The following is a 57,671-nucleotide window of genomic DNA, read 5'->3' as shown; positions in this document are numbered from 1 at the left end:
GGGCGCCCACCTGGAGGGGGCCCGCGAGCTGGTGACCCAGCTGGAGCGGCACGGCGGCTTCCTCCAGCTCGACGAAACCGCCGAGGGCGGACGCCTCGCCCTCGCGCGGCGGGCCGTCGAACTGCTCCTGGAGCTGACGCGCTCGGCCGGACAGGGCGCAGCCGGAGCACGGAAGACCGTCGAGGCCCTGGCCTCCTTCGACTTCGGCCAGGTCGGCGCGGACCGGTTCGGGACCTCCATCACGCAGGCCCGTGGGGTGGCGCAGGCGCTGGACTCGGCGTCCTGGACCACCCTCGACCTCGCCACCTCGGAGGGCCCCGAGGGAGAGGCGCTGCTTGAGTCCCTGCGCAATGCCGCGCAGAGCGATCAGCGGACCAACAACCTGAAGGAAGCTCTGGCCGGGACGCAGCGCGAGGTTCTCGCGCTGGTGAAGCGCAACCGCGCGACGGTTAATCCGCCGCCCACTCCCCCGGACCCGAGCCCCAGTGACGTACGCCTCGACACGCGAACGAGTCATCCGCCGATCCCCACGCAGAGAACGGGCACAGGCACGTCCGCTCCGGGACGGGTGAAGCGCTCAGGGGGCGGACGGACGACCGCCTCCAGGGCGGTGGCCGAACTCCAGGCCGAGATCGCCGAGCTGGCGGAGCGCGAACCCGGCGTCGAGGTCGAAATCACCTGGAAGACCGTCGAAGGATGAGCACGGCGACACCCAGCACGGTGGCCGTCCGCCTGAACCTCGCGACGATCACCCAGTACCTGACGACCCAGAGCTCGCTCGCCGACACCCTGGCGGGCCAGGACCAGCGGCGTGCGGTGCTGCTGCGTTCCGCACCGCACTGGGAGGGGCCCGCCGAACATTCCTGGGGGGACGGCCTCTCGGTTCGGATCGTGGCGGCGCCCTCCCCGCTCGCCGTGCACGAACTGCTGCTCAGCCATCTGTCGGACACCGCGACCGGCCCTGCCCTGCTCGTGATCCTGACCGATCGTGAACAGAACGAACTCGACCCCGCCATCCTGGCCCGCGCCCACAAGAAGCGCATCGACACGGTGGACAGCTGGGACGTGGTGCGGGACGCGTTCGGAGCGCATCAGGTCGACCAGCGTCTCAGGGACGACAAGTGGGCTGCGGAAGCATTGCTCGACGCGGCGCCGCCGAGGGGCGGCTGGCCCCGCCTTGGAGGCGGCATCCTGTCGCGTGGCACAGCCCTGTCCGCGCTCGCACTGCGTCGTCTGAGGCTGGGCAGCTACGAGGACGAGACGGCCCGTCAGGACCACACCACATCCGCCGACCGCCTGGACACCCACGCGCTCCTTGGCTGGTCCCTGCTTCCGGGACGTCCGGAGCACTTCCTCGCGCTCCGCGGCCCCGAACGCGGCGGCCTGGCACAGTTCCTGCGTGAGGACGACCGCGCCGGACTCGCGGGTCGGGCACTTCTGGACCTCGTCGACGCCGAACACGGACCGGACGCCGTGGCCTTCGGACTCGTATGCGCTGCGCTGTGGTGCCATGCCGAACCGGACGCCGCCGTCTACACGGCGCGCGGTCGCGCGGAGCGCTGGTTCGGAGAGCGCCCTTCGGCGCAAGGGGAGCAGCTCGACGCCATGGCGACCGCCTTCGGGCGGGCCTCGGAGGACTACGTGGGCACACTGCTCGCCACAGCCGCCAGGGACCGTGCGGCAAGCTCGGAAACGGCCCGCGAGGCCCGCCGGACCAGCGACACGGTGCTGGAACGTGCCTCGGTGCTGGTCCGCCAGTTCGGCGCGGAAGCCGCCGCAAGGACCAGCCCGCTTCTGCCCGCCGGTCTGGACGCCAGGTTCACGGCCGTCGGAGAGGCTCTGACCGCCGATGAGCCGGGAGCGCTCGACGCCGCCGTACGTTCCTTGAGCGGGCACCGGCGTGCACAAGGGCCGGAGGTTCAGTCACGGATCGAGCGGACCCGCATGGCCCAGCGGCTCGCCCGGTGGCTGGCCACCGAACCGCCGGTCGAGGCCGAGCACGTGGGCGGCGCCATAGAGCGGCACCTCAAAGAGACCGCCTGGGTGGATCGCGCCCTTGAGCACATTGAGGCCGGCGGCGACTCCGACGACCGGCTGAGAGCTGCGTACGACTCACTGGCCGTTCGCGTGCGCGAGCGACGCCACGAGATCGACCGGGCCTTCGCGCGCGCACTGGCGACCTGGACCGCGGCCGGTACCGATCCCGGTGGAATGCTGACGGTGGAGACATTCCTTGAGCGGGTGGTGAAGCCTGTGGTCCGCGGCGCCCCCGACCGCCGCGTGCTGCTGATCGTCCTGGACGGGATGAGTGCGGCCATAGCCACCGAGCTGGGCGAGGAACTGCGCGCCACCTGGTCCGAGTTCGACCCGGTGGCCACCGACGGCGCGCCGCTGCGCCGCGCCATGGCAGCGGCTCTTCCCACCCTCACCTCTGTTTCCCGTACTTCGCTGTTCGCGGGCAGGCTGATGCAGGGATCGCAGAAGGACGAAGCCCAGCTCTTCCCTGCCCTTCCGCTCTGGAACGGCGGGCAGGCGGCAGTGTTCCACAAGGACGACCTGCGGGCCGACAGCGCGGGAGACACCTTCGGGGCCGCGCTCACCGAAGCGCTCATGGACGGCCGCACGCATGTGGCCGTGGTCCTCAACGCGATCGACGACCGGCTCGCCAAGGAGCAGAAGCTGGGCGACGGAGCCTGGCAGGCCGGGCACATCCCAGGTCTCGTGGATCTGCTGCGGATCGCCGCTTCACAGGGGATGGCGGTGGTCGTCACCAGCGACCACGGACATGTCGTGGACCGGCACGGGGAAAAGGTGGACACCGGTTCGCCGCAGTCCGCCCGGCACCGAGAGCCGGGCGGCGAGGTGGGCCCGCGGGAGATCGCGCTGCACGGCCCCCGGGTCGTCGCGCCGAAGTCCGGTGGATCGATCGTCGCGCTGTGGGACGCCGACTCGCGGTACACAGCGCGCAAGGCCGGATACCACGGCGGTGCGTCCCTCGCCGAGTTCACGATTCCGGTGCTGGCCTTCCTGCCGTTCGGAGCGACGCCTCCTCCGGCCTGGCGGGAGCTGGCGGATCAGCGGCCGGCCTGGTGGCTGCTGGAGGATTTCACGCCTCCCCCTGTCACCGTCCCGCCCGCGCCGCCGACAGCCACGGCAACCCCGGCGAAGCGACAGACACGGCAGAAGCCGACGAAGGCCCAGGTCCAGGCTCAGGCTCAAGTGGCTCGTACACACGACTCGTTGTTCGAGGTAGCTGTGGTCCCGTCGCCCGATGCCGCGGAGACGCTGGTGACCACCACCTTCGTCGGTCCCGACGACACCCTCATCTCGGCCCTCTTCGCTTCAGAGGCGTTCCAGGGACAGACCGGCCTGCTCGCCCGCAAGCCGCCCATGGACAAGGTCGAAGGTGCGGTTCGGGCGCTGCTCGACGCCGGGGGCACGCTGCCGGTGTCCGCGCTGGCGCAGCGCGTTTCCTACCCGGTGACGCGTGCGGACGGGTTCGCCGCAATCCTGCGCCAACTGCTCAACTACGACGGCGTGCAAGTCCTGGAAACGCTGCCGGACGGGCGGACCGTGCGTCTCGACCTCGCCCTGCTCCGCATGCAGTTCGACCTGGGCTGACGCCCCACCAGCCGCTACCTCCACTGATGAGCCAGGAGCCATGAGCGCCAACGACCGTGTATTAATCAACCAGATGATCGAGGAGCGCCGTACCTCTCGCTCCGTCCCCCTCTCGTTCGACGCGGCCTTCGAGAGGTTCGCGAGCGAACACGCTCTGCACGGATTCGGCCTCTCGGAGGAGGAGATCGAGGCCGGCGTGATCGGAGGTGCCAACGACGGAGGCATCGACGGGGCCTATGTCTTCCTCGGCGGCCGGCTACTGCATGAGGACAGCGAGATCTTCCAGCCGCACTCCTCTGTCTCCAACGTGGAGCAGGGAAGCCAGCTGACGCTCTGGCTCATCCAGGCCAAGACCAGCGCGGGCTTCTCCGAAACGGCTCTGGACAAGGCGGCCTCCACCTGCTCGAACCTGCTGAACATGGAGGTCGACGAGGACACCGTCGGCGTGCTGTACACCGCCGATCTCCTCGCTCGCTTCAGACTCTTCAGAACGGCGTTGACGCGGCTCCTCACCCGCCACCCGACCGTACTCATCAAGTTCTCGTACGTGACGCGCGGCGAGGCGAGTGAGGTGCACCCCAAGGTTCAGGCGAAGGCCAAGATCCTGGAGACGCAGTTCACCAAAGCCTTCGCCATCTCCACCGGCGAGGTCGAGTTCCTGGGCCCCTCGGAACTCTGGCAGCGCGCCAGCACCCTGCCGTCGTACACCCTGGAACTGCCCTACAGGGAGAGCATCACCCACGGCACCAGCCACGTCGCGCTCGTCGGCCTGGGCGAGTACCTCGATTTCCTCAGCGACGAGACCGGGTTGATCAAGTCGCACATCTTCGACTGGAACGTCCGTGACTATCAGGGCAACGTCGAGGTGAACCGGGAGATCACAGCTTCTCTTCAGAACCCCGAGGCGCCGGAGTTCTGGTGGCTCAACAACGGCATCACCATCGTGTGCTCGCAGGCGACCTCCGTCGGAAAGCGGCTCAGCCTCTCCGACGTACAGATAGTCAACGGCCTCCAGACCTCGTACACACTCCACGAGACGCTGCACGCTCTCTACCTGACCGACCCCACCGACCCGGTCTTCGACAGGCTCGTGCAGGTACGCATCCTCGTCACCGTGGACCAGGCCGCCCGGGACTCCGTCATCCGCGCCACCAACCGGCAGACGAGTGTGCCGGTCGCCTCTCTCCGGGCCACGGACGACATCCAGCGGCAGATCGAGTCGTACTTCCTGGAACACGACTGGTTCTACGACCGGCGCAAGAACTTCTATCGGAACCAGGGCAAGCCGGCCGACCGGATCGTCAGCATTCCCCTCCTTGCCCAGTCCATGATGGCCATGGCCCTCGGGCAGCCCGACTACGCCCGAGCCCGCCCCTCGAGCCTGCTGAAGTCCGATACCGACTACCGACGCGTCTTCTCGTCGAAGACGGAACTCCCCGTCTACCTGTGGCTGGCCAAGGCTCAACGCCAGGTGGACGAGTTCTTGCAGTCGACGTCGGATCCCATCTCCCGTTCACTGCACACGAACCTCCACTTCCACCTCGCCATGCTCGGTGCCGTCGACCTCATGGGCCGCGTGTTCAGCAAGCCGGAGGTCTTGAACAACGCTGCTAGGGAGAAGGTCTTCCCTAGCGCCGCACGGCTTGAGTCACTGTGGGGGTCGCTTCAGGAGCAGTTCGAGAAGTTCCAGCGGGACAACCGATGGGGAGCTGACAAGACCGCGAAGAGCAGCGACTTCGTCTCCTACCTGACGACCAACCTCGGTTACGGCAGTCTTCGCCGCAGGTGACCTCGAAATCGGTTCTTCGCCATGCCCGGATGGGACAATGAGCGAGTGATCGATCCCCCCCCTTCTCCCGTCTCAGCCGCTCGACGGCGCACCGCCCTCGACGCGCTGCGGCGCGGTGCGGTGCCCGAGAGCGGCCTGGATCTGCTTGCCACCGGCCTCGATCGTTTCGAGTCCGCGCTCGACGCGGAACTCGACGCGGTCGCCTCGGGCGCCTCGGTCTTCAAGGCTGTACGGGGTGAGTACGGCTCCGGCAAGACGTTCTTCACCCGCTGGCTCGGAGAGCGCGCCAAGCAGCGCAACTTCGCCGTCTCCGAGATCCAGATCTCGGAGACGGAAACTCCCCTGCACAAGCTGGAGACCGTCTACCGGCGTCTCACCGAGCGGCTGTCCACTCCGAGCTTCCCGCCAAGTGCCCTGCGGCCCGTGGTGGACGCCTGGTTCTACGCCCTGGAGGAGGACGCTCTCGCCGCCGGTGCCGACGAGGACGATCTGAGCGGCGCGGTGGAGGAGTTGCTGACCGCGCGGCTGACCGAAGTATCCCGGCACGCACCGTCCTTCGCGACAGCTCTGCGCGGCTATCGGACCGCGCTCGCCGAGGGCGACGAAGCGACGGCAGCGGCCATCCTCGCCTGGCTCGGCGGCCAGCCCCATGTGGCGGCTGCGGCGCGGCGTTTCGCGGGGGTGCGCGGCGACCTGGACCACTTCGGGGCTCTCGGCTTCCTGCAGGGGTTGCTCACCGTCCTGCGGGATTCCGGCCACCGGGGTCTTTTCGTGGTCCTTGACGAGGTGGAAACCCTTCAGAGGGTGCGGTCCGACGCCCGGGACAAGGCGCTCAACGCCCTGCGCCAGCTGATCGACGAAGTCCACTCGGGCCGGTTTCCCGGCCTGTATCTCGTCATCACCGGCACGCCCGCCTTTTACGACGGCCAGCAGGGGGTCCAACGGCTCCCGCCGCTCGCACAGCGACTCGCCACCGACTTCACGACCGACGCCCGCTTCGACAACCCGCGGGCGGTCCAGCTACGCCTGCCCGGCTTCACCTTGGAGTCACTGACCGGCCTCGGAACAACCATCCGGGATCTCTACGCGTCCGGAGCGGACTCTCCCGACCGGATCAAGGCTCTGGCGGACGACGCCTACGTCGCCGATCTCGCCCGTGCGGTGGGCGGGGCCCTCGGCGGCAAGGTGGGGGTCGCGCCCCGGCTCTTCCTCAAGAAGCTGGTCGACGACGTCCTCGACCGCATCGACCAGTTCCCGGACTTCGACCCGCGGCAGCACTACCGACTCACGGTCGGTGGCAGTGAACTCACCGACGTGGAACGGAACCTGGCCGGGCCGTCGTCGGCCGACGCCATCGACCTGGAGCTGTGATGACGTCGGCCGCGGATCCTGTCGACCGGCTCGATCCCGTCATCCTGCACCACGTGGTCAACACGCTCGGCTGGCCGGACCTGCGGCCCTTGCAGCGGGCCGCGATCAATCCGGTGATGGACGGCGAGGACACCGTGCTCCTGGCGCCCACCGCCGGCGGCAAGACCGAGGCGGCCTGTCTGCCGATCCTGTCGGCCATGTCGGCACAGGGCTGGACCGGCACTTCGGTTCTGTACCTCTGCCCGCTCAAGGCGCTCCTCAACAATCTCGTGACACGCGTCGACAGTTACGCGCAATGGCTCGGACGGCGCGCGGCGCTGTGGCACGGGGACACGAGTGAGTCGCGGCGCCAGCGCATCCGTACCGACAGGCCCGACATCCTGCTGACGACACCCGAGTCACTGGAAGCCATGCTGATCGGGGTGAAGACGGATCACGCACACCTGCTTGGCGGCGTCCGGGCCGTCGTCGTCGACGAGGTGCACGCGTTCGCGGGAGACGACCGGGGCTGGCATCTTCTGGCGGTCCTCGAACGCCTCCAACGGGTCACCGGGCATCCGATCCAGCGGATCGGGTTGTCGGCGACCATCGGAAATCCTCGCCACCTACTCACCTGGCTACAAGGATCCGGCGCCGGTCGGCGCGTGGGACAGGTCATCGGCCCAGAGCTCACGGCCCCCTCGGTCGCATCGTCGGCCCAGATGCCCGCGGACGACGCGACCGGCCCCCCACCCGGTGAGATCGAACTCGACTACGTGGGCTCTCTGTCCAATGCCGCCAAGGTCATCGCGGCCCTGCACAAGGGCGAGAAGCGACTGGTCTTCTGTGAGTCGCGACGGCAGGTCGAAGAGCTGGGCGCGGCGCTCCGGGCACGTGACGTCACCGTCTTCCTGTCTCATGCCTCTCTTTCGGCCGACGAGCGGGCCCGGTCCGAGCAGGCGTTCGCCGAAGCCCGTGACTGTGTCATCGTGGCCACCTCCACCCTGGAACTCGGCATCGACGTCGGCGACCTCGACCGAGTCGTCCAGATCGATTCACCCAGCACAGTCGCCTCGTTCCTCCAACGCGTCGGCCGTACGGGGCGACGCGCGGGAAACACGCGCAACTGCCTGTTCCTAGCCACGCACAAGGAGACTCTGCTGCAGGCCGCCGCGTTGCTGGTCCTCTGGGGCCGCGGCTGGGTCGAACCGGTTGTTGCACCACCCGCGCCGCGCCATCTCGTCGCACAGCAGTTGCTCGCCGCCACCCTCCAGGAGCACAAGCTGGGCGATCAGATGTGGCCCGCGCAGTGGAACGGCCTGGCCCCCTTCGACCGTTCCGCCGCTCCCATCCTGCGCCACCTGACGGAGGAAGGCTTCCTGGACAACGATGAAGGCATGCTGTTCATCGGCCCGGAAGCCGAACGGCTTTTCGGGCGACGCCATTTCATCGAGCTGACCGCCTCTTTCACCGCGCCACCGCAGTTCACGGTCCTGTCCGGGCGTGCCGAGATCGGCCGGATGGATCCGTCCGTACTCACGGAGGAACGTCCGGGCCCGCGAAGGCTGCTGCTGGCGGGCCGCAGCTGGCAGGTGACGTTCATCGACTGGGGGCGCAAGCGGGTCTTCGTCGAGCCTGTCGAGGGCGGTGGAATCGCCAAATGGTCCGGAGGCACGCTCGTCGGACTCTCGTACGAGTTGACGCGCGCCATGCGGGACGTCCTCCTGGGCGCCGACCCGAAGGTCTCACTCACCCGACGAGCCGAGGTCTGTCTCCAGGAATGGCGTGACGAGGACGCCCAGCACCTCGTCCACCCCGGCGGCACACTGATCGCGCGGCGCGGAAACGATGTCCGCTGGTGGACGTGGGCGGGCTACCGGGCCAATGCGACGCTGGGCGCGACACTGTCGTCCATCGCCGATCCCGTTCAGCGGCCGACGGACTGCTACCTGCGGCTACGGGAGGACCTGACCCTCGGCATGTGGCGCGCTGCAATGGACGCCGCCCAAGCCGAGCCGACGCTGGTTCTACCCGTCGTCGACCAGCGGGCAGTGCGCGGCCTGAAGTTCTCGGCAGCGCTCCCCCAACGACTAGCCGTGGCCACCCTGTCGGCGAGGCTGGCCGACTTCGACGGCGCACGCGCCGCTCTGGCGGAACCGAAGCGCTTCTCTACCGCCCAGTGACACGAGTGCCGCCGCCTCAGAAGGCGTACCTGACCCGGAGCCACGGTGCGTGGGTCGTGAGGAGTTGCTGGATGCGGGCCAGGGACTGCTGCTTGATCTCGCGGGAGTAGCGCACGTTGAGGGCGCCGTTCTGGGAGCGCTTGGTCTCCTGGGCCTCCGGCTGCCACAGCACGTCCTCGGCGCGGGGGTGCCAGCCCAGGTTGACCTCGTGGAGGGCCTGGTTGTGGGTCAGCATGATGACCTCGGCCGCCGCCTGCTCCTTGACCCGGGCGGGCAGGACGTCGTCGAGGTGGGTGAGCAGGTCGGCCCAGTCCCGCTGCCAGCCGGGGCGGAGGACGACGGGCGAGAGGTTGAAGTGGACCTCGTATCCGGCGTCGAGGAAGTCGGCGGCCGCGGCGATCCGCTCGTCGACCGGGCTGGTGCGGATGTCGAGGAGGCGCGCGTCGTCGGGCGGCATGACGGAGAAGCGCACGCGGGTACGCCCCTGCGGGTCGAGCGCGAGCAGGTCGGGGTTGACGAACTTGGTCGCGAAGGAGGCCTTCGCCGTGGGGAGGCCGCGGAACGCGGCGATGAGGTCGGCCGTGTTGTCGCAGACCAGGGCGTCGACGGAGCAGTCGCCGTTCTCGCCGATGTCGTAGACCCAGGCCTCGGGGTCGCACTGGTTGGGTTCCGTCTTGGGGCCCTGGTTGCGTACGTGGCGCCGGACGTGGGCCACGATCGCCTCGATGTTGGTGAACAGCGTGATGGGGTTGGCGAAGCCCTTGCGGCGGGGGACGTAGCAGTAGGCGCAGGCCATGGCGCAGCCGTTGGAGGGGCCGGGCGCGATCCAGTCGGCGGACCTTCCGTTGGGGCGCGTCGCGAGCGTGTGCTTGACCCCGAGGACGAGCGTCTCGGTCTTGATGCGGACCCATCGGCCGATGTTGCCGTCGTTGCCGTGCAGGGCGGGGATGTTCCAGTGGCTGGGGACCTCGGTCACGCGCGCGTCCGGCAGCCGGGCCATGATCTGCTGGCCGCGCGGCGAGTCGAGGGCGGCGGGCTCGGCGTAGACCTCGCGTACGTCGAGCATTCTGCGCGCCTGCGGGCTGTCGCGGAACGCCTGCTGCGGGGTGTGCCCCGGCTCGGTGTCCGCCCACCCGAAGAGCGCTTGCTGCTCGGGCTCCTCCGCCGCCTTGCCCACGTGCTGTCCCTCTCCCGGGTCTTCTCGTCGTGCCTCGTGCTGTCTCGCCCTGTCGTCAATCCCGGCGGTCGCGCTCCTGCTCGAGGAGCTCGTCGAGATCGCGGAGGCGGTCGAGCCCCCGCACCGCCTGCGACATCCGTGCATTGTGCTCGAACCGGTCGCGGTGGCGGTGCAGGAGGTTCCAGTACCCGGCGGTGAAGGGGCAGGCGTCCTCGCCGACCCGTACGGACGGCTTGTACCGGCAGGGCCCGCAGAGGTCGCTCATGCGGTCGATGTAGGCGCCTCCGGACGTGTACGGCTTGGTGGTCATGCGGCCGCCGTCCGCGTACTGCGACATGCCCACCACGTTCGGCACCATGACCCAGTCGTAGCCGTCGACGAAGCTGCGGTGGAACCAGTCGGTGACGGCCCGGGGCTCCCACCCCCGCTGGAGGGCGAAGCTGCCCAGGATCATCAGGCGCGGGATGTGGTGCGTCCAGCCGCTCTCGCGGACCTGCTCAAGGACGTGGGTCAGGCAGTTCGCGTCGGTGCCGTCCGGGGACAACTCCGTGAACCAGTCGGGCAGTTGCGCGCGATGGCGCAGGGTGTTGCTGGCGCGGTACTCGGTGCCGAAGTACCAGTAGACATGCCAGACGAACTCGCGCCAGCCGGCGATCTGTCGTACGAAGCCTTCGGTGCTGTTGAGCGGCGCGTCGCCCGACCGCCACCGTGCCTCGGCCCGTTCGACGCATTCGGCGGGGTCGAGCAGGCCGAGGTTGAGCGACGAGGAGAGCAGGCTGTGGCTCATCGTCCTGTCCCCGGCCAGGATGGCGTCCTCGTACGCCCCGAACGTGGCGAGCCGGTGTTCGACGAAGCGGCGGAGCGCGGCGAGTGCCTCGCGGCGTGTGGCGGGGAACCGGCGGGGGCCGTCCTCGCCGACGAATTCGACGTCCCCGTCGCGCGCCCAGCGGTCGAGGTCGGCCCGTACTTCGGCGTCGACGTCGCTTTCGCGGGGGTGATAGGGCGCCGGAACGCCCAGGTCGGCGGCGTCCTTGGGCGGGGGCTCCCGGTTGTCGTGGTCCAGGTTCCACTTGCCGCCGACGGGACGGTCGCCCTCCATCAGGAGGTCGTGCGTCTGGCGGACCCAGCGGTAGAAGTCCTCCTGCCGCAGGCGCTTGGTGGCGCGGCCGTCCGCCCAGGTCTTGAACTCGTCGTGTGTCACGAGGAAGCCGCGTGCGGGCAGTACGCGTACGGAGGGCAGCGCGTCCACGAAGGCGCGGGCCGCGTGGGACGTCGGATGGTGCACGGTCACCGGGGTGTCCCCCACCGCCTCGCGCAGACCTTCGCGGTAGGTGTCCGCCTTGACGTACCGCACGCGGTCACCGAGCTCGGCGGCCCGGTGGCGCATCGCCGAGAGGATCAGATGGGCCTTGGCGCGGTGGAAGCGCCGCCGCCGGAAGACGCTGCGGGCCTCGATCATCAGGAGCGGCGCGTCCCGGTGGGGTCCGCCCCGCGCCGGATCGACGAAATGGGGGCCGAGCTGATCGCCGAACAGCCAATGGGGGGTGGGCGCGCCGGAGTCTTCCGCCTTCTCGGCCTTCTGTTCCTTCTGATCCTTCTGTTCCTTGTCCGCAGTCACCCCACCGATGAAAGCGCACGGCGGCGCGGGCGGCGCGCGGCACACGCCGGGGCTACTCGGCCGGGTCGTGGCCCCGGTTCATGAGCCGCTCTTCCTCTCGCGCAGGGACTCCGGCTTGTGGACGGCGTCGCGGCCGGACTTGTCGCTCGTGACCTCGTACTGCGGTTCGTCCTTCGAGGCGTCGACCTTGCGTCCCGCAACCCGGGTGCGTTCCGTGATCTTCTTTTTCACTTTTCCCGGAACGCTCTGTCCGTGGCTGCTCCAGGAGACCTGGTCACCCTTGCTGAGCTTCTTTTCCTTGGCCACGATGCGCACGCTCCTCGGTTCCGGCCCCCCGGTGGACGACGTTGGTGTCCACCACTCTCCCGGTCCCCGGGGGGCGGCGCACTCAGTCGCCCGCCAGATGGAGTTCCGCGCCGCAGTCCCGTACACCCTCGGCGGCGGCCTCGGTCAGGGCGCGGTCGGTGATGATGGTGTCGAAGTCGGCCAGGGCGGCGACGCGGTACTTGCCGAAGGTGCCGAACTTGGACGACGCGGCCACCAGGGTGGCGCTGCGGGCGCTCTCCAGGGCGGCCCGCTTCACCTCCACCTTGGCGTCCGAGGGAGTGGTGACCCCGCGCAGCAGGTCCCAGGAGCTCGTGCTGATGAAGGCCATGTCCAGGGCCAGTTGGCGCAGGGTCGCCGCAGCGAGGCGGCCGACGGTGGAGCGGTTGGCGGGCTCGGCCCGGCCGCCGACATGGATGATCTCCAGGTGGGGGCCTTCGGTCATCAGCCGGTCGACGGTGCTGAAGTCGTTGCTGACGACCGTGAGCCGCTGGTGGTGGATCAGGTGCGGGACCATGGCGAGCAGGGTGGTGCCCGCGTCGAGGTAGAGCGTCATGCCGTCCTCGACGAGTGCCGCGGCCCGCCTCGCCATGGCGTCCTTCTGCGGCTGCTCAAGGCGGGACTTCGCCTGGTGGCTCGGCTCGGTGCGCACCTGGCTCGCGATCCGTACGCCGCCGGGCACGGTGAACACAAGGCCCTGGCGCTCCAGTTCGGCGATGTCCCGGCGGACGGTCATGTGCGAGACGCCGAGAAGCTGCGTGATCTGCTGCACGCTCAGGACGCCGTCGTGGCGCAGGTGCTTGAGCAGCTTCTCCCGCCGCTGGTCGGGGATGAGCGGCGGGGACGCGTCTTCGGCCATGGTCGTATCTTCCCTTCTGGTCTTCGGGCGGGCCCGCCCGGCCCGATGATTGTGCCGGGCGGGCCCGTGAGCGGATTCCGGCCCCCGCCGGGGGCGCGGCTCAGCTTCCGACGAACAGGCTCAGGAGCAGGATGCCGCCGAGGCTGAGCATCGACTGGAGCGAGAGCATCAGCGTCCAGGTGCGGAAGGTCTGCGGCACCGAGAGCTGGAAGTACTCCTTGAAGAGCCAGAAGCCCGAGTCGTTCACGTGCGACAGCATGACCGCGCCGGATGCCGTGGCCAGGACGAGCAGTTCGGGCGAGAGCCCGGGGTAGGCGCCGACCAGCGGGGCGACGATGCCGGTGGCCGCGGCGGTGGCGACCGTGGCCGAGCCGAGGCAGATCCGCAGCAGTGCGGCGACCAGCCAGGCGAGGATCAGCGGCGGGATCGACCAGTCGACCGCGTAATCGGAGATGATCTTGTCGATGCCGGTGGCGGTCAGCATCGCCTTGAGACCGCCGCCCGCGCCCAGGATGAGGACGATGCCGCCGACCGGGCCGAGCCCCTTGGCGGCCATCTTCTGTATCTGGCCGAGCCCGAAGCCGGAGCGGACGCCGAGGGCGAAGAACGCGAAGAGGACGGCCGCGAGCAGGGAGAGGACCGGGGAGTCGCACGCCTCGAAGATCGTGTAGGGCGCCGTGCCCTCGCGGGTCGCCGAGGTGCCGATGGTGCCGATCAGCATGAGGACCGGCGGCAGCAGGACCGTGATCAGGGCGAGGGTGAAGGACGCGGGGCGCCGCTGGTTCTCCGGGGTCATTCCCGCGTCGGGGACCGGGCCCTTGTCGAGGTCGGGCGCGGGCCCGAACCAGCGAGCTCCGTACCGGGTGAGCACCGGGCCGGTGAGGACGGCGATCGGGATGCCGATGATCAGCCCGTAGAGGATGGTGAGGCCGGTGCTGGCGTCGTACGCGGAGACGGCGAGCGTCGGCGAGGGGTGCGGCGGCAGCAGGCCGTGCGAGATGTAGAGGCCGGCGGCCATGGGCAGGCCGACGTAGAGCAGGTGGGAGCCGGTGCGCTTGGCCACCGCGTAGACCAGCGGGACGAGCATCACGAAGCTCACGTCGAACAGGTGCGGCATCCCGATGAGCAGGGCCGCCGCCGTGATCGCGGTGGGGATCCACTTCACCGGGCGGGCGCCGATGAAGACGGTGGCGATCCGGTCGGCTCCGCCGGAGCCGAGCAGGATGCCGCCGAGCAGGGTGCCGAGGCCGATGGTGGGGCCGACGCTCTTGAGGGAGTCGCCGAAGCCGTCCTGGAAGTGCTCGACCGTGTCACCCGGGCCGATGCCGGACGCGAGGCCGAGGCCGATGGCGGAGAGCGCGAGGGCCAGGAACGGGTGGAGCTTGGCCTTGGTGATCAGCAGGATGAGGGCGACGACGGCCGCGAGGCCGAGGAGCAGGTGCTGGATGTCGGTGCTCATGATCCGTTCTCCGGTGATGCGTTCTCCGACGCGGTGACGGGACGGGCCGCGGCGGACTGCGCCGCGTGGCCGGAGGGCCGGGCCGCGCGGCCCGAGGTCCAGGCGTCGAGCAGGGCGGCGTCCGGGTTCGCGAGGTGCCCGAGGGTGAGCAGCGCGCCCGCCGGTACGTCCACGGCGAGGGTGGCGTGCGCGGCGAGGTAGAGCGGCGCGGCGTCGGCGGGGGTGTCCTCGTCGCGGAGCAGGACCGCCTTGACGCCGGTGACGTCGTGGTGGTGGCCGCCCATGTCGAGGACGGTCCCGGCGGGCAGGTCCACCTCGGCCCGGCCCGCGAGGACGGCGTGGCAGCGGGGGTCGGTGCCGCCGGAGGGGCGGTCGTGCAGGACGGCGGAGAGCAGGGAGGCGGGGGTCTCGACGCCCATCAGGTGGTACGGCAGATAGACGGCGGCGTACTTGCCGTCGCGGCTGACGACGTGCCCCTTGCCGCGCAGGGTCTCCCAGGTGACGGGGTCGCCGGTGCGTACGACGACGAAGACGCCGCCCGCGAAGGACGCCTCGCCGGGCAGCCGCAGGGCGCTGAAGACGTCGACGGCGCCGGGGCGGTGCAGGACGCCGCCGTCCTCGCGCAGGGCGTAGATGTCCGCCAGTTCGGCGATCCGGGCGACGGGGTAGTGCAGCCGCTCGGTGTCCGGGCGGAAGCCGGTGCTGGTGGCGACCACGGCCATCTCGCAGTAGTCGGCGGTGGCGCCGGTGGGCAGGGCGGCGACGGCGGCGGCGCGGGCGTCGAGGGTGGCGCGCGGGTCGTCGCCGAGTTCGAGGAGTTCCGCCAGTTCCGGGGCGGGGACGGTCGTGTCGAGTTGCGTGACCGTACCGGTGGAGGGGTCGAGGACGAGGTCGTACTCAGAGGACTTGCCGATGGCCACGATGTCGAGGCCGAGGGTCTCGGCCCAGGTGACCAGGCCGATCAGGTTGGCGGGCTGGTCGCCGTCGGCGGTGGTGTAGACGCAGCCGTGGGTGTCCGCCAGCTCGGCGAGGTGCAGTCCGGCGACCGAGTCGACCTCCTTGCTGACCATGGCGACGTGCCGGCCGCCGGTCAGGGCCTGGCGGGCCATCGCGTATCCGGCGGCGGGGCTGCCGGTGGCCTCCACGAGGATGTCCCACTCGCCCTCGACGAGCAGGGCCCCGTCGCGGACCAGGGCGATCCGGCCGTCCTCGCGGGCCTGCCGTACGGAGGCGGCGTCGTCGCAGATCCGCAGCTCGTCCGCGTCATGGCCGAGCTCGACGAGCATGGCGCTCAGCCGCTCCACGTCCTGGTCGCAGAGGACCGCGGGGCTGAGTCGCGGGATGCGCCGGGTCTGCGCGAGGAGCGTCCGGGCGAATCCGCCACCGGCGCCGGAGAGCGCGTAACGCACGATCCGGTCGCCGCCCGGGGCGAACAGGTGATGGAAGTTCATGGGCACTCCTCAGTGGGTGCGCGATGCGATGGGGTGGCTCCGATCGGCCGTGAGGAGGGCCATCCAAGAGCTGGTTAACAATCTGTATCAAGATATCTCACCCACGTAAAGTCTGTTAACATTTTTTCACATACCGGCACACGACACCATGGAGGTTCCATGCCGACCCTCGGGGCCATCGCGGATGACTTCACCGGAGCGACGGACCTGGCGACGATGCTGGTGTCCCGCGGCTTCCGGACCCTGGTCGCCATCGGCGCCGACGCCGTCGAGACGGAAGCGGTCGCCGGCGCGGACGCGGTCGTCGTCGCCCTCAAGTCCCGCACCGCACCGGTGGGCGAGGCCGTCGCGGACTCGCTGGCCGCCCTGCGCGCGCTGAGGGCCGCCGGATGCAGCCGGTACTACTTCAAGTACTGCTCGACCTTCGACTCCACTCCCCGCGGCAACATCGGCCCGGTCATCGACGCGCTCCTCGACGCCGTCCCCGCGGACCGCACCGTGGTGGCGCCCTCCTTCCCGGCCACCGGCCGCACCGTGCGCGACGGACTCCTGTACGTCCACGGGGAGCCGCTCGACCAGAGCCCGATGCGCCACCACCCGCTGACCCCGATGACGGACGCCTCCGTCGAGCGTCTGCTGCGTCCGCAGACCGGACATCCCGTACGCCACGTTCCGCTGGACACCGTCCGGGCGGGCGCCGATGAGCTGCGGGCGGCCGTGGACTGCGCGGACGCGGCCGGGGCGCTCGTCGTGGTGGACGCCGTCACCGACGAGGATCTGCGCACCGTCTCCGCCGCCACCGCACACCTCGCCCTGGTCACCGGAGCCGCCGGGCTCGCCCTCGGCCTGACCGGGCCGCGCCCCGGCGCCGCCCGGGCCACCCCCGCATCGCGGCCCGGCGATCCGGCGGTCGTCCTCTCCGGCAGCGCGTCGGCCGCCACCAGGGCGCAGGTCGCCCACGGCCGGACCCGGCTGCCGCACCGCAAGCTGGACATCGCCGCGCTGCGCGCCGACCTGCCCGGCGCGGTGGCCGAACTCGCCGCCTTCGCGCGGGAGCAGTGGCGGCGCGACCCCGGCCTGCCGCCGCTGATCTACGCCGTGGAGGACCTTGCGGACCTGGAGCAGAGCACCCCGGAGGGCGAGGCGCCCGCCTCCGACCTGATCGAACGGGCGCTGGCTGCCCTCGCCGTCGACCTGGTGGAGCACGGCGCGCGGCGTCTGCTGGTCGCCGGGGGCGAGACCTCCGGCGCGGTCGTCACGGCACTGGACGTCCGCGGCCTCGCCATCGGCGCCCCCATCTGCCCCGGCGTCACCTGGGCCCGCGCCGACGGCGAGCGGCCCAGCGTGGACCTGGCCCTGAAGTCAGGGAACTTCGGCGACACCGACATCTTCACGGAAGCATGGAGCACCCTCGTATGAGCGACGTGCGAGCCGACCTCACGGCCGCCGGAGCACACCTCGCCGCCCTGGGGCTGAGCCCCGGATCCTCCGGGAACCTCAGTGTCCGGGCCGGCGACCAGCTGTTCATCACCCCCACCGGGGCGGACCTCGCCTGCCTGGCCCCGGACGAGCTGAGCGTCCTGGACCTCGACGGCAGGCACATGGACGGCCCCAAGCCCTCCAAGGAACACCCGCTGCACACGGCCCTCTACCGGCGCGACGCCGCCACACGGGCCGTCGTCCATCTGCACTCCCGGAGCGCGGCGGCGGTCTCCTGCCTGCCGCCGTGGTCCGAGTACAGCGCCATACCGCCGCTCACCCCGTACTTCGTGATGCGGGTCGGCCAGACACCCCTGCTGCCGTACGCGGCGCCGGGCGACGCGGATCAGGCGAAGAAGCTGGAGCTGCTGCCGTTTCCGCTGCGTGCCGCCCTGCTCCAGAACCACGGCCCGGTCGTCTCGGGCAGGTCCCTGCGGGCGGCGCTGGACGCGGCGGTCGAGATAGAGGAGGTGTCCGCGCTCCTGCTGGCCCTCGGCGACCGCCCCGCCCGTCTGCTGACGACCGGGGAGGCCGAGGAACTGGCCGAACGTCACCACTCGTACTGGGGCCCCTGACTCCCCTGCTCCTTCTGTCCCCCCGGGCGAGGCGCCCGAAGATTACGCGAGCCGCCCGAAGATATGGATGGCCGGCGAGTCGGGGTCGTCTCCGTAGAAGAACTCGGACGCCGCCTTGTGGTACTCGGCCCGCGTCAGGGCTCCGGAGGCGTCGAGGTCCAGCGCGTTGAAGACCTCGGCGCACTCTTCGTCGGGGGCCCGCCCCGTGCTGCCGAAGATGTGCGTGAACTCGGCCAGGCTGATCGCGCCGTCACCGTCGGCGTCGGCCAGGTCGAAGAAGCGGTCGGCGACCGGCGCGAGCTCCTCCATGTACCGGGCACGATCGGCAAAGGTGACGTCGAACGCCTGAATGGCCTCCGCCAGGGTCACCCGGTCGTCCTTGTCGGCGTCGGCGGGCGCGATCACGGACTCCCAGAACTGGTGCATGGTGTCGTGCATCAGCCCCACCTCGGGAGCGCCCTGCGAAATACTCCTGGCCCGGAGGTAGCGGTCGCTCATCATGACGACGTCCTGCCGCGTGATCGCACCGTCGCCGTCGACGTCCGCGGCGCGGAACCATCGCTCGTACTTGCGCTTGCGCAGCTCATTCATAGGCGCAAGGTAAATCCGAAGCACCGGTTCGCCCAGGTCGATTCCCGGCCGCCGTCGCCGTTCCGTGCCGACGCCTCGGCCGTCGGTTCAGCGACTCTTGTCCGCCGGCTCCAGAATCGCCACGCACTCCACGTGATGCGTCATCGGGAACAGGTCGAACGCCCGCAGCGTCCGCACGCGGTAGCCGCCGTCGCGGAAGTAGCCCAGGTCGCGGGCGAGCGCGGCCGGGTCGCAGGCCACGTATGCGATGCGGCGGGCGCCCAGCTTCGTCAGGTGCTTGACCGTCTGCTTGCCGGCGCCCGCGCGGGGCGGGTCGAGGACGATGAGGTCGACCTCGGTGATGCCGGTGCGCGGCAGGGCGGATTCGACCTTGCCCTGTTCGATGCGGACGCGGTCGAACGCGGCGAGGTTGTGGCGGGCGTCCTCGACCGCTCGCTTGCCGGACTCGATGCCGAGGACCGCGCCCTTGTCGCCGACCCGGTCGGCGATCGCGCCCGCGAACAGGCCCACGCCGCAGTAGAGGTCCAGGGCCGTGTCGCCCTTGCGGGGCGTCAGACCCTGCATGACCGCGAGCATCAGCGTCTCGGCGGCCTTCGGGTGGACCTGCCAGAAGCCGCCGTTGCCGACGCGGTAGGTGCGGTTGTCGGCGCGTTCGCGGACGAAGGGGCGGCCGTGGACCCGGTGGACGCCGCCGTCCTGTTCGGCGATGCGCAGGACCGAGACCGGCTTGTCCAGCTCGACGAGCGGCAGGCGCGCGCCCGGCTTCGGTTCCAGGATGACCTGGCGGTCCTGGGAGCCCGTGGCCGCGATCGCCTCGACCGACGCCATGCCCGACCAGTCGTGCTTCTCGATGCCGAGCTCCGAGACCCCCGGCGCCGCGATCATGCAGTGCTCGATGGGCTCGACCTCGTGCGAGCGGTGGCGGCGCAGGCCCGCGTTGCCGTCGGGGTCGATCGCGTACTGGACGCGGGTGCGCCAGGCGGGGACCTCGCCGGCGGGCAGCTTGTCGCCCTCGGCCGGGACGACCGTGCCGTCCCAGCCCGCCTCCTCCGGGGTCAGACCGGCCAGGCGCTGCAGCTGCTCGGCGATGACCTCGCCCTTGAGGCGGCGCTGGGCGCCCGGCTTGGCGTGCTGCCAGTCGCAGCCGCCGCAGCGGCCGGGGCCGGCGTACGGGCAGGGGGCCTCGACGCGGTCCTTGGAGGCGTCGAGGACCGTCACGGCGTCCGCGCGCAGGAAGCGGGACTCCTCGTCGCCGTCCGTCACGCGCGCGATGACCTTCTCGCCGGGCAGCGTGTGCCGGACGAAGAGGACGCGGCCCTCCGCCGTGCGGGCGACGCAGTGGCCGCCGTGCGCGACGGGGCCCACCTCGACCTCGTACTCCTGCCCGATGAGGGAGGCAGCCTGCGAGGCCTCCGCCGAGTTCCCCGCCTGCGATTTCTTCGGTTCTGCCTGCATGGCGGGGTGACTCCACAACGTAAGGGGGCATCGGCCGAAGGAAACGGCCGGACAACAGCCCACCAGTCTACGTGGGTGTTGTCCGGCCGCTCACCAGCCGTCCGGGGTCAGCAGGGGTCAGCCCTTGTTGCCGTTCCCGCCGCCGTTGCTGTGCTCCTTGGCGCGCTTCTCCACCGGCCCACGCCGCACCGCACCCGGCGCGTTCCACTCGGACCGCTTCCTGGCCCGCTTCTTCGCGGCCTCGGAGGAGTCGAGCTGGTAGGGGACGGAGGTGACCATCACGCCGGGGGTGAAGAGCAGGCGGCCCTTGAGCCGCAGCGCGCTCTGGTTGTGCAGCAGGTGCTCGTACCAGTGGCCCACCACGTACTCCGGGATGATCACGCTGACCACGTCGCGGGGGCTCTCCTTGCGCAGGCCCTTGACGTACTCGATGATCGGCCGGGTGATCTCGCGGTAGGGCGAGTCGAGGATCTTCAGCGGGACGTGGATGCCGCGCCGGTCCCACTCGGCCCGCAGGGCCTTGGTCTCCGCCGGGTCGACGTTGATGCTCAGCGCTTCGAGCGTGTCCGAGCGCATCAGCTTGGCGTAGGCCAGGGCGCGCAGCGTCGGGCGGTGGATCTTGGAGACCAGGACGATGGAGTGCACGCGCGAGGGGCGCACGCTGTCCTCGGACGGGGTGTCCGGTGCGGCGATCTCCTCGGCCACGCGGTCGTAGTGGCGGCGGATCGCGGACATCGTCGCGTAGAAGATGCACATGCCGAGCAGCGCGACCCACGCGCCGTGCGTGAACTTCGTGACGAGTACGACGATCAGGACGAGGCCCGTGAAGAAGGCGCCGAAGGTGTTGATCGCCCGCGAGCGGAGCATGTGGCGCCGCTTGGCCTGGTCCCGCTCCTTGCGCAGATGGCGGTTCCAGTGCCGGACCATGCCGATCTGGCTGAGCGTGAAGGAGACGAAGACGCCGACGATGTAGAGCTGGATCAGGCGGGTCGAGTCCGCGCCGTAGATGACGACGAGGAGCGCGGCGGCGCCCGCGAGCAGCACGATGCCGTTGGAGAACGCGAGCCGGTCGCCGCGGGTGTGCAGCTGGCGCGGGAGGTAGCGGTCCTGCGCGAGGATCGAGCCGAGCAGCGGGAAGCCGTTGTACGCCGTGTTGGCCGCGAGGAAGAGGACGAGCGCGGTGGCGGCGGCCAGGACGATGAACAGGAAGCTGCCGTTGCCGAAGACGGCCTCGGCGACCTGCGAGATCACCGGGTTCTGCACGTAGTCCGAGCCGACCGGGACGCCGTTGTGGAAGAGGTCCTTGCCCGGATACTCGGCCATGCGGACCTTGGTCGTCATGGCGAGCGCGATGATGCCGCAGAACATCGTGACGGCCAGGGCGCCCATCAGGGCCAGGGTGCTCGCCGCGTTCTTGCTCTTGGGCTTGCGGAAGGCCGGGACGCCGTTGCTGATCGCCTCGACGCCGGTGAGCGCCGCGCAGCCGGAGGAGAAGGCCCGCAGGAGCAGGAAGACGAGGGCGAAGCCCGCGAGGCCCTGGTGCTCGGGCTTGATCTCGTAGTCCGCGGTGGGCGCCTTCATGGTCTCGTCCAGGACGATGCCCCGGAAGGCACCCCAGGCGATCATGATGAAGACGCCGGCGACGAAGACGTACGTCGGGATGGCGAAGAGCTTCCCCGACTCCTTCACGCCGCGCAGGTTCATCACCGTCAGGAGCACGATGACGGCGACGGCGCAGAGCACCTTGTGCTCGACGACGAACGGGATCGCCGAGCCGAGGTTCTCGATGCCCGAGGAGATCGACACCGCCACGGTCAGGACGTAGTCGACGAGCAGCGCGCTCGCGACGGTCAGTCCGGCCTTGGGGCCGAGGTTGGTGTTGGCGACTTCGTAGTCACCGCCGCCGCTCGGATAGGCGTGCACGTTCTGCCGGTACGAGGCGACGACGGTGAACATCAGCACGACGACCCCGACGGCGATCCAGGGGCTGAAGTGGTACGCCGACACACCCGCGATCGAGAGGACGAGGAGCACTTCCCCCGGCGCGTAGGCCACGGAGGAGAGCGGGTCGGACGCGAACACGGGTAGAGCGATGCGCTTCGGCAGGAGGGTTTCTCCGAGCCGGTCGCTGCGCAGTGCGCGCCCGATGAGGATCCGTTTGGGCACGTCGGTCAGTTTGGACACGCAGAGGATCGTAAGCGTTCGAATGGGTGCCCGCCCACCCACCACCCCCTAACGGCTCGGGTTAGCCACGACGCGCCGTCCGGGGCTCCGCCCAATGCCCGGAAAGCGGACGCCGGTCGGCGGCTTCCGGTGCTTTCCGCGCTTCGGCCGCCTCCCGCGCCCCGTGGGCCCCGTGGCGCTCGGCGGCCGACTTCTCCGCCCGGCGGATCGCGCGCGACGGCCACCACGTGGCGCGCCCGAGCAGCAGCAGCGCCGCGGGCAGAATCATGACGCGGATCACGAACGCGTCGAGCAGGACGGCCGCCGCGAGGACGAAGCCCATCTGCTTCATCTCCAGGATGTGCAGCATCACGAAGCTCGCGAAGACGGTGACCATGACGATCGCGGCGCTGGTGACGACCTTGGCCGACGAGCCGATGCCCTCGATGACGGCCTGCCGGGTGGGTACGCCGTTCAGTGCGGCCTCCCGGATCCTGCTGACCACGAACACCTGGTAGTCCATCGAGAGCCCGAAGAGGATCACGAAGAGGAAGAGCGGCACCCGCGAGGAGATCCCGCCGAGCGAGACGAACGAGAGCAGCTCCTGCGCCCACTCCCCCTGGAAGACCAGGACGAGCAGTCCGAGCGCGGACGCGGCGGAGAGCAGGTTGAGCACGACGCCGAGCAGTCCGAGGACGACGGAGCGGAACGCGAAGACCGTCATGGCGAAGGTCATCAGGAGCAGGAAGCCGAGGACGAGCGGCAGCTTCTGGTTCTGGTGCTCCACGTAGTCGGTGCCGCGCGGCACTTCGCCGGTGACGGCGGTCTCGACGCCGGGCAGCTTGCCGACGGTGGCGGGGAGATGGTCGTGGCGCAGGTGGTCGAGCGAGTCCTCGGCCTTCTTCGAGTACGTCGCGTGCGGGGCGTTCAGCTCCAGGGTGGTGGTCCTGCGGTCCTTCGACGCACGGAGCAGCGGGGCGCCCGAGGGGTGCGAGAAGAGCGGGTCGGCCTTCGCCCTGCGGTCGAGGTCGCGCAGGGCTTCCCGTACGCCGGCGGCCTGCGAGGCGTCGGCCCGTACGACGACGAGGTGCCGCACGCGCTGCTCCGGGAAGGCTTCGAGCAGCCTGTCGTACCCCTTCATCGCCTCGATCTCGCGCGAGAAGCTGTCCCGCGCCGGGTTCTTGAGGTTCATGTCCAGGGCGGGCAGCGCGAGCCCCAGCATCACGAGGACGGAGAGGCACAGGGTGAGCGCGGGGCGCTTGCGGGCGGGCGCGAGCAGGGCGTTCCAGGCGCGGCCCGGCTTCTTCTCGCCGTCGCCGTACGCCCTGCGGACCTGCTTGCCCCGCGCCAGGCGCCCGGCGGCGCGCCGCTCGGCGCGGCGGCCGAGCTTGACCAGGAGAGCGGGCAGCACCGTCACCGAGCTGACCACGGCCACGGCGACGACCAGGATCGTGCCGGTGGCGAGGGAGTCGAAGATGACGTCACGGGCCAGGAAGAGCGCGGTGGTGGAGACGATCACGGCGATTCCGGAGACCACGATGGCGCGGCCCGCCGTCGCGGCGGCGGCTTCGACCAAAGCCTCCGAGGTGAGCCGGCCGCCCGCGCGGGCCCGCTCCTCGCGTTCGCGCTTGAGGTAGAAGAGCGTGTAGTCGACGCCGACGGCCATGCCGATCAGCAGGATCATGCTCATTCCGACGCCGGTGTCGGGCAGCAGGTGCGAGGCGAGCATCGCCAGGCCCATCGTCGCCATGATCGAGGTCACCGCGAGCAGCAGCGGTACGCCGACCATGACGACCGAGCCGAAGACCACGGCGAGCGTGATCAGCGTGACGGGCAGCGTGATCGCCTCGGAGAACTGCAGGTCCTTGTCGCGCTGATCGTCGACGCCCTTGCTCACGGAGGCGTCGCCGGTCTCCTCGATCACCAGGCCGGGGTGCGCCTTCGCGGCCTCCTCGGTCTGGGCCCGGAGCGGCGGCACCGACTCCTGGTCCTCCTGCTCTGAGCCGTTCAGCTCCACCGGGACCCGCAGGACCCGCCCGTCGGCGGACCGCACCGGCGCCGCGACCGAAGCGACCTCGGGCAGCGACTTCATCCGGGCGGTGATGTCCTTGACGGCGGCGTCGGCCGCCCCCGCGTCGAGCGGGCCCGACTCCGCCCGGATCAGGATCTGTTCCGTGGGCCGCAGCTGGACGCCGCCCTCGGTGGCCAGGGCCTCGGCGCGGCCCGCCTCGCCGACCCGGAAGTCTTCCGTGGTCGCGCTGTTCATGCCCGCGGCGATGCCGCCCCCCAGGCAGAGCACCACGAACACCAGCCACCCGATGATCGCCCGCCCCGGATGCAGCGCGCTCCATCTCGCCGCGCGCACCGTGACCGATCGCTTCCTCATGACCATCCCCGCCCCTTCGCCAGGTCCTGGCGTTCAGTCCTTCATGTGTAAGTGGAGACTGACAGGTGAAGGAATGAGCCGTCAACTGTCATGTACGGCTGGACGGAAGCGGATTGACAGCAGATCCCGTCATGCGTAAGTCTGGGCTGACAGGTTTCGGGACCAGGGAAAAGGCGGGCCATGGACAGCGAAGAGCTGCTCGCCTTCCTCTCCGCCGTCGGCCACGCCCAGCGGATCCGGATCATCACCGAGCTCGCCCCCGGACAGCTGTACGTCAGCGAACTGGCGCGGCGGCTCGGCGTCTCCCGCCCCCTGCTCTACATGCATCTCGAACGTCTGGAGAAGGCCGGTCTCGTCGTCGGCCGCCTGGAGCTCTCCGACGACGGCAAGGCGCTCAAGTACTTCGAACTGGCGCCGTTCGACGTGCGCCTGAACGTGGACACGATCCTCGCGGCCGTCCAGGAGGACGCTTCCGACGAGGGTGCACAGCACTCACCTGAGGGGTCTTAATGGACGACGTGATCATCCCGGTCGCCTTCTTCCTGATACTCGCCGGCGCGATCGTGGCCGTCGCCTACTTCCAGACGCAGCGCAACCGCGAACGCGACCGCCAGTGGGCCGAGGCGATGGAGCAGTACCGCGAGGCCGTGGAGCGCGCCAGGTCGGAGCAGGAGTCGGCGCGGCTTCAGCTCGTCGAGATGGGTTACCGGCTGAAGGCCGTCGAGGGCCTGCTGCGCAGCGTGGACTGAACAATCGGCGAGGACCGGCGACCGGCAGGTGCACGGGGGTGCCCTCCGCGGACCGTGCGTGTGTAGCTTGGGCGTCGGTCTGAGACGCTTTGACCGTTCAACCTGAGCAAAAAGTATTGACACAGCCGGAAGGACGGGCGTGCACATCGTCATCATGGGCTGCGGGAGAGTCGGATCCGCTCTCGCGCAGACCCTGGAACAACAGGGGCACACGGTCGCCGTGATCGACCAGGACCCCACCGCCTTCCGCCGGCTCGGCTCCGGCTTCGGCGGGCGCCGCGTCACCGGCATCGGCTTCGACCAGGACACCCTGCGCGAGTCCGGCATCGAGGAGGCGGGCGCCTTCGCCGCGGTCAGCAGCGGCGACAACTCGAACATCATCGCCGCCCGCGTGGCCCGCGAGATGTTCGGCATCGAGAACGTCGCCGCCCGCATCTACGACCCCCGCCGCGCCGAGGTCTACCAGCGCCTGGGCATCCCCACCGTCGCCACGGTCCGCTGGACCGCCGACCAGATGCTGCGCAGGCTGCTGCCCTCCGGGGCCGAGCCGCTGTGGCGCGACCCCACCGGCGGCGTACAGCTCGCCGAGGTGCACGCATCCGAGTCCTGGATCGGCCGCAAGATCAGTGAGCTCCAGGAGGAGACCGGCGTCCGCGTCGCCTTCCTCACCCGGCTGGGCGAGGCGGTCCTGCCGACCTCCCAGACGGTGCTCCAGGAGGGCGACCTGGTGCACGTGATGATGCGCACCGACGAGGTCGAGAAGGTCGAAGCGGCATTCGCCGAAGGCCCCGAGGAAGGCGGTCACTGATGAGGGTCGCCATTGCCGGAGCGGGCGCGGTGGGACGTTCCATCGCCGGTGAGCTCCTGGAGAACGGGCACGAGATTCTGCTCATCGACAAGGCGCCGACCGCCATCTCGGTCGAGCGCGTCCCACTGGCGGAGTGGCTGCTCGCCGACGCCTGCGAGATCACCTCGCTCGACGAGGCGGCGCTCCAGCGCTGCAACGTGGTGATCGCCGCGACCGGCGACGACAAGGTCAACCTCGTCGTCTCGCTCCTCGCGAAGACCGAGTACGGCGTTCCCCGGGTCGTCGCCCGCGTGAACAACCCCAAGAACGAATGGCTCTTCAACGAGTCCTGGGGCGTCGACGTCGCCGTCTCGACCCCGCGTCTGATGTCCGCGCTCGTCGAGGAGGCGGTGAGCGTCGGTGATCTCGTACGCCTGCTGCGCTTCAGCCACGGCGACGCCAACCTCGTCGAACTGACCCTGCCGCCCGAGTCCGCCCTCGCGGGCACGCAGGTCGGCGACGTCCAGTGGCCCGAGGACACCTCGCTGGTGACGATCATCCGCGGCACGCGCGTCCTCGCGCCGACCCCGGACGACTCCCTGGAGGCGGGCGACGAACTGCTCTTCGTGGCGGCGCAGGCGCGGGAGGAGCAGCTGGAAGATCTGCTCTCCGTGCGCCGGGAGGACGCGGCGAGTTAGCTCTGCGCTTTTACGTGAATGGGGGGCGCCCGGAATCTTCCGGGCGCCCCCCATCTCGTACGTGTGAGGCGCGGCCTCAGGCCTGGCGGCGCTCCGCCTCGCGCTCCTTCTCCGCCTTCTCGGCGGCCTCCATCTCGGCGAACACGTCGATCGGCGCGGGGGCCTTCGCCAGGAAGACCCAGGTCAGCCAGACCGCGAGCAGGAACGGCGGGATCTTCAGGGCGATCAGGACCCAGCCGAACTGGGTCGTGTCCGCCCACCAGTAGAGCGGGAAGAGGATCGCGCACTTGGCGAGCAGGATCAGGCCCCAGGCCCAACTGGCCTTCGTGTACGCCTTCTTGCGGCCGGGGTTGCGGGTCCGCCAGGAGAGGTTCTCCTTGAAGACCGGGCCGAGGATCAGGCCGATCAGCGGGACGCCCGCGAGGGCCGTGATGATGTAGGCGAGGGCGAGGCCCAGGGTGTAGAGCATGCCCGGCAGATAGAAGTCCTTGGCGTTGCCGGTCATCATCGCGAAGACCACGCCGAAGGCGACACCGAAGACACCGCTGAAGGCGTGCTTGACGGTGTCCTTCATGACCAGGCGGACCACCACGAGCACCAGGGACACCGCGAGGGCCGCGATGGCCGACATGTGCAGGTCCTTGTTGATCGTGAAGATGGTCACGAAGAGAAGGCCGGGGGCGACGGTCTCCACCATGCCCCGCACGCCGCCGAAGGCCTCGAAGAGCGCGGCTTCGGTCACGGCCCTGGAATCACTGTCCTGATCCGGGGATCCCTGGTCCGTGGTTCCGTGGTCCGTCGGCTTGTCGAGGGACGTCACCGGCTACTCCCGTCCGAGGGGTCTGAGTTCGTATTTCGGGTTGAAGAGCACCCGGCGGCCCCGGCTCATCGAGACCCTGCCGGACGCGATCAGTCTGCGTCCCGGCTCGATCCCCACGATGGAGCGCCTTCCGAGCCACACCACGTCCAGTGCCGCCGAGCCGTCGAACAGCTCCGCCTCCAGGGCGGGGACACCGGCGCGTGGCCGCAGGGTGACCGTGCGCAAGGTACCAGTAACCGTGACTATCTGGCGGTCGTGGCAGTCCCCGATGCGTGTACAGCCCGCTGTCTCGGCGTCCTCGCGCAGCTCCTCCGACTCCAGGTCCTCCTGGGAGGAGGACAGCCGGTCGAGCATGCGCCGGAATCGGCCTGCCGGCTTCTCTGAACCAGGAACAGCACTCATACAGGAAGCGTACCGGGGGTCACGGACAGCGCCGCAACGGGTGAGCTCATCCGTGCTTATGCCCGCTCAACCCGGCTCCGACCCTTCACTCACCGCTCGAACCTGTATCCCATGCCGGGCTCGGTGATGAAGTGCCGCGGATGCGCGGGGTCCGTCTCCAGCTTGCGCCGCAGCTGTGCCATGTAGACGCGCAGATAGTTCGTCTCCGTGCCGTACGAAGGGCCCCAGACCTCCTGGAGCAGCTGCTTCTGGCTGACCAGGCGCCCGGTGTTGCGCACGAGGACTTCGAGCAGATGCCATTCGGTGGGTGTCAGGCGTACGTCGCGTCCGCCGCGGTTGACCTTCTTGGCGGCCAGATCGACCGTGAAGTCCTCCGTGTCCACCATCACGTCGTCCTCGCCCGGTCCGGCGGGCTCGGCCCTGCGGATGGAGGCGCGGAGGCGGGCGAGCAGTTCGTCCATGCCGAAGGGCTTGGTGACGTAGTCGTCGGCGCCCGCGTCGAGCGCCTCGACCTTCTCGTCCGAGCTGTGCCGCGCGGAGAGCACCAGGATCGGGACGCGCGTCCAGCCGCGCAGGCCCCTGATGACCTCGACGCCGTCCATGTCCGGCAGACCGAGGTCGAGCACGATCACGTCGGGGTGGCGGGCCGCGGCGAGCTGGAGCGCGGTGGCTCCGTCGGGGGCGGCGTCCACGTCATACTTGCGTGCCTTCAGGTTGATCACGAGGGCGCGTACGATCTGCGGCTCGTCGTCGACCACGAGCACCCTCGTGGGGGTCCTGGGGTCTCCCCCGGGAGAGTGCGGCATGGGTGCCTGCCTTTCGGGCCTTGGGGTCTTGCCGGTGGTGGCGGTCATGAGGTGGCCTGTGCGGAGAGGTCCGGCAGGACCGGCGGTCCGCCCGCCGCGGCCCGCAGGGTGAGGACCATGGTGAGGCCGCCGCCGGGGGTGTCCTCCGCCTCGAGCGTGCCGCCCATGGACTCGACGAAGCCGCGTGCGACCGCGAGGCCGAGGCCCACGCCCGCACCGCGCGGGGCGTCGCCGTAGCGCTGGAACGGCTCGAAGATCCGGTCCTTGGCGGTGTCGGGGACGCCGGGGCCGCGGTCCACGACGCGCAGTTCGACGCGGTCGCCGAGCGCGCTCGCGGAGACCAGGACCGGTTCGGCGTCGGGGCTGTACTTGACCGCGTTCTCCACGATGTTGGCGACCGCCCGCTCCAGGAGGCCCTTGTCGACGCTGACCATGGGCAGCGTCTCGGGGATGTCGAGGTCGGCGCTGCCGTCGGGGACACCGCCGAGCGCCATCGGGACGACCTCGTCCAGGTCGATCTCGCGGATCAGCGGGGTGACCGTGCCGGTCTGCAGGCGTGACATGTCCAGGAGGTTGCCGACCAGATGGTCCAGGCGGTCGGCGCCGTCCTCGATGCCTTCGAGGAGCTCGGCCTGGTCCTCCTCGGACCAGGCGACGTCGTCGGAGCGCAGGGAGGAGACGGCGGCCTTGATGCCCGCGAGGGGCGTACGGAGGTCATGGCTGACCGCGGCGAGCAGCGCGGTGCGGATGCGGTTGCCCTCGGCGAGGGTGCGGGCCTGCTGCGCCTCGTCCTGGAGGCGCCGGCGGTCGAGGACGACCACGGCCTGCGCGGCGAACGCGGCGAGCACCCGGCGGTCCTCGGCGGGCAGGACCCGGCCGGACAGGGCGAGGGCCATGTGGTCCCCGACCGGCATGTCCACGTCCGCGTCCTCGGGGCGCTCCAGGGTGCGGCCCTCACCGACACGGCCCGCGCAGGTCCAGGGGGCGACGTCGCTGGCCCGCTCAAGGAGGGCCACGGAGTCCATGCTGAAGGTCTCGCGCACACGTTCGAGCAGAGCGTCCAGGCTCGTCTCGCCGCGCAGCACGCTGCCCGCGAGGAACGAGAGTATTTCCGACTCGGCGCGCAGCCGTGCGGCCTGGTGGGTACGGCGGGCGGCGAGGTCCACGACGGAGGCGACGGAGATCGCGACGCCCACGAAGACGACGATCGCGACGATGTTCTTGGAGTCGGAGATCGTCCACAGATGCTGCGGCGGCGCGAAGTAGTAGTTCAGGAGCAGCGAGCCGAAGGCGGCCGACGCCAGCGCCGGAAGGAGGCCGCCGAGCAGCGCGGCGGCGACCGTGAGCGTCAGGAACAGGAGCATGTCGTTGGCGAGGCCGAGATTCGCGTCGACATGGGTCAGGAGCAGCGTCAGGAACGCCGGGCCGCCGACGCCGACCAGCCAGCCCCAGATGGACCTGGAGCGCCCGAGCCGGGCCCCGCGCGCCTCGGGCAGGCCGCGGCCCTTGGCGACCTCGTCGTGCGTGACGATGTGGACGTCCAGGTCGGGGCCGGAATCGCGGGCGACCGTGGCGCCCACGCCGGGTCCGAAGATGTACTGCCAGGTCTTGCGGCGCGAGGAGCCGAGGACGATCTGGGTGGCGTTGACGCCGCGGGAGAAGTCGAGCAGCGCGGCGGGTATGTCGTCGCCGATGACGTGGTGGAAGGTGCCGCCCAGGTCCTCCACGAGGGTGCGCTGGACGGCGAGTTCCTTGGGCGACGCCGCGGTCAGGCCGTCGCTGCGGGCGATGTAGACGGCGAGGATCTCGCTGCCGGAGCCCTTGGCCGCCATCCGCGACGCGCGGCGGATCAGCGTGCGGCCCTCGGGGCCGCCGGTGAGGCCGACGGCGATGCGTTCGCGGGCCTGCCAGGTGGAGCGGATGCCGTGCTCGCCGCGGTACTGCTGGAGGTATTCGTCGACCCGGTCGGCGACCCAGAGCAGCGCGAGCTCGCGCAGGGCGGTGAGGTTGCCGGGCCGGAAGTAGTTGGACAGGGCCGCGTCGACCCGGTCGGGCTTGTAGATGTTGCCGTGGGCCATGCGGCGGCGCAGCGCCTGGGGCGACATGTCGACCAGCTCTATCTGGTCCGCGCGCCGCACCACCTCGTCCGGCACGGTCTCGCGCTGGCGGACGCCGGTGATCGACTCGACGACGTCGCCGAGGGACTCCAGGTGCTGGATGTTCACGGTCGAGACGACGTCGATGCCGGCCGCGAGCAGCTCCTCGACGTCCTGCCAGCGCTTGGCGTTGCGGGAGCCGGGGACATTGGTGTGCGCCAGTTCGTCCACGAGGGCGACGACGGGCGCCCGCTCCAGGACGGCGTCCACGTCCATCTCGGTGAACAGGGTGCCGCGGTAGTCGAGATCCTTGCGGGGCACCTGCTCCAGGCCGTGCAGCATCACTTCGGTGCGGGGCCTGTCGTGGTGCTCCACGAAGGCGACCACGCAGTCGGTGCCACGCTCGATGCGGCGGTGTGCCTCGGACAGCATCGCGTACGTCTTGCCGACGCCCGGTGCCGAACCGAGGTATATCCGAAGCTTGCCGCGTGCCATGGCCCCATTGTCTTCCCGAATCCGCTCTGTACGCAGCGTCGACTTTACGGCCAACAATTCCCGCGAAACGGACGAAGGTGCGCCTGCGGGCGCACCTTGACACAACCCTGATGTCGGCGCCGGACCCTGATGTCAGCGCTCGACGATCTCGTGTCAGTGCTCGACGATCTCGCCGTCGCGCAGTTCCAGGACCCGGTCGGCGAGGTCGAGCAGGGCCGCGTCGTGCGTGGCGACCAGGGCGGTGACGCCTTCGCCGCGCACGACGGCGCGCAGCAGCTCCATCACCGCGAGCCCGGTCTCGGCGTCGAGCTGTCCGGTGGGCTCGTCCGCGATGAGCAGGGAGGGTTTGTTGGCGAGCGCGCGGGCGATCGCCACGCGCTGCTGCTGTCCTCCGGAGAGCTCTCCCGGCCGTTGCTCCGCGTGATCGGCGAGGCCGACGAGGGCGAGGAGCAGCGCGACGCGCTCCTCACGCGCCTTGGGGTCGGTCTTGCGCAGCCGCAGGGGCACACCGACGTTCTCGGCGGCGGTGAGGATCGGGATGAGTCCGAAGGACTGGAAGATGAAGCCGACGCGGTCGCGGCGCAGCTCCAGGAGGCCGTTCTCGCCGAGGCCCGCGAGTTCGAGCCCCTCGACGGTGACCTTGCCCGCGTCCGGGGTGTCGAGTCCGCCGACGAGATTGAGCAGCGTGGTCTTGCCGGACCCGGACCGCCCCTTCAGAGCGACGAGCTCGCCGCGCGGGACGGTGAAGGAGACACCGCGCAGGGCGTGCACGGCGGACGCGCCGCTGCCGTACGTCCGGTGCAGATCCTCGACGACCACCGCGCTCTCGGCCATGCGCCCTCGCTCCCCCGTACGGACCCGCTGGACCGGGCGCCAGTATGGTCACGGCGCGCCCGGTCCAACAAGGTCCGCGGCAGCCAGGCCGGGGTCAGCTCGGGTTGTCCGCGTGGGTCAGGGTCTCCCAGGCGACGAACAGGTTGTTGGAGCCTGCCGGGCGGTTCTGCTCGGTGAGCTTCTGGGTGTTGGTCATGGCGTTGCCGAGGCGGTTGTGCAGCGCGTTGTAGCCGACCTCCGTGACGGGCCCGAGGCCCCGGTGGACCGAGCCGCCGCACAGCGAGCCCGGCGGCGCCTCGCCCAGTTCGTACTTGGCCTGGAAGCCGAGGCCCTGGCGCAGCCGCTCGCCGACGTCCGTCTTGTAGAGGTCGTCGCCCTGGATGCGGCTGGTCTCGGCGACGTGGGAGATCGCGGAGAGTCCGTATCCGGTGTGGGTGAAGTCGCGGCACGTCTCCTGGGTGAGCCCGGTGGTGAAGGTGCCCTGTCCCTGCCAGTACTTGACGATCTTCGCGCGGGTGTCGAGGTTCTGGCTGGGCACGGTCTTGGGCAGGTCGCCGTCGGACGCGAGGTAGACGTAGGCGGCGGTACGGGTGCGGAACTTCGCCATGGCCTTGTCGTAGGACCCCTTGTCCTCGATGAAGACGGAGATGCCGATGGCGGCCTCCATCATCGACAGCTCCCAGTTGCCGTTGGAGTTGGAGCCGTTGATGATCTCGGGCAGGTAGACGGTGCGCAGCATCGTGGCGAAGCGGCCGGAGTTGGCCCAGCTGCCGGTGTACGTGTGCTTGATGATCTCGGCGGCCCTGGGCCAGGACGAGCCCGCCCAGCCGGTCTGCAGCGGGGCGTTGCTGTTCGTGTGGTCCTTGATGGTGGCGGACCAGGCGTCCATCAGCTCGATGGACTTCTTGGCGTAGCGCTCGTCACGCGTGAGGTACCAGGCGAGGGCCGTGGTGTACGCGGCTATCGCGTCCTCGCGCTCGTCGGTGCAGCCGTAGTTGGGGTCCGAGTAGGAGCCGCATTCGACGACCGCGCGGGGCTTGGGCGTGCGCGACAGGGAAGCGTATTTGCTCCCCATCATCTGGTCGTAGGCGCCCTTCCAGGGCTGGGCGCCCGCGTTGACCTTCTCCCTGGTGAAGTCCAGCTGGCCGCGGGAGACGGTGACTCCGGGGTGCGCGAAGGTGCCGGGTGCGGCTGCGGCGTCTTGGGCGGCGTCGGCGCGTTCGGCGCCGGGCAAGGCGAGGAGGGCGGCGACCAGGGCGGTCACCACGGTGGCGAGGGTCGCGAGGACTGCCGTACGGGGTCTGCGGTGGTGGCGCACGGGTGTGGGGGTGTGAGCCATGCGAAGGCCATCCATTCTCGTATGTGAACTTCAAGTGCCTTTCTGAACAAGCGCGTTGGCCCGAGACCATAAGTACGGACCAGGCTTCCGTCAAGGCGTGAAGTGAGAGGTTGCGTACACGTTGCGTACGCGCGAAGTCAGAGCTCCTGGTCAGGGGCCGGGCGGGGCCCCGGTCTGGCGGAATCCGGCCCTTCGCCCCATACGCCGATGTGGTCCCGCTCCTCCGTGAGCCGCACGCGCCCGCGCAGTCCGTAGCGCTCCACGTAGTCGCGCGGCAGCTGCAACCGTCCCGCGCGGTCCAGAACCGTGAACTCCTCGCCCGCGCCGCCCTGTTCGCGCAGCGTCTCCGTGGACGTACGGCCGTCCCGGATGCGCACCGTGCGGCGGACCTGTCCGGAGACGAGCGGGTCGTGCGTGACGACGAGGACGGTCGCGCCGAGCTCCTCGTTGGCACGGCGCAGGGCGGCGAACACCTCCTCGCCGCTCGCCGTGTCCAGCTCCCCGGTGGGCTCGTCGGCGAGCAGCACGCGCGGGGCGTTGGCGGAGGCGACCGCCACGGCGACGCGCTGCTGCTCGCCACCGGACAGTTCGGCGGGCCGCCGGTCGCGGCAGTACGCGACGCCGAGCACGCCGAGCAGTTCGGCGGCCCGCGCGGCGCGCTCGCGGCGGGGCACGCGCGCGTACTTCATCGGCAGCGCGACGTTCTCCAGGGCGGTCAGGTACGGCAGGAGATTGCGCCCGGTCTGCTGCCATACGAAGCCGACGGTGCCCCTGCGGTAGCCCAGGCGCTCGCGGCGGCCCATGGAGAGCAGATCGTGTCCCGCGACCTTAGCCCGGCCCGCGGTCGGCAGGTCGAGCCCCGAGAGGATCGACAGGAGGGTGGACTTGCCGGAGCCGGACGCGCCGACGAGAGCCACGCACTCCCCTTCCCCGACCACCAGGTCGAGCCCCTGGAGGGCCTGCACCTCCACCTTGTCGGTGCGATAGACGCGTACGAGGTTGTCGCACACCACAAGGCCCTCGTCACCGGCGGTACGGCGCGCGGCGTTCGCGCGGGCCTCCAGGTCGGCGAGCTCAGTCATCGTTCCTCCCCAGTCGCAGCACGGCTCCGAGGCCGCGCCGCCGTCCCAGCCAGGTCTCCACGCCCACCGCGACGGCCACCAGGGCCACGGTCGCGGCGGCAAGGGCCGCGGTGAACAGCACGTCGGTGCGCAAGGCGGGCGCGGTGGGCCCGCCGGTGAACTCCCGCAGGTCGAGGGCGGGTCCGAGCAGCCCCGGCAGGGTCAGGCCGAGCGCGACGCCACCGGCCACGGCCGCGAGCACCAGGGGCAGCAGCTGGAGCAGATGCAGTCCGGCGGTGGCGCGTCCGCCGAGCCCCAGGGTGCGGAGGCGGGCTGCGGTGCTGCCGCGTGCGGGGGCGGACAGCAGGAGTTCGAGCACGAGGGCGAGCAGCGCGAGGAGTACGGCCAGGGCCGTACAGGCGGTGTGCGCGGCGGTCAGGGCGGCGGTCAGCCCGTCGTCGTCGGCCTCGGCCTGCTCCTCGGCGCGGATCCGCAGCTCTCCGGTGGCGGTGCCGGGCGCGGTGCGCGGGACGACGGAGCGCAGTTCGGCGGTGTCCAGGCGCGGCCCGTAGAGGAGCAGGGCGGACTCCTCGAACTCCCCCGCGTCAAAACCCCCGAGGTCCCGGTTGTCGGCCAGCAGAAGATGCTCCCTGCCCTGGGTGGCGGCCCGCGTCGGCCCCAGCGCGGGATCACGCCGCACCGCTTCGGGAAGAGCACCGACGACCCGCAGACGACGCTCCTTGCCGTGCACGGTGATGGTGAGCAGATCCCCCGCGTCGGCGGCATCGGCGAGCACGCGTATGTCATGCGGCCTACTGCCACCGCCTTGGCCGCGAGGCCCACTGAGACCGGCGTCTCGCAGTGCGGTGGCCGCTGCTGACGTGGCGGCCGCGGAGTGCAGTTCGGCGCCGTCGATGCCCACCAGGCTTGCGATTCCGTAGCGCCCTCCGTCCGTTCCGCTCACCGGGTCGACCCGCAGCTGCCGTACCGCCACCGTTTCCCGCACTCCACGCGCGTGTGCCAGGCGCCCCGCGGTGTCGGGGTCGCGCCCGGCGCCCAGGAACGAGGCATCGGCGCCGACCCGCCACGCGACGGCATCGCGCCGCCCCTCCGTCAGCGTCCCGGCGACCAGGCCGCCGAACACGGCACCGGCCAGCGTCACCACCAGGACCAGCAGCGCGAGCGCCCTCGCGGGGGCCTCCTTGGCGGCGCGGGAGAGCGCGATGAGAGCCACGGTGCCGCGCCCCCGGCCGGCCAAGCGGGCGGCGAGGCGTACCGGCAAGGGGTAGAGGCGGATCAGTACGACCACCGTGGCGAGCCCGAGCAGTACGGGCACGGCGGCGAGCAGGGGATCACCGCCCGAGCTCCCCTCGGTCCCGCGGGCCCGCAGCGCGAAGACGCCCGCGAGCGCGAGGACGACCACGCCCGCCTCGGCGACGACGCGACGCCCGCCGCGTGTGCCCCTGTCCCGCAGCAGCGCCCGGTCCCGCACGGCCCACCAGGTCAGCAGGGGCAGTACCAGCCACACGCCCACGGCGACGAGCACTCCGCGCCCGTACGCGGACGAAGCTCCCGGCAGCAGCGAGGCGAGCGCGCACCCTCCGCCGAACCCCAGAAGCACGGCCGGAGCGGTCTCCACCGCACGCCCCAGGGCGATCCCCGCGGCCGACGCTCCACGCGCGCGTTGCAGCCGGTGGACGTCGAGCCCGCGGCGCACGGACAGCAGCGCACCGACCACCACGGCGGCGAACCCCACCGCCGCCACCGAGGCCAACGCGAAGGAGATCACGACACTGCCCTGCCGCCACTGCCGCTGGAACTCGTCCAGGGCGTCGGGCAGTGCGGTGGCGCTCTCCGTCTCCGTGGCGGGATGCGCGCCGAGGGCGCAGAGCATGCTCTGGGCGACCAGACCCGTGTCGCACGTGACGCTCCGTACCGACTCCGGATAGCGGAGCATCAGGCGCTCGAAGTCACGCTGCCCCTGATCGCCGACGAAACGCGCGGCGCCGTCGCCGGGGTCGAACCGCATGCTCCAGATCACGGTGAGGTCGGCGGTCGCCTGGCTCTGCAGCACTTCGACGGCGCGGGGCGCGACGAGAGCCCCGGCATACCGCACCGGCCCGTCCGCGCCGTCGCGGGGCTGCCGTGCCGGACGGGCGAGCAGGGGCTGCTCGCTCCAGAGCCGCCGGTCGCCGTCGGCGGCGTAGAAGCCGACCACCCGTGCCGGTGCGTCCACTTTCTCCAACGCGCCGGGTGAGAGCCGCAGTTCCTGCCCAAGGCGCAGCTTCATCGCGTCACGCGTACGGGTGGAGACGGCGATCTCCACGACGCGCCCGCGTGCGGCGGGGGGACGTCCCTCGGCGTATGCCTTGCGCGGCGGGGCGTCGGAGGCGTACACGAGGGACAGCGTGGTGTCGTCACCGGTGCGCACGGTGGGCAGGGCGATGCGGGTGGAGTCCCGTACGAGGTCGCCGCGCAGGGGTGCGGGGGCGGCGTTCTCGATGGTCGTCGAGAGCCGTCGCAGATCGGCGCCCAACTCGCTCTCCCCTCCGGCCCTCTCCACTTCCGGGCCGAACCGCACGCGGTGCGTGATGCCCGGCGCGGTGCGCTGCGCTTGCTCGAGCCGGGCCCCGAGTGCGTTCCCGGCGGCCCGCTCCAGCAGTCCCGGCCCGCCCACGGCCACGGCCCCAAGTACCAGCACGAACAGGGCAAGGCACCCCCGAAGCCCCCACTCCCCCCACCTCACAAGCCACCCCCACGTCCACCCCTGACCAACCAACCTCTCCCACCCACCGACCCGATTGCCCCGCAGCGACGGGGCGAGTGCGCGAGTTCATCGGCGGACAGGTGCGGGGCAGGCGGGCGGAACAGCGGGGGTGGACAGAGCCCCGACCCCCGCCCGTCGCAGTCGGCATCGAGACGCGAGGGGGTGTGCCGGTATGTCCGCCCGGAGCACGGCAAGCAGCACTCCCCAACCGAAGAAAACAAGCGCCCACAGGCGGATGGCGAGGACGGACATACCGGCGCGGCCCCGCACCCACACACGACCCCGCACCGCCCCCGGACGCACCGGCACCCGGCAGCGCACCCCGAGAAGACACAGCCCCCAACCGCGCCGCACCCGACCCCGCACCCCGAGGCAACACACCAGCACAGCCCCACCCCCAGCAACGCACCCGCACCCGCACCGCCCCCAAACGCACCCACACCCGACCCCGCACCACCCCCAAACGCGCCCGCCCCCGCACCCACACCCGACCCCGCCCCCACCAGCACCAGCACCCCACACCCCAAAGGCCCCCGGCCAGGCCCCCTCACTCCTCCTCCCCCACCCGCAACACCCGCCCCAGATCCACCCGCCCCAATAGCCGGGCCACCCCGCTCACCACCCCGCAGATCACCAGCGTCACCCCTCCCGCCACCAGCCAGACCCGTGCCCACGGGACCTCCGTGAGCAGGTCGGGGAAGACCGGAGCGCCGGACGCGTCCACCGTCACCACCGGCATGATCACCACCGCGAGTCCCGCCCCGAGCACCGTGCCCAGGAGCGCCGCCGCCCCCGCAAGGGCCAACTGCTCCGTCCACAGATACGCGGCGAGCTGCCCCCGCCGTACCCCCAGCGCCCGCAGCAACGCGAACTCCCGCCCCCTCGCCCGCGCCGAAAGCACCGTGTGCAGGGTGAAGGCGATGACGGCGAACGCCGGGGCGAGGGCGAGACAGAGCCAGAGGCCCGCGCGTGCTCCGCGCCGCAGCGGATCCTCCCCGAGCCGCACGCGCGCGTGCGGCACATCCACGGCGGTTCCGAGCCGAGGCCGATCCCGCACCGCCCGCCACGCGGCGGACGCATCGCCCCGGCCCGCCCCCGCCCACCACACGCTCTCCGCCCCCGGCAACGCCCCGCTCAGCACCAACTGGGCAGCCATCGCCCGCGAGTCGGCGAGCAGCCGGGGCCGGTCGCGCGGGACGCCCGGCACCGCCGCGATCCGTCCGACGATCTTCAGCCGCGCGCTGCCGCCCGTACTCCGCCGCACGGTCACGACGTCCCCGACCCGTACCGCCCCGGAGTCGAGGAACGCACGATCGGCGAGAGCGGGTGCGGCGGGGCGCCCCTTGGCGCTGTCCGTGCCGAGCCGGACGCTCCATGTCGGGTACTTGAGCCCCGTATCGGGACCCCGAAGCACCGCGTCGAGCAGCACGCCGGCGCCGGGACGGTCCTCGCAGAGCACGGGCCCCGGCGACTCCCCCACCGTCCCGCGCGGCGGCTCCGCGCCGGGGCACCCCGCCCCGTAGCGGTCCGGCGCGTCCTCGCGCAGGTCGCGCCACGCGGCCTTCTGGGTGAGCCCCGGCACCCGGTCGACACGGAGCCGGTAGGTACGCCGCACCGTCTCCCCCACCATGCTCAGGTCAATCTGCACGATCCGCAGACCACCGCCATCGCCACCGCCGCCCCCACCGCTCCCACCGCGCACCGGCACCTTCAGCCGCACTACCCGATCGCCGCCTTCTTCAAGAAGCACGGCGCTTGAGTGGACGAGCCCGTCCTCGTCTTCGAAGAAGACGGTCAGCCGGACCGGCACGACCGCGCGGCCAGGACCACCCACCGACAGCCGCACCCGCAACGGAAGCTCCCCCGACCCCACCTCAAACCCCGATCGACTCCCCGAGCCCCCAACAGCAAGCCCATGCCGCGCGATCCCCTCCCCCAGCGGCGCGACAAGCTCCCGCACGGGCCGATCCGCCAGATCGGCCCGCAGCGAAGGCACCGGCCCCCGACCGGTGTTCATCCCGGTCACGGCCACCGCGTCCTGCCCGATGTAGCCCTCCGTGGTCACCACGGGAGTGACCGCATCGATGCCCGGCAGCCCCGCGTACGTCGCACGCCGCTCCCCCGCAGGCACGCTCTCCCCCGGCTCGATCCGCAGGTCGGCGCCCACCCCGAAGGCGGCCTGATCCCGGTCGCCCCGGTCGAGAACGGCAAGGGCAGTACTGCTCAGCGCCGCCACGGCCAGTGCGAGCGTCACCACCAGGGCGGGCCCCGCGTGCCGTGCCGCGCGCCGCCCGATCTGCCACCCGCCGAGCGGCAGCACGAGCCCCCTGCCCCGCCGGGCCAGCGGATCGATGCCCCGCGTCAGGAAGGGCAGCAGGCGCAGCACGAGCAGCGCGGCCGCGGTGGTCATCACCATGGGCGCGAGCACGAGCACCGGGTCGACGCCGTCACCGGTCACCGGCGACCGGTACTGCCTCAGTTGCAGCCACCCGAGGACGGCCACCGCCGCGAGCCCCACGTCGGCGCCCACCCGCTGCGTCCCCGCGAACCTCCCCGCCCGCAGCCGAAGGCGGCTCACCGCCCGCCGGTCCCGCACCACCCGCACGGTGGGCAGCAGTACCGCGCAGCCGTGCACCAGGACGGCGAAGGCGGAGGCCATCCACGCGGCACCGACCACGGCCGCGTCCGGCACCCCGCCGGGCAGCAGCCCCGCCCCTTCGAGCAGCCTCAGGAGCGGCCCCGCGAGGAAGGGCGCGGCGACGCCCGCGGGAAGAGCGATCACCGCCCACTGCACGCCCGCCGACACCACGAGCCGCCGCGTGCCCGCACCCCTGGCGGCCAGCAACGCAAGCTCGGACCGCCGGTGTTCGGCGAGCTGACGGCCGGTGAGCACCAGGGCGGCGACCGCGAGGGCGGCGAGCAGCGTGGCGGGGACGTAGAGCCCGGCGCGGGCCACGGCGATGGGCGTGGTGAGCCGGTCGAGCGCTCTGCGGAGCCCGGCGGAGACGGTCAGGTCGGCGTCGGGGCCCCTGCCCCGCAGCACGGAGAGCGAGGAGTCGCTGCCGCCGAACTTCCTGGCCCGCTCCGCCAGCGGCGCGATGTCGCCGAGCCGCAGCCCGCGCGCCTCGGGCACGCCGAGCCACAGCGCGCCCGCGTCCTTCGCGAGGCCCGGCCGTGCCGTGAACGCGTCGCGCGCCGCGAGCGCGATGGAGTCGGCCGTGCCGAACGTACTGCTCAGGCCGGCCCACACCGCGGGCCCGTGCCCCTCGGTCGTATAGAGCCCGACGACCTTCAGCCGCACCACACGCCCCCCGGCGCCGCGCACGAGCACCTCGTCACCGGTCCGCACCGCGAGCTCGGCGGCGAACGCCCTGGTCAGCACGGTCTCCACGGGCACACCCGCCGGACCGCCCGCACCACCCGCGCCACCCCGGTCATCCGCGCCGCCGCCGGAACCTCCCCGCGGCCACCTCCCCGCCACGAGCCGGGCGTGGGACCGTGTTCCTTCCAGCGCGACCACGGACACGGTGGCGTCCTCGCGGCGGCGGCCCCCGGCCTCGGTCACGGCGAGCTCGTCGCCTCGCGCCGCGGGTGCCCGCAGCGCGAGGCGTGTGCGGTGGGGTACGTCGCCGTAGGTGCGGTCGACGGCGGCCCGTACGTCCCCGTCCAACCGCCTTACGCCGTCGGCGTCGTAGCGCCCGGCGACCTCGACGACGGCTTCCTGGTCCGCGGTGAGCCGCTGCCGTACTCCGCCCTCGACCGCGTTCTCGGTCAGCGCGACCAGGGCGGCGAGCACCGTCGCCGCCAGCAGGACGGCGAGCCCCGCGGCCCCGAGCACCATCCCGTGATGCCGGCCGCTCCGCACCACGGCGGGCATACGCCGTCCACTCACCGCACCGGTCTCCCCCCGAGTGACCGGCACAGTATGGACGTACGCGATTGTGACCCGCAATGCTCCGGCGAGCAGCCGAAGCACCGCGCGTCACAGTCGAGTTGACGGCACGTCAGCTGTGCGCGGCGCCGGAGACGAGACCCTTGAGCGCGATGTTGAGCTGGAGGACGTTGACCCGGGGTTCGCCCACGAAGCCGAGGATCCGCCCGTCGACGTGCTCGTCGACCAGCTTCGCGACCTTGTTCACGGGGAGGCCGTTCTTCTCGGCCACCCGGTGGACCTGCAGTTCCGCGTACTGCGGAGAGATGTGCGGGTCCAGGCCCGAGCCGGACGAGGTGACGGCCTCGGCCGGCACGTCGGAGGGCCTGACCTTGAAGTCGGCCGTGGAGTTGTCCTTGATCACGGCGGCCTTGGCGGCCCTGACGTTCGCGATCAGGTCCTTGCTGTCGCCCGCCAGGTTCGTCGCGCCCGAGAGGATCAGGTCGTACTGCGTGTTCACCCCCGCGTCCCGGTTGGAGCCGAGGCCGTTGGACGGCCGGGGCTGGAACCACTTCAGATCCGGCTCCGCGGTCTCCTGGCCCTTCTTCAGCGGCAGGTCGTACCGCTGCCCGATGAGTTCGGAGCCGACGACCTTGCCCCCCCTCGTGACCTCGGACCCGTTGGCCTTGTCGTGGAACAGGCCCTGGGCGATCCCGGTGACGGCCAGCGGATAGATGACTCCGCAGATGACGGTGAGGACGAGCAGGGCGCGCAGCCCGGCCCCGAGCAACCGCGCCGTGCTTCCGACTGAGTTGTTCATGATGATCAGCACGCTTCCGAGGAGCTAGGGACTAGAGACCGGGGATGAGGGAGATGACCATGTCGATGATCTTGATCCCGATGAAGGGGGCGACGAGACCGCCGAGGCCGTAGATGCCGAGGTTGCGCCGCAGCATCCGGTCCGCGCTCATCGGCCGGTACCGCACGCCCTTCAGGGCCAGCGGCACCAGGGCGACGATGATCAGCGCGTTGAAGATGACGGCCGACAGGATCGCCGACTCCGGAGACGACAGGTTCATGATGTTGAGCTTGTCGAGACCCGGATAGACCACGGCGAACATGGCCGGAATGATCGCGAAGTACTTCGCGACGTCGTTGGCGATGGAGAAGGTCGTCAGCGCACCGCGGGTGATCAGGAGTTGCTTGCCGATCTCGACGATCTCGATGAGCTTGGTGGGGTTGGAGTCCAGGTCCACCATGTTCCCGGCCTCCTTGGCGGCCGAGGTGCCGGTGTTCATGGCCACGCCCACGTCCGCCTGGGCCAGCGCGGGCGCGTCGTTGGTGCCGTCGCCGGTCATCGCGACGAGCTTGCCGCCGGCCTGCTCGCGCTTGATCAGCGCCATCTTGTCCTCGGGCGTGGCCTCGGCGAGGAAGTCGTCCACGCCCGCCTCGTCCGCGATCGCCTTGGCGGTCAGCGGGTTGTCGCCCGTGATCATGACGGTCTTGATGCCCATGCGCCGCAGCTCGTCGAACCGCTCGCGCATGCCTTCCTTGACGACGTCCTTGAGGTGGATGACGCCCAGGACCCGCGCGCCCTTGCCGTCCTCGGCGGCCACCAGGAGGGGCGTGCCGCCGGCCTGCGAGATGGTGTCGGTCAGGGTGCGGGCGTCCTCGGAGACGGTGCCGCCGTTCGCGGTGACCCAGGCGACGACCGAACCGGCCGCGCCCTTGCGGACCTTGCGTACGGCTCCGTCCTGGACGAGGTCGACGCCCGACATCCGCGTCTGCGCGGTGAAGGCGACCCACTCGGCCCCTTCGAGCTCCCCCTGGTGGCGCTCGCGGAGCCCGTACTTCTCCTTGGCCAGTACGACGACGGAGCGGCCCTCCGGCGTCTCGTCGGCCAGCGACGAGAGCTGGGCGGCGTCCGCGAGTTCGGCCTCCGTGGTGCCGCGCACCGGCACGAACTCGGCGGCCTGCCGGTTGCCGAGCGTGATGGTGCCGGTCTTGTCGAGCAGCAGCGTCGAGACGTCGCCGGCGGCCTCGACGGCCCTGCCGGACATGGCGAGGACGTTGCGCTGGACCAGGCGGTCCATGCCCGCGATGCCGATCGCGGAGAGCAGGGCGCCGATGGTCGTCGGGATCAGGCAGACCAGGAGGGCGGCCAGGACGATCATGGACTGCTCGGCGCCCGCGTAGACGGCGAACGGCTGGAGCGTGACGACCGCGAGCAGGAAGACGATGGTGAGGGACGCGAGCAGGATGTTGAGCGCGATCTCGTTGGGCGTCTTCTGCCGGGCGGCGCCCTCGACCAGGTTGATCATGCGGTCGATGAAGGTCTCGCCGGGCTTGGTCGTGATCTTGATGACGATGCGGTCGGAGAGGACCTTCGTGCCGCCGGTGACGGCGGAGCGGTCACCGCCCGACTCCCGGATGACGGGGGCCGATTCGCCGGTGATGGCCGACTCGTCGACGCTCGCGACCCCCTCGACGACGTCACCGTCGCCGGGGATCACGTCGCCCGCCTCGCAGACGACGAGGTCGCCGATGCGCAGTTCGGTGCCGGGCACCTGCTCCTCGGCCGTGCCGTTCAGGCGGCGCGCGACCGTGTCGGTCTTGGCCTTGCGCAGGGTGTCCGCCTGCGCCTTGCCGCGCCCCTCGGCCACCGCCTCCGCGAGATTGGCGAAGATCGTCGTCAGCCAGAGCCAGACCGCGATCGCCCAGCCGAACCAGTCCCCCGGGTCCGTGACCGCGAGGACGGTGGTGATCACCGAGCCGACGAGCACCACGAACATGACGGGCGACTTGACCATGACCCGCGGATCGAGCTTCCGCACGGCGTCCGGGAAGGACTTCAGGAGCTGCCGGGGGTCGAAGAGGCCCCCGCCGACGCGGCCCGCGTCCTTGTGCCCGCCGGGCATGTCCTGGTGCGGTGCCTGGCTCGGCGTACGGGTGGGGGTAGCGGTGGACATGGAGCCGGGCTCCTCTGGCTTCTTTGTGTCGGTGGTCATGACGCGAGCCCCTCGGCCAGCGGCCCGAGTGCGAGCGCGGGGAAGTAGGTCAGACCGGTGATAATCATGATGGCGCCGACCAGCAGACCGGTGAACAGCGGTTTCTCGGTGCGCAGCGTGCCCGCTGTCGCCGGAACCGGCTTCTGCTCGGCGAGCGAACCCGCGAGGGCGAGGACGAACACCATCGGCAGGAAGCGGCCGAGGAGCATCGCGAGACCGATCGTGGTGTTGAACCAGTTCGTGTCCGCGCTCAGCCCCGCGAAGGCCGAACCGTTGTTGTTGGCGCCCGAGGTGTAGGCGTAGAGGATCTCGGAGAAGCCGTGCGCCCCCGAGTTGAGCATCGAGTCCTTGGGCGTGGGCAGCGCCATCGAGACCGCGGTGAAGCCGAGCACCAGGGCGGGGGTGATCAGGATGTAGCAGGCCGCCAGCTTGATCTCGCGGGTGCCGATCTTCTTGCCGAGGTACTCCGGCGTACGCCCCACCATCAGTCCGGCGATGAACACCGCGATGATCGCCATGATCAGCATGCCGTACAGACCCGAGCCCGTACCGCCGGGCGCGATCTCCCCCAGTTGCATGCCGAGGAGGTCGAGTCCGCCGCCGAAGCCGGTGTTGGAGGAGTGGAAGGAGTTGACCGCGCCGGTCGAGGTCAGCGTGGTGGCGACCGAGAAGATCGCCGAGCCGCTGATGCCGAAGCGCGTCTCCTTGCCCTCCATCGCGCCGCCCGCGACGTCGAACGCGGGAGCCCCGTGGTGGAACTCCGTCCACATCATCAGCGCGGTGAACCCGACCCAGATGGTGACCATCGTGGCGAGGATCGCGTACCCCTGCCGGAGGGAGCCGACCATCCGCCCGAAGGTCCTGGTGATCGCGAAGGGGATCAGCAGGATCAGGAAGACCTCGAAGAGGTTGGAGAAACCATTGGGGTTCTCGAAGGGGTGGGCGGAGTTGGCGTTGAAGTAGCCGCCTCCGTTGGTGCCCAGCTCCTTGATGACCTCCTGCGAGGCGACGGCGCCGCCGTTCCACTGCTGGCTGCCGCCGAGGAACTGGCCGACTCCGTGGATGCCGGAGAAGTTCTGGATCGCGCCGCAGGCGACCAGGACGACCGCGCCGATCACGGAGATGGGGATCAGGATGCGCACGGTGCCGCGCACCAGGTCGGACCAGAAGTTGCCGAGTTCACCCGTGCGGGAGCGGGCGAAGCCGCGCACCAGGGCGACCGCGACGGCGATGCCCACGGCCGCGGAGACGAAGTTCTGCACCGCGAGGCCGCCGGTCTGCACGACGTGGCCCATGGCCTGCTCGCCGTAGTACGACTGCCAGTTGGTGTTCGCCACGAAGGACGCGGCGGTGTTGAAGGCCTGGTCGGGGTCGATGGCCTTGAAGCCGAGCGATCCGGGCAGCGAGCCCTGGAGCCGCTGGAGCAGGTACAGGAACAGCACGCTGACGGCGGAGAAGGCGAGGACCCCCCGCAGATAGGCGGGCCAGCGCATCTCGGTGTCCGGGTCGGCGCCGATGCCCTTGTAGATCCACTTCTCGACCCGCAGATGCTTGTCGGAGGTGTAGACCCGGGCCATGTAGTCGCCGAGCGGACGGTATGCCAGGGCCAGCGCCGCCATCAGCGCCAGGAACTGGAGCACACCAGCAAGAACAGGACTCATGTCGTACTCAGAACCTCTCCGGGAACACGAGAGCGAGGACGAGATAGCCCAGCAGGGCGACGGCCACGACGAGGCCGACGATGTTCTCGGCAGTCACAGCTTCGCCACCCCCTTGGCGATGAACGCCACCAGCGCGAAGACCGCGATCGTGGTGACGACGAAGGCCACGTCGGCCATCGTGTGCTCCTAGATGAGATGCGATTGATCTGACGTCTTGAGCAAACCCCCTCCGTGGCCGGATTCGACCGCCGTTGACGGCTCCCATACGTCCGTTGGCACTCCGTTGACGACTCTCTTACGGATACCGCCGCCATACCGCTCTCACCTGCGAAAACGCGAAAAGGCCGGTGGGCCGCACTCCCGTAGGGGAATGCGGCCCACCGGCCTCGCTGCTCGTGCCCGGGGCGGCTAACGCACCTCGGTGATCTCAGGGCCCCGCTGGAGCTGGCCCATTCCGCCCGAGAAGCGCGAGCCCTCCTGCTGCTCCTGCTGGACGGTGCCTTCGGCGACCATCTGGGCGTCGTCCGGCAGCTTCAGGACGATCGGGTCGCGGGGCGCCATCGGGCCCTCGCCGCGCACGATGACCGTGTCCCGGAAAATCTGTTCGAGGAGTCCCGCGGCCTGCGGCTGCACCGCGCCCTGGCCGGAGATGACCCCGCGCAGGAACCACCGCGGACCGTCGACACCGATGAAGCGCACGACCTGCACGCCGCCGGTGCCGTCCGGCAGCTGCACCGGCACCTGCGCGCGCAGCTCCCAGCCCAGGGGGCCCTCGACCTCGTCGATGACACCGCCCTGCTGGGTGATGCCCGAGGCGATCTCCTCGCGGACCTCGCTCCAGATGCCCTGCTTCTTGGGGGCGGCGAAGCCCTGGAGCTGGATGGCGCTGTCCTGGAGCACGACGGTCGCGGCGACGATCGCGTCACCCGCGACCTCCACCCGCAGCTCCATGCCTTCGACGCCCGGTACGAAGAGGCCGCCCAGGTCCACTCGGCCCTCTCCGGGCTCCCGGACCTCCGAGACATCCCAGGGACCGTCGGGGCGGGGCTCGGGCTCGAGCATCACGCGCGAGCGCGCCGCGGCCGTGTCGTCACTGTCAGCACCGTCAGGGGCCCCGACGACCTGCTCGGCCTCGCCCGCCGCGTCCTCGGCGGCACTGTCCTTCTTGCGACGTCCGAACACGTCACTGTCCTTCCCGGTCAGATACGACCGATGCGTATCGATTCCCACCCGTTTGTTCATCCGAGCCTGTGCCCACGGCGGCATGGCCGCCGGTGGACCCGAAGCCCCCCTCGGCCCGCGCCGAGCCGGGAAGCTCCGCCACCTCTCGGAAGCGCACCTTCTCGACCTGCTGGACGACCAGTTGGGCAATCCGGTCGAAGCGCTCGAACCGCACGCTCTCGCGCGGATCGAGATTCACCACGATCACCTTGATCTCTCCACGGTACCCGGCATCCACCGTCCCCGGGGCATTCACCAGGGCGACACCGCAGCGTGCGGCGAGCCCCGATCGCGGGTGCACGAAGGCCGCGTACCCCTCCGGGAGCGCGATAGACACACCGGTGGGCAGCACGGCCCGCTCGCCGGGAGCCAGTTCGCGGGCTTCGGTGGTCCGCAGGTCCGCCCCGGCGTCACCGGGCTGCGCGTACGAGGGCAGCGGCACCTCGGGGTCGACGCGGCGGATCTGGACGTCGAGCTCCGGCCGGAGTTCAGCGGTCACGGGGGTCACGGGTTCACCTCGAAGGCACGTGCGCGGCGGGTCTGGTCCGGGTCGTCCATCGCGGCCCGGATCTCCTGCGGACGGCCGTTCTCGATGAAGTGGTCGACCTTGACCTCGATGAAGAGGGCCTCGGCACGGACGGCGACGGGCCCGTCGGGGCCCCCGATCCGCCCGGTGGCCCGCGAATAGATCTTCCGCCCTGCGACGGCGGTCACCTCGGCGTCGAGGAAGAGCACGGTGCCGAGCGGCACGGGCCGTACGAAGTCGGTCTCGAGCCGGCCGGTCACGGCGATCACCCGCAGCAGCCAGTTCAGCGAGCCCAGCGTCTCGTCGAGCGCCGTGGCGAGCACCCCGCCGTGGGCGAGGCCCGGCGCGCCCTGGTGGGCCTCCCGGACGGTGAACTCGGCGGTGACGCCCACGTCTTCGCCGGCCCGCGTCGCGAGGTGCAGCCCGTGGGCCTGCCCCTCGCCGCAGCCGAAACAGTGCTCGTAATGGGCTCCGATGAGCTCGCCGGGGGCGGGCGCGTCGGGGTGGCGGACGGGCGCTATTGCGTCGGCCGGGGGCGTCAGAGCTGCTGAAGTACCACTCACGACCGCAGACCTTACCCGCCCGCCCGTCTCCCACCGCCGCCCTGCCTGGCAGCGCTGCGCGCAGACTGCCCTGAACCCGGGCCGGTCGACTCATCGTGCCAAGCTTGCTTGCATGCAGCCTTACGAAGAACGCCTGACGGCGCCCCGTTCCTGGTGGCTTGTCTCGCTCCTGGTCGGCGTCGCGACCGCGCTGATCATGGTCCCCTTCGGGACCCTGCCGCTGCTCGGCGGCCTGGTCGCGGGCACGGCGGTCGCCGCGGTCGTCACCAGTTCGTACGGCTCCCCGCGGATCCGCGTGGTGGCGGACTCACTCGTCGTGGGGGACGCGAAGATCCCGGTCTCCGCCCTGGGCGAGGCCGAGGTACTGGACGCGGAGGAGGCGCGCGCCTGGCGCGGACCGAAGGCCGACCCGCGCGCCTTCATGCTGCTGCGCGCCTACATCCCCACGGCGCTGCGCGTGGAGATCACGGACCCGCAGGACCCGACTCCGTACGTGTACGTGTCGACGCGGCACCCCGAGGCGCTCGCGGCGGCGCTCACGGCCGTACGGGCCTCTTAAGCGCGTCAGGCGCGTCAGGCGCCGAGCTCCTCGGGCGGGTTGCCCGGGCGTGACGGGTCCAGGGGCTGCGCGGGCTGCTCAAGGGGCGGCAGCTCGACGAGGGCATCCCAGGGCACCTGCGACCTCCGCAGGTCCGCACGGACCCGCTCAGCGAGTTTCCTGGTGTCCCGGCGGTTCATCACCGCCCCGACCGCGGCGCCGACCATGAAGGGCATCAGGTTCGGGAGGTTGCGCACCATGCGTTTCATGATCTGCTGGCGCAGCTCGCGCTTCATCTGGCCGCCCAGGGCCGCGTTGACCGTCGCGGGCTTCGCGACGTCGATGCCGCGCTCCTCGGTCCACGCGGTGAGGTAGGCGCTGCTGCGCTCCTTGAGATTGCCGGGCGGGCGGCGGCCGTAGACCTCGTGGAGTTCGGCGATCAGCTTCAGCTCGATCGCCGCGACGCCGGTGATCTCGGCGGCCAGCTCCGCGGGCATCGCGGGCGGCACGGGCATCATCACCGCTGCGCCGATTCCGGCTCCGACCGTCGAGGTCGCGTTGGCCGCGCCGGAGATGAGTTTGTCCGCGAGCTGTTCGGGATCGAGGTCCGGGAACTGCTTGCGGAGGGTTTCCAGGTCGCGGACCGGGATCCGCGGGGCGTTCTCGATGATCCTGTCGGCGACAAAGCCGATGCCGGCTCTGGCGGCGCGCCCGCTCGCGCGTACGCCCGCCTTGACTCCGTTCGTGACGGCGGCAACGCGGCCCTTGGACTCACGGGTCCGCTGCGCCTTGTCGACCGCCGTCGCGTCGTCTGCCGCCTCCAGGGCGTTCGCTGGTCCGAGCGAGGCTTTTCCGTTGGGGGAAGAGCCCCGCTCGTCGTCACGCACGCCGTCGGAGGCGCCGTTCTCTTGGTCCGCTCCACGCTTGCGGAAGCGGCGCTTCCTGGGCGGGGTCGAGCCTGTCACGGCCGACCCTGCCCTAGTCGCAGTCGCGGCAGATCGGCTGGCCGTTCTTCTCCTTGGCCAGCTGGCTGCGGTGGTGCACCAGGAAGCAGCTCATGCAGGTGAACTCGTCCTGCTGCTTCGGGAGCACCCGAACAGCGAGCTCCTCGTTCGAAAGGTCCGCGCCGGGCAGCTCAAGGCCCTCTGCGGCCTCGAACTCGTCGACGTCTACGGCCGAGGTCGACTTGTCGTTCCGCCGCGCCTTCAGTTCCTCGATGCTGTCCTCGTTGACGTCATCGTCGGTCTTGCGTGGGGTGTCGTAGTCCGTTGCCATGTCGCTCTCCCCCTCTGGGTGTCTGCGGTGTCTCAGCGCACGTAACGCATGAGAGGCCGGACTTGTGCCCGACCTGAGGCGGAGATTTTGCCTCACATCAAGGTCTGTTACTCAATCGACACCCAACCGCACCCCTGAAGAGGTGATCGGTTTGGATGGCGATCGGGACCGTACACGGTCCTGATGGTGCAGTTCACAGGCGCCACCCCGTGTACTTCCCGTGATCAAGACCCCCGAAAACCCGGATTTTCCCGGCTTTCCGACGACTTTCACGATCACGGAGAGTAGATGGCCGAAAATTCGCGCCTGTGATCGATCGCACACGAAATCTCCAGGATCAGGTCCAGAAAATTCCGCGCAAAGCGAACACCTCGGCGCGTCCGCGGCAGCATCTCAGAGAGGAAGGGTGACTCGCATCACGAGCCCTCCCCCCTCGCGCGGCTCCGCGATGATACGGCCCCCGTGGGCCCGTGCCACCGACCGGGCGATCGACAGGCCGAGTCCGACGCCCTTGTCGCTGCCCGTCCGCTCGGTCCGCAGCCGCCTGAACGGCTCGAAGAGGTTGTCGATCTCGTACGCGGGCACCACGGGGCCCGTGTTCGACACCACGAGGACCGCCTGGCCGTGCTGGGCCTCCGTGGTGACCTCGACCCATCCCTCGTCCGGCACGTTGTACCTGACGGCGTTCTGGACGAGGTTCAGGGCGATCCGTTCGAGGAGCACGCCGTTGCCCTGGACGACGGCCGCACCGGTCTCCGAGCGGATCTCCACGCCCTTCGCGTCCGCCTCCGAGCGCACCTGGTCGACGGCGCGGTCGGCGACCTCGGCGAGGTCGACCGGTTTGCGCTCCACGATCTGGTTGTCGCTGCGGGCGAGCAGCAGCAGGCCCTCCACGAGCTGCTCGCTGCGTTCGTTCGTGGCCAGGAGCGTCTTGCCGAGCTGATGGAGCTCGGGCGGCGCCCCCGGATCGGAGAGCTGCACCTCGAGCAGCGTGCGGTTGATCGCCAGCGGGGTGCGCAGCTCGTGCGAGGCGTTGCCGACGAAGCGCTGCTGGGCGGTGAAGGCCCGCTCCAGGCGGTCGAGCATCTCGTCGAAGGTGTCCGAGAGCTCCTTCAACTCGTCGTCGGGTCCGTCCAGTTCGATGCGCCGCGACAGGTCCGTGCCGGCCACCCTGCGCGCGGTGCGCGTGATGCGGCCGAGCGGCGAGAGGACGCGGCCCGCCATCGCGTAACCGAAGGCGAAGGCGATCACCGCGAGCCCCAGGAGGGCGAGCAGCGATCGGCTCAGGAGGTTGTCCAGAGCGTCCTGGCGCTGTTCGTTGACGCAGGCGTTCATGGCGTTGTTGAGCTCGCCGGCCGACGGTGAGCTCGGGAAGTTGCAGGCGTCGCTCGCCACCTGGCCGGAGACGATCTTGAACGGCAGGTCGGTGCCCACATGCAGGGCCTGCGCGGCGAGCAGATAGATGATCGAGAGCAGCAGAATGCCCGCGATCAGGAACATGCCGCCGTACAGCAGCGTGAGGCGTATACGGATGGTGGGGCGCAGCCACGGGAAGGGCGGTTCGGCCTTCCTGGGGTCCCAGGTGGGTTTCGGAGGCGCTGCTGGTGGCGCCGGGGTCGCGGCCACCGGGGATCAGATCCGGTAGCCGGAGCCGGGCACCGTCACGATGACGGCGGGCTCGCCGAGTTTCCTCCGCAGGGTCATGACGGTCACCCGGACCACGTTCGTGAACGGGTCGGTGTTCTCGTCCCAGGCCTTTTCGAGGAGCTGTTCGGCGGAGACGACGGCGCCCTCGCTGCGCAGCAGCACTTCGAGGACGGCGAACTCCTTGGGGGCGAGCTGGATCTCCTTGCCGTCGCGGAAGATCTCGCGGCGGTTCGGGTCGAGCTTGATCCCGGCGCGCTCCAGGACGGGGGGCAGCGGCACGCTCGTACGCCGTCCCAGGGCACGCACGCGTGCCGTGAGCTCGCTGAACGCGAACGGCTTGGGGAGATAGTCGTCGGCGCCGATCTCCAGGCCCTCGACGCGGTCGCTGACGTCGCCCGACGCGGTGAGCATCAGGACGCGGGTCGGCATGCCGAGCTCGACGATCTTGCGGCAGACGTCGTCCCCGTGCACGAGCGGGAGGTCCCGGTCGAGCACCACGACGTCGTAGTCATTGACCCCGATGCGCTCCAGGGCGGCCGCTCCGTCGTACACGACGTCGACGGCCATGGCCTCCCGGCGCAGTCCGGTGGCCACCGCATCGGCGAGCAGTTGCTCGTCCTCGACGACGAGTACACGCACGGCGCTGTCCTTCCTCTGTGCCCCTGCGGGCAGGTCTGTTCGTGGGGTGTGGCCTCCATCCTGCCCCTTTCGGTCATAAACCGGCTGTAAGGCGGTGACCCGGCCGGGGAATGCGGGATTTTCTCCGATGGTTGAGGTTTCCGTCGGAGGGAGCCAGGGGAGGACGACTCCACACCCCGCGATCACGCTTTGTATGTGGCGCGCCACAACCCGCTTTCTCCAGGGCGGACTGGCGCGGGACGTGATCGCCCCTTCCTTGAGGGCACACCCCCGTGCCATCGACCCACGACCCAGCCGAGGGGGCGCAACCATGGACGCTTTCACCGCAGGACTGCTGCAGCGCATAAAGGCCACGGAGTCCGACCTCACGAAGGCCCGTGAGACGGGCGACGACTTCCTTGCCGAGGTCGAGCAGGGCGAACTCGAAGATCTCCACCGCCTGGCCGCCGAGCACGGGGTGGAGGTCGGCGTGCTGCACGCCTGATCCGTTCGTCGTCACGTCATCTCGTCGTCACGTCGTCTCTTCGTCAGAGGACGCAGAAGGGCCCCGCATCCGAGCAGGATGCGGGGCCCTTCTGCGTACGGGCGCGCGGCCCGGTCAGTCGTGCCAGGCGCCGAGGTCTTCCAGGCGGCCCTGCAGATCCTCGAACAGGCCGGGCGGGGCCGCGACGGTCAGCTCGCCCGAAAGGGCCTGCCCGGGGCGTCCGCCGGTCAGTGCGCCCGCCTCCCTGGCGACGAGGTCACCCGCGGCGAAGTCCCAGGGGTTCAGGCCGCGCTCGTAGTACGCGTCCAGGCGGCCGAGCGCGACGTCGCACAGGTCTATCGCCGCGGAGCCGCCCCGGCGAATGTCCCTGACCAGGGGGATCAGCTGTCGGGCCACTTCGGCCTGGCGGACGCGGCGCTGGGCGACGTACCCGAAGCCGGTGCCGATGAGGGCCTGTTCGAACGGGGGTGCGGGGCGCACATGCGCGGGCTTGTCGTTGACGAACGCTCCCTCCCCCAGGACCGCGCGGCAGATCTCGCCGCGCATCGGGGCGTGCACCACGCCGACGAGCGTCTCGCCGTCCTTGCGGGCCGCGATGGACACGGACCAGTCGGGGCGGCCGTAGAGGTAGTTGACAGTGCCGTCGATCGGGTCGATCACCCACTGGACGCCGCTGCTGCCCTCGGAGCTCGCGCCCTCCTCGCCGAGCACGCCGTCGTCCGGCCTGCGCTCGGCGAGGAAGTCGGTGATCAGCTTCTCGGAGGCGATGTCCATCTCGGTGACGACGTCGACCGCGCTGGTCTTCGTGGCGGCCACACCCAGGTCCTCCGGGCGGCCGTCGCGCAGGAAGGCCCCGGCGCGCTGCGCGGCCTCCAGGGCGACGCCGAGGAGTTCGGCCTTGAGAGCGGTCAGGTTGATCGGGTCGGTCACATCGGTCACGGCGGTTCCTTACGCGTACGGGCTGTCGGCGCCCGCGGCCGCGGGCTTGGTGACGCGCGAGGGGCAGCAGCCCACCGGGCACAGGTCGTGGCTCGCGCCGAGCGCGCCCAGGGCGCAGGGCGTGACCGGGCGTCCGCTCTCCTTGCCGGCGCGCTCCAGGACGAGGTCACGCACCGCGGCGGCGAACCGCGGGTCGGCGCCCACGGTGGCCGAGCGGCGGACCGGCAGGCCGAGCTCCGCGGCCTTCGCCTCGGCCTCGGTGTCGAGGTCGTACAGGACTTCCATGTGGTCGGAGACGAAGCCGATGGGGATCATCACCAGCGCGGGCGCCCCGGCGGCCTGCCGCTCCTCCAGGTGGTCACAGATGTCCGGCTCCAGCCACGGAGTGCTCGGGGCGCCGCTGCGCGACTGGTAGACGAGCTGCCAGGGGTGCTCGATACCGGTCTCCTCGCGCACCGCGTCGGCGATCAGCCGGGCCACGTCCAGGTGCTCCTCGACGTACGCGCCGCCGTCCCCGTGGTCCTCGACGCGCCCCGAGGTGTCGGCGGCCGCCGTCGGGATGGAGTGCGTCGTGAAGGCGAGGTGCGCCCCTTCGCGGACGTCGCCGGGGAGGTCGGCGAGGGACTTCAGGACCCCGTCGATCATGGGGCCGACGAAGCCGGGGTGGTTGAAGTAGTGCCGCAGCTTGTCGACGCGCGGCACGTCGAGACCCTCCGAGGCGAGCACGGCGAGGGACTCCGCCAGGTTCTCCCTGTACTGACGGCAGCCCGAGTACGACGCGTACGCGCTGGTGGCGAGGACGAGCACGCGGCGGTGGCCGTCCCGGACGATGTCGCGCAGGGTGTCGGTGAGGTAGGGCGCCCAGTTGCGGTTGCCCCAGTAGACCGGCAGGTCGAGGCCGTGCGCCGCGAAGTCCTTGCGCAGGGCGTCGAGCAGGGCGCGGTTCTGGTCGTTGATCGGGCTGACCCCGCCGAACAGGAAGTAGTGCTGCCCCACTTCCTTGAGCCGCTCCTTGGGGATGCCGCGGCCCCGCGTCACGTTCTCCAGGAACGGGACCACGTCGTCGGGGCCTTCTGGGCCGCCGAACGAGAGCAGCAGCAGGGCGTCATAGGGAGAGGCATCGAGAGCATCGGACATGTATCCGATCCTGCCATTCGGCACTGACAGCCGAAAATCACGGTGCGGCCCGGCCTGTCGGAGCCGTAATCTGTATAAGCCATCTTTACGCCTTACCGGATCGCCTCCGTACAGTCCCCGCGGAGCCGCCCCGGCGCCTCAGCGGAGTCCACGTGCCCAGCCCCTACCGCGCCATTTTCGCCGCCCCCGGCACCAAGGGGTTCTCGACGGCGGGCTTCCTCGGCCGGATGCCGATCTCGATGATGGGCATCGGCATCGTGACGATGGTGTCCCAGCTCACCGGGCGGTACGGCCTCGCGGGCGCGCTGTCGGCGACCGTCGCGCTCTCCGCCGCCGCGATCGGCCCGCAGATCTCGCGCCTGGTGGACCTGTACGGCCAGCGCCGGGTGCTGCGGCCTGCGACCCTGGCCTCCCTGGCCGCGGTCACCGGGCTCCTGCTCTGCGCGAAGTACGAGCTCCCCGACTGGACGCTCTTCGCTTTCGCCGCGCTCGTCGGCTGTGTACCGAGCGTGGGCTCGATGATCAGGGCGCGCTGGGCGGTCCTCTACCGGGACACCCCGCAGCTGCACACCGCGTACTCCTTCGAGTCCGTGGTGGACGAGATCTGCTTCATCTTCGGGCCGATCCTCTCGATCGGGCTCTCCACGGTGTGGTTCCCCGAGGCCGGGCCGCTCATGGCCGGGGTCTTCCTCGCGACGGGCGTCTTCTGGCTGACGTCGCAGCGGGCCACCGAGCCCGTGCCGCACGGCCGCGAACACCACACCAAGGGCTCGGCGTTGCGCTCCGGCGGACTCCAGGTCCTGGTCCTGACGTTCGCCGCGACGGGCGCCATCTTCGGGTCCATCGACGTGGTGACCGTCGCGTACGCCGAGGACCAGGGCCACAAGGCGGCGGCGAGCCTGGTGCTCGCGGTGTACGCGCTGGGCTCCTGCGTGGCGGGGGCGGCCTTCGGGCTCATGCACTTCAAAGGCGCTCCCGCGCCGAGGTGGCTGCTGGGTGTCTGCGCGATGGCCGTGAGTATGATCCCGCTTCAGTTGGTCGGGAACCTTCCGTTTCTGGCCGTGGCGTTGTTCATCGCGGGCCTCTCCATCGCACCGACCATGATCACGACGATGGCCCTCGTCGAACAGCACGTACCACGCGCGAAGCTGACCGAGGGCATGACCTGGGTGAGCACCGGACTCGCGGTCGGCGTCGCGCTCGGCTCCTCCGCGGCCGGCTGGGTCATCGACGCGGCCGGATCGGACGCCGGGTACGCGGTCCCCGGACTCTCGGGAGCCGTCGCGGTGACGGTCGGATTCCTGGGGTACCGCCGGCTGAAGAAGCCGGTTCCGCAACGGGGAGGGACGACGACCCATGAGCACGGCAACGGGCACGGGCAGCGGGAAGAGCACAGCAGCGTGGCGTAACTGGGCGGGCAACGTCAGCGTCCGCCCGGCCGGGGAGGTCACTCCCGCGTCGGTCGAGGAGCTGCGGACCGCGATGCGCCGGGCCAGGGAGGACGGCCTCAAGGTGAAGCCGGTCGGCACCGGCCACTCCTTCACGGCGACCGCGGCGACCAGCGGCCTCCTGATACGCCCCGACCTGCTCACCGGCATCCGCAGGATCGACCGCGAGGCCGGCACCGTCACCGTGGAAGCGGGCACTCCGCTCAAGCGCCTGAACGCGGCGCTCGCCCGCGAGGGCCTGTCGCTCACGAACATGGGCGACATCATGGAGCAGACGGTCTCCGGCGCGACCAGCACGGGGACGCACGGCACCGGCCGCGACTCGGCGTCGATCTCCGCCCAGATCAGGGCACTTGAACTGGTCACCGCGGACGGCACGGTCCTGACCTGCTCGGAGAAGGAGAACTCCGAGGTATTCGCGGCGGCCCGGATCGGCCTCGGCGCACTCGGCGTGATCAGCGCGATCACCTTCGCCGTGGAGCCCGTGTTCTTCCTCACCGCCCGTGAGGAACCGATGACCTTCGACAAGGTCACCCGTGAGTTCGACGCGCTCTACGCCGAGAACGAGCACTTCGAGTTCTACTGGTTCCCGCACACCGGCAACTGCAACACCAAACGCAACAACCGCAGCGCCGGTCCCGCGGCGCCTCCCGGCCGGGTCAGCGCCTTCGTAGAGGACGAAATTCTCTCCAACGGCCTCTTCCAGGTGGTCAACACGATCGGCAGGGCCGTCCCCGCGACCGTCCCCGGCATCGCCAAGATCTCCAGCAAGGCCCTGTCCGCCCGCACCTACACGGACATTCCCTACAAGGTCTTCACAAGCCCGCGCCGCGTGCGCTTCATGGAGATGGAGTACGCCGTCCCGCGCGAGGCCCTCGTGGAGACCTTGCGCGAGCTGAAGACGATGGTGGAGCGCTCGAATCTGCGGATCAGCTTCCCCGTGGAGGTCCGTACGGCCCCCGCGGACGACATCACGCTCTCCACGGCCTCGGGCCGGGAGAGCGCGTACATCGCCGTCCACATGTACCGGGGCACGCCCTACCAGGCGTACTTCACCGCCGCCGAGCGCATCTTCACCGCGCACGAGGGCCGTCCCCACTGGGGCAAGATCCACACCCGTGACGCCGGCTACTTCGCGCAGGCCTATCCGCGCTTCGCCGAGTTCACGGCCCTGCGCGACCGCCTGGACCCGGACCGCCTGTTCGGCAACGACTACTTGCGCCGCGTCCTGGGCGACTGAGCCGGGCCGCCGCGTCTAGGGAGTGGCGGTCTCTCCTCGCTGTGCGTCGCCTCCGCTGCCGGTGTCGCCGCCCTTCGACGGGGTCTGCGACGGGGTCTGCGACGGGGTCGGGGTGGGAGTCGGCGTAGGAGTGGGATCCG

Annotated in this window: 48 protein-coding genes (2 of these 48 only partly in view); 15 read left to right on the top strand and 33 right to left on the bottom strand. The window is 70.7% G+C overall.

The features are described 5' to 3' along the window. The 5 genes from ABZ906_RS00920 to ABZ906_RS00900 form a co-directional block, all read left to right on the top strand. A protein-coding gene (locus ABZ906_RS00920) for a DUF6079 family protein (protein ID WP_361375812.1) crosses the window boundary here: on the top strand, positions 1-700 show its 3' end. Its footprint begins 3,188 nt before the window's first position; 700 of the gene's 3,888 nt are visible here — the last part of the coding sequence; the start codon falls outside the window, past its left edge; its stop codon occupies positions 698-700. Next, on the top strand, positions 697-3,621 hold the full coding sequence (pglZ, locus tag ABZ906_RS00915) for a BREX-2 system phosphatase PglZ (RefSeq protein WP_361375809.1): 2,925 nt from the start codon (positions 697-699) through the stop codon (positions 3,619-3,621). The genes ABZ906_RS00920 and pglZ overlap by 4 nt, the downstream gene beginning before the upstream one ends. 73 nt (positions 3,622-3,694) lie before the next feature. Beyond that, complete coding sequence (locus ABZ906_RS00910; protein ID WP_361375806.1) at positions 3,695-5,410, top strand: AIPR family protein; 1,716 nt, start codon at positions 3,695-3,697, stop codon at positions 5,408-5,410. 45 nt (positions 5,411-5,455) lie between these two features. Then, on the top strand, positions 5,456-6,781 hold the full coding sequence (brxD, locus tag ABZ906_RS00905) for a BREX system ATP-binding protein BrxD (protein ID WP_361375803.1): 1,326 nt from the start codon (positions 5,456-5,458) through the stop codon (positions 6,779-6,781). After that, positions 6,781-8,943, top strand: coding sequence for a DEAD/DEAH box helicase (locus ABZ906_RS00900; RefSeq protein ID WP_361375800.1), 2,163 nt, complete (start codon positions 6,781-6,783; stop codon positions 8,941-8,943). Before brxD ends, ABZ906_RS00900 begins: the two co-directional genes overlap by 1 nt. A 16-nt stretch (positions 8,944-8,959) precedes the next feature. Here ABZ906_RS00900 and ABZ906_RS00895 read toward each other — a convergent pair whose 3' ends face one another. The 6 genes from ABZ906_RS00895 to ABZ906_RS00870 all read right to left on the bottom strand — a co-directional run bounded on the left by ABZ906_RS00895 (position 8,960) and on the right by ABZ906_RS00870 (position 15,831). After that, positions 8,960-10,120: a spore photoproduct lyase family protein gene (locus ABZ906_RS00895; RefSeq protein WP_361375797.1), complete on the bottom strand. Its 1,161-nt coding sequence runs from the start codon at positions 10,118-10,120 to the stop codon at positions 8,960-8,962. Between the two features lie 55 nt (positions 10,121-10,175). Continuing rightward, positions 10,176-11,654: a cryptochrome/photolyase family protein gene (locus tag ABZ906_RS00890; RefSeq protein ID WP_361377986.1), complete on the bottom strand. Its 1,479-nt coding sequence runs from the start codon at positions 11,652-11,654 to the stop codon at positions 10,176-10,178. A 162-nt stretch (positions 11,655-11,816) separates the two neighbouring features. After that, entirely contained in the window at positions 11,817-12,044 is a 228-nt protein-coding gene (locus tag ABZ906_RS00885) for a DUF2945 domain-containing protein (RefSeq protein WP_361375794.1), read from the bottom strand. Between the two features lie 82 nt (positions 12,045-12,126). Further along, positions 12,127-12,921, bottom strand: a complete 795-nt coding sequence (locus tag ABZ906_RS00880; RefSeq protein WP_361375791.1) for a DeoR/GlpR family DNA-binding transcription regulator — start codon at positions 12,919-12,921, stop codon at positions 12,127-12,129. 100 nt (positions 12,922-13,021) lie between these two features. Beyond that, positions 13,022-14,380 (bottom strand): gluconate:H+ symporter, encoded by a 1,359-nt coding sequence (locus ABZ906_RS00875; protein ID WP_361375789.1) that lies wholly within the window; start codon positions 14,378-14,380, stop codon positions 13,022-13,024. Beyond that, the gene (locus tag ABZ906_RS00870; RefSeq protein ID WP_361375786.1) at positions 14,377-15,831 is read right to left on the bottom strand and encodes a homoserine dehydrogenase; all 1,455 of its coding nucleotides are present in this window, start codon (positions 15,829-15,831) and stop codon (positions 14,377-14,379) included. Before ABZ906_RS00870 ends, ABZ906_RS00875 begins: the two co-directional genes overlap by 4 nt. 159 nt (positions 15,832-15,990) lie before the next feature. Here ABZ906_RS00870 and otnK point away from each other — a divergent pair, with 159 nt between their 5' ends. Together otnK and ABZ906_RS00860 are read left to right on the top strand one after the other, a co-directional pair. Then, positions 15,991-17,250 carry a 3-oxo-tetronate kinase gene (gene otnK, locus ABZ906_RS00865; RefSeq protein WP_361375783.1) on the top strand — a complete coding sequence of 420 codons (1,260 nt, stop codon included), beginning with the start codon at positions 15,991-15,993 and terminating at the stop codon, positions 17,248-17,250. After that, the gene (locus ABZ906_RS00860) at positions 17,247-17,885 is read left to right on the top strand and encodes a class II aldolase/adducin family protein (RefSeq protein WP_361375780.1); all 639 of its coding nucleotides are present in this window, start codon (positions 17,247-17,249) and stop codon (positions 17,883-17,885) included. Before otnK ends, ABZ906_RS00860 begins: the two co-directional genes overlap by 4 nt. 42 nt (positions 17,886-17,927) lie before the next feature. Here ABZ906_RS00860 and ABZ906_RS00855 read toward each other — a convergent pair whose 3' ends face one another. From ABZ906_RS00855 to ABZ906_RS00840, 4 genes are all read right to left on the bottom strand, one after another. After that, positions 17,928-18,476 (bottom strand): EF-hand domain-containing protein, encoded by a 549-nt coding sequence (locus ABZ906_RS00855; protein WP_361195007.1) that lies wholly within the window; start codon positions 18,474-18,476, stop codon positions 17,928-17,930. An 87-nt stretch (positions 18,477-18,563) separates the two neighbouring features. Continuing rightward, on the bottom strand, positions 18,564-19,931 hold the full coding sequence (locus ABZ906_RS00850) for a class I SAM-dependent RNA methyltransferase (protein WP_361375777.1): 1,368 nt from the start codon (positions 19,929-19,931) through the stop codon (positions 18,564-18,566). Positions 19,932-20,048: 117 nt separating this feature from the next. Next, the gene (locus tag ABZ906_RS00845) at positions 20,049-22,115 is read right to left on the bottom strand and encodes an APC family permease (RefSeq protein ID WP_361195011.1); all 2,067 of its coding nucleotides are present in this window, start codon (positions 22,113-22,115) and stop codon (positions 20,049-20,051) included. A gap of 61 nt (positions 22,116-22,176) precedes the next feature. Then, complete coding sequence (locus ABZ906_RS00840) at positions 22,177-24,480, bottom strand: MMPL family transporter (RefSeq protein ID WP_361375774.1); 2,304 nt, start codon at positions 24,478-24,480, stop codon at positions 22,177-22,179. A 180-nt stretch (positions 24,481-24,660) separates the two neighbouring features. On the opposite strand from ABZ906_RS00840, the gene ABZ906_RS00835 reads away from it, so the two are divergent. From ABZ906_RS00835 to ABZ906_RS00820, 4 genes are all read left to right on the top strand, one after another. Next, on the top strand, positions 24,661-24,990 hold the full coding sequence (locus ABZ906_RS00835; protein WP_361375771.1) for a winged helix-turn-helix domain-containing protein: 330 nt from the start codon (positions 24,661-24,663) through the stop codon (positions 24,988-24,990). Beyond that, a complete protein-coding gene (locus ABZ906_RS00830; RefSeq protein WP_361195017.1) occupies positions 24,990-25,229 on the top strand; it encodes a hypothetical protein in 240 nt (79 codons plus the stop codon). Before ABZ906_RS00835 ends, ABZ906_RS00830 begins: the two co-directional genes overlap by 1 nt. A gap of 139 nt (positions 25,230-25,368) precedes the next feature. After that, positions 25,369-26,037 carry a TrkA family potassium uptake protein gene (locus tag ABZ906_RS00825; RefSeq protein ID WP_361195019.1) on the top strand — a complete coding sequence of 223 codons (669 nt, stop codon included), beginning with the start codon at positions 25,369-25,371 and terminating at the stop codon, positions 26,035-26,037. Then, positions 26,037-26,714, top strand: a complete 678-nt coding sequence (locus ABZ906_RS00820; RefSeq protein ID WP_361195021.1) for a TrkA family potassium uptake protein — start codon at positions 26,037-26,039, stop codon at positions 26,712-26,714. The genes ABZ906_RS00825 and ABZ906_RS00820 overlap by 1 nt, the downstream gene beginning before the upstream one ends. A gap of 76 nt (positions 26,715-26,790) precedes the next feature. On the opposite strand, the gene ABZ906_RS00815 is transcribed toward ABZ906_RS00820, so the two are convergent. From ABZ906_RS00815 to ABZ906_RS00740, 16 genes are all read right to left on the bottom strand, one after another. After that, positions 26,791-27,534, bottom strand: a complete 744-nt coding sequence (locus ABZ906_RS00815; RefSeq protein ID WP_361375768.1) for a DUF3159 domain-containing protein — start codon at positions 27,532-27,534, stop codon at positions 26,791-26,793. A 3-nt stretch (positions 27,535-27,537) separates the two neighbouring features. Next, the gene (locus tag ABZ906_RS00810; RefSeq protein ID WP_249587256.1) at positions 27,538-27,936 is read right to left on the bottom strand and encodes an OB-fold nucleic acid binding domain-containing protein; all 399 of its coding nucleotides are present in this window, start codon (positions 27,934-27,936) and stop codon (positions 27,538-27,540) included. Between the two features lie 89 nt (positions 27,937-28,025). Next, on the bottom strand, positions 28,026-28,742 hold the full coding sequence (locus ABZ906_RS00805; RefSeq protein WP_361200353.1) for a response regulator: 717 nt from the start codon (positions 28,740-28,742) through the stop codon (positions 28,026-28,028). A 44-nt stretch (positions 28,743-28,786) separates the two neighbouring features. Then, positions 28,787-31,333 carry a sensor histidine kinase KdpD gene (locus tag ABZ906_RS00800; protein ID WP_361200356.1) on the bottom strand — a complete coding sequence of 849 codons (2,547 nt, stop codon included), beginning with the start codon at positions 31,331-31,333 and terminating at the stop codon, positions 28,787-28,789. Positions 31,334-31,486: 153 nt separating this feature from the next. Beyond that, a complete protein-coding gene (locus ABZ906_RS00795) occupies positions 31,487-32,167 on the bottom strand; it encodes an ABC transporter ATP-binding protein (RefSeq protein WP_361375765.1) in 681 nt (226 codons plus the stop codon). A gap of 94 nt (positions 32,168-32,261) precedes the next feature. Beyond that, the gene (locus ABZ906_RS00790; RefSeq protein WP_361375762.1) at positions 32,262-33,506 is read right to left on the bottom strand and encodes an alginate lyase family protein; all 1,245 of its coding nucleotides are present in this window, start codon (positions 33,504-33,506) and stop codon (positions 32,262-32,264) included. Positions 33,507-33,643: 137 nt separating this feature from the next. Continuing rightward, a complete protein-coding gene (locus ABZ906_RS00785; protein WP_361375759.1) occupies positions 33,644-34,588 on the bottom strand; it encodes an ABC transporter ATP-binding protein in 945 nt (314 codons plus the stop codon). Next, entirely contained in the window at positions 34,581-37,268 is a 2,688-nt protein-coding gene (locus tag ABZ906_RS00780; protein WP_361375756.1) for a hypothetical protein, read from the bottom strand. Before ABZ906_RS00780 ends, ABZ906_RS00785 begins: the two co-directional genes overlap by 8 nt. Before the next feature lie 613 nt (positions 37,269-37,881). Further along, on the bottom strand, positions 37,882-41,226 hold the full coding sequence (locus ABZ906_RS00775) for an FtsX-like permease family protein (RefSeq protein WP_361375753.1): 3,345 nt from the start codon (positions 41,224-41,226) through the stop codon (positions 37,882-37,884). Between the two features lie 112 nt (positions 41,227-41,338). Next, positions 41,339-42,025 (bottom strand): potassium-transporting ATPase subunit C, encoded by a 687-nt coding sequence (locus tag ABZ906_RS00770; protein ID WP_361375750.1) that lies wholly within the window; start codon positions 42,023-42,025, stop codon positions 41,339-41,341. A 31-nt stretch (positions 42,026-42,056) separates the two neighbouring features. Further along, positions 42,057-44,213 (bottom strand): potassium-transporting ATPase subunit KdpB, encoded by a 2,157-nt coding sequence (gene kdpB / locus ABZ906_RS00765; protein ID WP_361375747.1) that lies wholly within the window; start codon positions 44,211-44,213, stop codon positions 42,057-42,059. Further along, positions 44,210-45,874, bottom strand: coding sequence for a potassium-transporting ATPase subunit KdpA (gene kdpA / locus ABZ906_RS00760; RefSeq protein ID WP_361375744.1), 1,665 nt, complete (start codon positions 45,872-45,874; stop codon positions 44,210-44,212). The genes kdpB and kdpA overlap by 4 nt, the downstream gene beginning before the upstream one ends. A gap of 7 nt (positions 45,875-45,881) precedes the next feature. Next, positions 45,882-45,971, bottom strand: coding sequence for a K(+)-transporting ATPase subunit F (gene kdpF, locus ABZ906_RS00755; RefSeq protein ID WP_033264828.1), 90 nt, complete (start codon positions 45,969-45,971; stop codon positions 45,882-45,884). Positions 45,972-46,282: 311 nt separating this feature from the next. After that, positions 46,283-47,056 carry a DUF3710 domain-containing protein gene (locus ABZ906_RS00750; RefSeq protein ID WP_361200374.1) on the bottom strand — a complete coding sequence of 258 codons (774 nt, stop codon included), beginning with the start codon at positions 47,054-47,056 and terminating at the stop codon, positions 46,283-46,285. 1 nt (position 47,057) lies between these two features. Beyond that, positions 47,058-47,594 carry a dUTP diphosphatase gene (gene dut, locus ABZ906_RS00745; protein ID WP_361200476.1) on the bottom strand — a complete coding sequence of 179 codons (537 nt, stop codon included), beginning with the start codon at positions 47,592-47,594 and terminating at the stop codon, positions 47,058-47,060. A 5-nt stretch (positions 47,595-47,599) separates the two neighbouring features. Continuing rightward, entirely contained in the window at positions 47,600-48,184 is a 585-nt protein-coding gene (locus ABZ906_RS00740; RefSeq protein ID WP_361200377.1) for a PaaI family thioesterase, read from the bottom strand. Positions 48,185-48,296: 112 nt separating this feature from the next. On the opposite strand from ABZ906_RS00740, the gene ABZ906_RS00735 reads away from it, so the two are divergent. Continuing rightward, positions 48,297-48,743 carry a DUF3093 domain-containing protein gene (locus ABZ906_RS00735; protein WP_361200380.1) on the top strand — a complete coding sequence of 149 codons (447 nt, stop codon included), beginning with the start codon at positions 48,297-48,299 and terminating at the stop codon, positions 48,741-48,743. 14 nt (positions 48,744-48,757) lie between these two features. Here the strand turns inward: ABZ906_RS00735 and ABZ906_RS00730 are convergent, their stop codons facing one another. The 4 genes from ABZ906_RS00730 to ABZ906_RS00715 form a co-directional block, all read right to left on the bottom strand. Next, positions 48,758-49,687 (bottom strand): hypothetical protein, encoded by a 930-nt coding sequence (locus tag ABZ906_RS00730; protein WP_361200383.1) that lies wholly within the window; start codon positions 49,685-49,687, stop codon positions 48,758-48,760. A 13-nt stretch (positions 49,688-49,700) separates the two neighbouring features. Further along, entirely contained in the window at positions 49,701-49,997 is a 297-nt protein-coding gene (locus ABZ906_RS00725; RefSeq protein ID WP_055563079.1) for a DUF4193 domain-containing protein, read from the bottom strand. 393 nt (positions 49,998-50,390) lie between these two features. Next, the gene (locus ABZ906_RS00720) at positions 50,391-51,623 is read right to left on the bottom strand and encodes a HAMP domain-containing sensor histidine kinase (protein ID WP_361200386.1); all 1,233 of its coding nucleotides are present in this window, start codon (positions 51,621-51,623) and stop codon (positions 50,391-50,393) included. Positions 51,624-51,629: 6 nt separating this feature from the next. Next, a complete protein-coding gene (locus ABZ906_RS00715; protein WP_135331070.1) occupies positions 51,630-52,283 on the bottom strand; it encodes a response regulator transcription factor in 654 nt (217 codons plus the stop codon). A gap of 310 nt (positions 52,284-52,593) precedes the next feature. Between ABZ906_RS00715 and ABZ906_RS00710 the strand changes: the two genes are divergently transcribed. After that, positions 52,594-52,767 carry a hypothetical protein gene (locus tag ABZ906_RS00710; RefSeq protein ID WP_361200389.1) on the top strand — a complete coding sequence of 58 codons (174 nt, stop codon included), beginning with the start codon at positions 52,594-52,596 and terminating at the stop codon, positions 52,765-52,767. A 114-nt stretch (positions 52,768-52,881) separates the two neighbouring features. Here ABZ906_RS00710 and ABZ906_RS00705 read toward each other — a convergent pair whose 3' ends face one another. Beyond that, positions 52,882-53,697 carry an inositol monophosphatase family protein gene (locus tag ABZ906_RS00705; RefSeq protein ID WP_361200479.1) on the bottom strand — a complete coding sequence of 272 codons (816 nt, stop codon included), beginning with the start codon at positions 53,695-53,697 and terminating at the stop codon, positions 52,882-52,884. Between the two features lie 18 nt (positions 53,698-53,715). After that, positions 53,716-54,843 (bottom strand): ferrochelatase, encoded by a 1,128-nt coding sequence (locus tag ABZ906_RS00700; RefSeq protein ID WP_361375741.1) that lies wholly within the window; start codon positions 54,841-54,843, stop codon positions 53,716-53,718. Positions 54,844-54,995: 152 nt separating this feature from the next. Between ABZ906_RS00700 and ABZ906_RS00695 the strand changes: the two genes are divergently transcribed. Continuing rightward, positions 54,996-56,252 (top strand): MFS transporter, encoded by a 1,257-nt coding sequence (locus ABZ906_RS00695; protein WP_361200395.1) that lies wholly within the window; start codon positions 54,996-54,998, stop codon positions 56,250-56,252. Further along, positions 56,200-57,531, top strand: coding sequence for a D-arabinono-1,4-lactone oxidase (locus ABZ906_RS00690; RefSeq protein WP_361375738.1), 1,332 nt, complete (start codon positions 56,200-56,202; stop codon positions 57,529-57,531). The genes ABZ906_RS00695 and ABZ906_RS00690 overlap by 53 nt, the downstream gene beginning before the upstream one ends. 15 nt (positions 57,532-57,546) lie before the next feature. Here the strand turns inward: ABZ906_RS00690 and ABZ906_RS00685 are convergent, their stop codons facing one another. After that, positions 57,547-57,671, bottom strand: partial view of a hypothetical protein gene (locus ABZ906_RS00685; RefSeq protein WP_361375735.1) — the 3' portion only. Its footprint extends 1,153 nt past the window's final position; 125 of the gene's 1,278 nt are visible here — the last part of the coding sequence; the start codon falls outside the window, past its right edge; its stop codon occupies positions 57,547-57,549.

Origin of the sequence: Streptomyces sp. NPDC046925 (assembly GCF_040644915.1) — a bacterium.
GTDB lineage: Bacteria > Actinomycetota > Actinomycetes > Streptomycetales > Streptomycetaceae > Streptomyces.
This window is presented reverse-complemented; position numbering and strand designations above follow the sequence as displayed.

Coding starts and splice junctions, on each gene's coding strand:
- pglZ (WP_361375809.1), top strand. CDS start 697: ATGAGCACGGCGACACCCAGCACGGTGGCCGTCCGCCTGAACCTCGCG.
- ABZ906_RS00910 (WP_361375806.1), top strand. CDS start 3,695: ATGATCGAGGAGCGCCGTACCTCTCGCTCCGTCCCCCTCTCGTTCGAC.
- ABZ906_RS00900 (WP_361375800.1), top strand. CDS start 6,781: ATGACGTCGGCCGCGGATCCTGTCGACCGGCTCGATCCCGTCATCCTG.
- ABZ906_RS00880 (WP_361375791.1), bottom strand. CDS start 12,921: ATGGCCGAAGACGCGTCCCCGCCGCTCATCCCCGACCAGCGGCGGGAG.
- ABZ906_RS00875 (WP_361375789.1), bottom strand. CDS start 14,380: ATGAGCACCGACATCCAGCACCTGCTCCTCGGCCTCGCGGCCGTCGTC.
- ABZ906_RS00870 (WP_361375786.1), bottom strand. CDS start 15,831: ATGAACTTCCATCACCTGTTCGCCCCGGGCGGCGACCGGATCGTGCGT.
- otnK (WP_361375783.1), top strand. CDS start 15,991: ATGCCGACCCTCGGGGCCATCGCGGATGACTTCACCGGAGCGACGGAC.
- ABZ906_RS00860 (WP_361375780.1), top strand. CDS start 17,247: ATGAGCGACGTGCGAGCCGACCTCACGGCCGCCGGAGCACACCTCGCC.
- ABZ906_RS00855 (WP_361195007.1), bottom strand. CDS start 18,476: ATGAATGAGCTGCGCAAGCGCAAGTACGAGCGATGGTTCCGCGCCGCG.
- ABZ906_RS00850 (WP_361375777.1), bottom strand. CDS start 19,931: ATGCAGGCAGAACCGAAGAAATCGCAGGCGGGGAACTCGGCGGAGGCC.
- ABZ906_RS00840 (WP_361375774.1), bottom strand. CDS start 24,480: ATGAGGAAGCGATCGGTCACGGTGCGCGCGGCGAGATGGAGCGCGCTG.
- ABZ906_RS00835 (WP_361375771.1), top strand. CDS start 24,661: ATGGACAGCGAAGAGCTGCTCGCCTTCCTCTCCGCCGTCGGCCACGCC.
- ABZ906_RS00830 (WP_361195017.1), top strand. CDS start 24,990: ATGGACGACGTGATCATCCCGGTCGCCTTCTTCCTGATACTCGCCGGC.
- ABZ906_RS00820 (WP_361195021.1), top strand. CDS start 26,037: ATGAGGGTCGCCATTGCCGGAGCGGGCGCGGTGGGACGTTCCATCGCC.
- ABZ906_RS00810 (WP_249587256.1), bottom strand. CDS start 27,936: ATGAGTGCTGTTCCTGGTTCAGAGAAGCCGGCAGGCCGATTCCGGCGC.
- ABZ906_RS00805 (WP_361200353.1), bottom strand. CDS start 28,742: ATGCCGCACTCTCCCGGGGGAGACCCCAGGACCCCCACGAGGGTGCTC.
- ABZ906_RS00800 (WP_361200356.1), bottom strand. CDS start 31,333: ATGGCACGCGGCAAGCTTCGGATATACCTCGGTTCGGCACCGGGCGTC.
- ABZ906_RS00795 (WP_361375765.1), bottom strand. CDS start 32,167: ATGGCCGAGAGCGCGGTGGTCGTCGAGGATCTGCACCGGACGTACGGC.
- ABZ906_RS00790 (WP_361375762.1), bottom strand. CDS start 33,506: ATGGCTCACACCCCCACACCCGTGCGCCACCACCGCAGACCCCGTACG.
- ABZ906_RS00785 (WP_361375759.1), bottom strand. CDS start 34,588: ATGACTGAGCTCGCCGACCTGGAGGCCCGCGCGAACGCCGCGCGCCGT.
- ABZ906_RS00770 (WP_361375750.1), bottom strand. CDS start 42,025: ATGAACAACTCAGTCGGAAGCACGGCGCGGTTGCTCGGGGCCGGGCTG.
- kdpB (WP_361375747.1), bottom strand. CDS start 44,213: ATGACCACCGACACAAAGAAGCCAGAGGAGCCCGGCTCCATGTCCACC.
- kdpA (WP_361375744.1), bottom strand. CDS start 45,874: ATGAGTCCTGTTCTTGCTGGTGTGCTCCAGTTCCTGGCGCTGATGGCG.
- ABZ906_RS00735 (WP_361200380.1), top strand. CDS start 48,297: ATGCAGCCTTACGAAGAACGCCTGACGGCGCCCCGTTCCTGGTGGCTT.
- ABZ906_RS00725 (WP_055563079.1), bottom strand. CDS start 49,997: ATGGCAACGGACTACGACACCCCACGCAAGACCGACGATGACGTCAAC.
- ABZ906_RS00710 (WP_361200389.1), top strand. CDS start 52,594: ATGGACGCTTTCACCGCAGGACTGCTGCAGCGCATAAAGGCCACGGAG.
- ABZ906_RS00700 (WP_361375741.1), bottom strand. CDS start 54,843: ATGTCCGATGCTCTCGATGCCTCTCCCTATGACGCCCTGCTGCTGCTC.
- ABZ906_RS00690 (WP_361375738.1), top strand. CDS start 56,200: ATGAGCACGGCAACGGGCACGGGCAGCGGGAAGAGCACAGCAGCGTGG.